At 68.9% G+C, this 55,693-nt stretch carries 56 protein-coding genes, 1 pseudogene and 1 riboswitch (1 of these 58 only partly in view); of the genes and pseudogenes, 37 read left to right on the top strand and 20 right to left on the bottom strand.

Going from position 1 to position 55,693, the window contains the following annotated elements:
• The first annotated feature begins 95 nt into the window (after nt 1–95).
• The gene (locus ACWEH3_RS08860) at nt 96–1,409 is read left to right on the top strand and encodes a PucR family transcriptional regulator (protein ID WP_450018121.1); all 1,314 of its coding nucleotides are present in this window, start codon (nt 96–98) and stop codon (nt 1,407–1,409) included.
• A 13-nt stretch (nt 1,410–1,422) separates the two neighbouring features.
• Here the strand turns inward: ACWEH3_RS08860 and ACWEH3_RS08855 are convergent, their stop codons facing one another.
• Nucleotides 1,423–1,689 carry a DUF2277 domain-containing protein gene (locus ACWEH3_RS08855; RefSeq protein ID WP_067794607.1) on the bottom strand — a complete coding sequence of 89 codons (267 nt, stop codon included), beginning with the start codon at nt 1,687–1,689 and terminating at the stop codon, nt 1,423–1,425.
• A 165-nt stretch (nt 1,690–1,854) separates the two neighbouring features.
• Here ACWEH3_RS08855 and ACWEH3_RS08850 point away from each other — a divergent pair, with 165 nt between their 5' ends.
• A complete protein-coding gene (locus tag ACWEH3_RS08850) occupies nt 1,855–2,688 on the top strand; it encodes a DUF1266 domain-containing protein (protein WP_355079160.1) in 834 nt (277 codons plus the stop codon).
• Here ACWEH3_RS08850 and ACWEH3_RS08845 read toward each other — a convergent pair.
• The gene (locus ACWEH3_RS08845; RefSeq protein WP_450018123.1) at nt 2,668–3,612 is read right to left on the bottom strand and encodes a hypothetical protein; all 945 of its coding nucleotides are present in this window, start codon (nt 3,610–3,612) and stop codon (nt 2,668–2,670) included. The genes ACWEH3_RS08850 and ACWEH3_RS08845 overlap by 21 nt on opposite strands.
• A gap of 359 nt (nt 3,613–3,971) precedes the next feature.
• Between ACWEH3_RS08845 and ftsH the strand changes: the two genes are divergently transcribed.
• The 19 genes from ftsH to ACWEH3_RS08750 all read left to right on the top strand — a co-directional run bounded on the left by ftsH (nt 3,972) and on the right by ACWEH3_RS08750 (nt 22,750).
• Nucleotides 3,972–6,350: an ATP-dependent zinc metalloprotease FtsH gene (gene ftsH, locus ACWEH3_RS08840; RefSeq protein WP_450018125.1), complete on the top strand. Its 2,379-nt coding sequence runs from the start codon at nt 3,972–3,974 to the stop codon at nt 6,348–6,350.
• 117 nt (nt 6,351–6,467) lie between these two features.
• The gene (gene folE / locus ACWEH3_RS08835; protein ID WP_450018189.1) at nt 6,468–7,109 is read left to right on the top strand and encodes a GTP cyclohydrolase I FolE; all 642 of its coding nucleotides are present in this window, start codon (nt 6,468–6,470) and stop codon (nt 7,107–7,109) included.
• Between the two features lie 71 nt (nt 7,110–7,180).
• Nucleotides 7,181–8,038 (top strand): dihydropteroate synthase, encoded by an 858-nt coding sequence (gene folP, locus ACWEH3_RS08830; protein ID WP_450018191.1) that lies wholly within the window; start codon nt 7,181–7,183, stop codon nt 8,036–8,038.
• On the top strand, nt 8,035–8,472 hold the full coding sequence (gene folB / locus ACWEH3_RS08825; RefSeq protein ID WP_450018127.1) for a dihydroneopterin aldolase: 438 nt from the start codon (nt 8,035–8,037) through the stop codon (nt 8,470–8,472). The genes folP and folB overlap by 4 nt, the downstream gene beginning before the upstream one ends.
• 58 nt (nt 8,473–8,530) lie before the next feature.
• On the top strand, nt 8,531–9,067 hold the full coding sequence (folK, locus tag ACWEH3_RS08820) for a 2-amino-4-hydroxy-6-hydroxymethyldihydropteridine diphosphokinase (protein ID WP_450018129.1): 537 nt from the start codon (nt 8,531–8,533) through the stop codon (nt 9,065–9,067).
• A 2-nt stretch (nt 9,068–9,069) separates the two neighbouring features.
• The gene (locus tag ACWEH3_RS08815) at nt 9,070–9,540 is read left to right on the top strand and encodes a DUF3180 domain-containing protein (RefSeq protein WP_450018193.1); all 471 of its coding nucleotides are present in this window, start codon (nt 9,070–9,072) and stop codon (nt 9,538–9,540) included.
• 70 nt (nt 9,541–9,610) lie between these two features.
• Entirely contained in the window at nt 9,611–10,558 is a 948-nt protein-coding gene (locus ACWEH3_RS08810) for a DUF6779 domain-containing protein (protein WP_450018131.1), read from the top strand.
• A 139-nt stretch (nt 10,559–10,697) separates the two neighbouring features.
• On the top strand, nt 10,698–11,642 hold the full coding sequence (locus ACWEH3_RS08805) for a Rossmann-like and DUF2520 domain-containing protein (protein ID WP_450018133.1): 945 nt from the start codon (nt 10,698–10,700) through the stop codon (nt 11,640–11,642).
• Complete coding sequence (gene panC, locus ACWEH3_RS08800; protein WP_450018135.1) at nt 11,642–12,619, top strand: pantoate--beta-alanine ligase; 978 nt, start codon at nt 11,642–11,644, stop codon at nt 12,617–12,619. The genes ACWEH3_RS08805 and panC overlap by 1 nt, the downstream gene beginning before the upstream one ends.
• Nucleotides 12,620–12,632: 13 nt before the next feature.
• The gene (panD, locus tag ACWEH3_RS08795; protein WP_355079144.1) at nt 12,633–13,052 is read left to right on the top strand and encodes an aspartate 1-decarboxylase; all 420 of its coding nucleotides are present in this window, start codon (nt 12,633–12,635) and stop codon (nt 13,050–13,052) included.
• Nucleotides 13,053–13,068: 16 nt separating this feature from the next.
• Nucleotides 13,069–13,866, top strand: coding sequence for a type III pantothenate kinase (locus tag ACWEH3_RS08790; protein WP_450018137.1), 798 nt, complete (start codon nt 13,069–13,071; stop codon nt 13,864–13,866).
• A 181-nt stretch (nt 13,867–14,047) separates the two neighbouring features.
• A complete protein-coding gene (locus ACWEH3_RS08785) occupies nt 14,048–14,656 on the top strand; it encodes a cysteine dioxygenase (protein WP_450018139.1) in 609 nt (202 codons plus the stop codon).
• A gap of 8 nt (nt 14,657–14,664) precedes the next feature.
• A complete protein-coding gene (locus ACWEH3_RS08780) occupies nt 14,665–15,087 on the top strand; it encodes a rhodanese-like domain-containing protein (protein WP_355079260.1) in 423 nt (140 codons plus the stop codon).
• Between the two features lie 261 nt (nt 15,088–15,348).
• Complete coding sequence (gene lysS, locus ACWEH3_RS08775; protein ID WP_355079258.1) at nt 15,349–16,848, top strand: lysine--tRNA ligase; 1,500 nt, start codon at nt 15,349–15,351, stop codon at nt 16,846–16,848.
• A 115-nt stretch (nt 16,849–16,963) separates the two neighbouring features.
• Nucleotides 16,964–17,323, top strand: a complete 360-nt coding sequence (locus ACWEH3_RS08770; RefSeq protein ID WP_039794672.1) for a histone-like nucleoid-structuring protein Lsr2 — start codon at nt 16,964–16,966, stop codon at nt 17,321–17,323.
• A gap of 229 nt (nt 17,324–17,552) precedes the next feature.
• Nucleotides 17,553–18,152 (top strand): FHA domain-containing protein, encoded by a 600-nt coding sequence (locus ACWEH3_RS08765; protein ID WP_355079137.1) that lies wholly within the window; start codon nt 17,553–17,555, stop codon nt 18,150–18,152.
• Between the two features lie 132 nt (nt 18,153–18,284).
• Nucleotides 18,285–18,875 (top strand): anthrone oxygenase family protein, encoded by a 591-nt coding sequence (locus tag ACWEH3_RS08760; protein ID WP_450018142.1) that lies wholly within the window; start codon nt 18,285–18,287, stop codon nt 18,873–18,875.
• A gap of 87 nt (nt 18,876–18,962) precedes the next feature.
• The gene (locus tag ACWEH3_RS08755; protein ID WP_450018144.1) at nt 18,963–19,904 is read left to right on the top strand and encodes an esterase/lipase family protein; all 942 of its coding nucleotides are present in this window, start codon (nt 18,963–18,965) and stop codon (nt 19,902–19,904) included.
• Between the two features lie 290 nt (nt 19,905–20,194).
• Complete coding sequence (locus tag ACWEH3_RS08750; RefSeq protein ID WP_450018146.1) at nt 20,195–22,750, top strand: ATP-dependent Clp protease ATP-binding subunit; 2,556 nt, start codon at nt 20,195–20,197, stop codon at nt 22,748–22,750.
• 74 nt (nt 22,751–22,824) lie between these two features.
• Here the strand turns inward: ACWEH3_RS08750 and ACWEH3_RS08745 are convergent, their stop codons facing one another.
• The 3 genes from ACWEH3_RS08745 to ACWEH3_RS08735 all read right to left on the bottom strand — a co-directional run bounded on the left by ACWEH3_RS08745 (nt 22,825) and on the right by ACWEH3_RS08735 (nt 26,463).
• Entirely contained in the window at nt 22,825–23,631 is an 807-nt protein-coding gene (locus ACWEH3_RS08745; protein ID WP_450018148.1) for an LLM class flavin-dependent oxidoreductase, read from the bottom strand.
• Between the two features lie 524 nt (nt 23,632–24,155).
• Nucleotides 24,156–24,857 carry a response regulator gene (locus tag ACWEH3_RS08740; protein WP_450018150.1) on the bottom strand — a complete coding sequence of 234 codons (702 nt, stop codon included), beginning with the start codon at nt 24,855–24,857 and terminating at the stop codon, nt 24,156–24,158.
• Nucleotides 24,858–25,005: 148 nt separating this feature from the next.
• Nucleotides 25,006–26,463 (bottom strand): histidine kinase, encoded by a 1,458-nt coding sequence (locus ACWEH3_RS08735; protein ID WP_450018152.1) that lies wholly within the window; start codon nt 26,461–26,463, stop codon nt 25,006–25,008.
• 228 nt (nt 26,464–26,691) lie between these two features.
• Here ACWEH3_RS08735 and ACWEH3_RS08730 point away from each other — a divergent pair, with 228 nt between their 5' ends.
• Together ACWEH3_RS08730 and ACWEH3_RS08725 are read left to right on the top strand one after the other, a co-directional pair.
• Nucleotides 26,692–27,594 (top strand): ABC transporter ATP-binding protein, encoded by a 903-nt coding sequence (locus ACWEH3_RS08730; protein WP_450018154.1) that lies wholly within the window; start codon nt 26,692–26,694, stop codon nt 27,592–27,594.
• A complete protein-coding gene (locus tag ACWEH3_RS08725; protein ID WP_450018156.1) occupies nt 27,591–28,454 on the top strand; it encodes an ABC transporter permease in 864 nt (287 codons plus the stop codon). Before ACWEH3_RS08730 ends, ACWEH3_RS08725 begins: the two co-directional genes overlap by 4 nt.
• A gap of 22 nt (nt 28,455–28,476) precedes the next feature.
• Here ACWEH3_RS08725 and ACWEH3_RS08720 read toward each other — a convergent pair whose 3' ends face one another.
• Entirely contained in the window at nt 28,477–29,088 is a 612-nt protein-coding gene (locus ACWEH3_RS08720) for a TetR/AcrR family transcriptional regulator (protein WP_450018158.1), read from the bottom strand.
• Nucleotides 29,089–29,197: 109 nt separating this feature from the next.
• Here ACWEH3_RS08720 and ACWEH3_RS08715 point away from each other — a divergent pair, with 109 nt between their 5' ends.
• The 3 genes from ACWEH3_RS08715 (at nt 29,198) to ACWEH3_RS08705 (ending at nt 30,766) form a co-directional block, all read left to right on the top strand.
• A complete protein-coding gene (locus ACWEH3_RS08715) occupies nt 29,198–29,845 on the top strand; it encodes an FMN-dependent NADH-azoreductase (protein WP_450018160.1) in 648 nt (215 codons plus the stop codon).
• A 1-nt stretch (nt 29,846) separates the two neighbouring features.
• Nucleotides 29,847–30,167: a DMT family transporter gene (locus tag ACWEH3_RS08710; RefSeq protein ID WP_355081674.1), complete on the top strand. Its 321-nt coding sequence runs from the start codon at nt 29,847–29,849 to the stop codon at nt 30,165–30,167.
• A 158-nt stretch (nt 30,168–30,325) separates the two neighbouring features.
• Complete coding sequence (locus ACWEH3_RS08705) at nt 30,326–30,766, top strand: OsmC family peroxiredoxin (RefSeq protein WP_450018163.1); 441 nt, start codon at nt 30,326–30,328, stop codon at nt 30,764–30,766.
• A gap of 61 nt (nt 30,767–30,827) precedes the next feature.
• On the opposite strand, the gene ACWEH3_RS08700 is transcribed toward ACWEH3_RS08705, so the two are convergent.
• From ACWEH3_RS08700 to mhuD, 4 genes are all read right to left on the bottom strand, one after another.
• Nucleotides 30,828–31,310: a hypothetical protein gene (locus tag ACWEH3_RS08700; protein WP_450018165.1), complete on the bottom strand. Its 483-nt coding sequence runs from the start codon at nt 31,308–31,310 to the stop codon at nt 30,828–30,830.
• Between the two features lie 35 nt (nt 31,311–31,345).
• Complete coding sequence (locus ACWEH3_RS08695; RefSeq protein WP_450018167.1) at nt 31,346–32,152, bottom strand: CbtA family protein; 807 nt, start codon at nt 32,150–32,152, stop codon at nt 31,346–31,348.
• Nucleotides 32,143–32,337: a CbtB domain-containing protein gene (locus ACWEH3_RS08690; protein WP_039794710.1), complete on the bottom strand. Its 195-nt coding sequence runs from the start codon at nt 32,335–32,337 to the stop codon at nt 32,143–32,145. The genes ACWEH3_RS08695 and ACWEH3_RS08690 overlap by 10 nt, the downstream gene beginning before the upstream one ends.
• 30 nt (nt 32,338–32,367) lie before the next feature.
• A riboswitch (cobalamin riboswitch) is annotated at nt 32,368–32,519 on the bottom strand.
• A gap of 80 nt (nt 32,520–32,599) precedes the next feature.
• A complete protein-coding gene (mhuD, locus tag ACWEH3_RS08685) occupies nt 32,600–32,914 on the bottom strand; it encodes a mycobilin-forming heme oxygenase MhuD (protein ID WP_355076719.1) in 315 nt (104 codons plus the stop codon).
• Between the two features lie 58 nt (nt 32,915–32,972).
• On the opposite strand from mhuD, the gene ACWEH3_RS08680 reads away from it, so the two are divergent.
• Nucleotides 32,973–33,719, top strand: a complete 747-nt coding sequence (locus ACWEH3_RS08680; RefSeq protein ID WP_450018170.1) for an alpha/beta fold hydrolase — start codon at nt 32,973–32,975, stop codon at nt 33,717–33,719.
• A gap of 21 nt (nt 33,720–33,740) precedes the next feature.
• Here the strand turns inward: ACWEH3_RS08680 and ACWEH3_RS08675 are convergent, their stop codons facing one another.
• Nucleotides 33,741–34,661 (bottom strand): A/G-specific adenine glycosylase, encoded by a 921-nt coding sequence (locus ACWEH3_RS08675; RefSeq protein WP_450018172.1) that lies wholly within the window; start codon nt 34,659–34,661, stop codon nt 33,741–33,743.
• Nucleotides 34,662–34,749: 88 nt separating this feature from the next.
• Here ACWEH3_RS08675 and ACWEH3_RS08670 point away from each other — a divergent pair, with 88 nt between their 5' ends.
• Both ACWEH3_RS08670 and ACWEH3_RS08665 read left to right on the top strand, forming a co-directional pair.
• Nucleotides 34,750–35,373, top strand: coding sequence for a carbonic anhydrase (locus tag ACWEH3_RS08670; RefSeq protein ID WP_450018174.1), 624 nt, complete (start codon nt 34,750–34,752; stop codon nt 35,371–35,373).
• A 124-nt stretch (nt 35,374–35,497) separates the two neighbouring features.
• A complete protein-coding gene (locus tag ACWEH3_RS08665) occupies nt 35,498–36,145 on the top strand; it encodes a hypothetical protein (RefSeq protein ID WP_450018176.1) in 648 nt (215 codons plus the stop codon).
• Nucleotides 36,146–36,509: 364 nt separating this feature from the next.
• Here ACWEH3_RS08665 and radA read toward each other — a convergent pair whose 3' ends face one another.
• Nucleotides 36,510–37,907 carry a DNA repair protein RadA gene (gene radA, locus ACWEH3_RS08660; RefSeq protein WP_450019775.1) on the bottom strand — a complete coding sequence of 466 codons (1,398 nt, stop codon included), beginning with the start codon at nt 37,905–37,907 and terminating at the stop codon, nt 36,510–36,512.
• A 162-nt stretch (nt 37,908–38,069) separates the two neighbouring features.
• Complete coding sequence (locus tag ACWEH3_RS08655; RefSeq protein ID WP_450019896.1) at nt 38,070–38,795, bottom strand: hypothetical protein; 726 nt, start codon at nt 38,793–38,795, stop codon at nt 38,070–38,072.
• A 417-nt stretch (nt 38,796–39,212) separates the two neighbouring features.
• Between ACWEH3_RS08655 and carD the strand changes: the two genes are divergently transcribed.
• From carD to ACWEH3_RS08625, 6 genes are all read left to right on the top strand, one after another.
• Nucleotides 39,213–39,701 (top strand): RNA polymerase-binding transcription factor CarD, encoded by a 489-nt coding sequence (carD, locus tag ACWEH3_RS08650; RefSeq protein WP_011206964.1) that lies wholly within the window; start codon nt 39,213–39,215, stop codon nt 39,699–39,701.
• Between the two features lie 2 nt (nt 39,702–39,703).
• A complete protein-coding gene (gene ispD, locus ACWEH3_RS08645) occupies nt 39,704–40,429 on the top strand; it encodes a 2-C-methyl-D-erythritol 4-phosphate cytidylyltransferase (protein WP_450019777.1) in 726 nt (241 codons plus the stop codon).
• Nucleotides 40,430–40,431: 2 nt separating this feature from the next.
• On the top strand, nt 40,432–40,899 hold the full coding sequence (gene ispF / locus ACWEH3_RS08640) for a 2-C-methyl-D-erythritol 2,4-cyclodiphosphate synthase (RefSeq protein ID WP_062968866.1): 468 nt from the start codon (nt 40,432–40,434) through the stop codon (nt 40,897–40,899).
• Nucleotides 40,900–40,963: 64 nt separating this feature from the next.
• Nucleotides 40,964–42,370, top strand: coding sequence for a cysteine--tRNA ligase (cysS, locus tag ACWEH3_RS08635; RefSeq protein WP_379250282.1), 1,407 nt, complete (start codon nt 40,964–40,966; stop codon nt 42,368–42,370).
• Complete coding sequence (rlmB, locus tag ACWEH3_RS08630) at nt 42,370–43,347, top strand: 23S rRNA (guanosine(2251)-2'-O)-methyltransferase RlmB (protein ID WP_356963571.1); 978 nt, start codon at nt 42,370–42,372, stop codon at nt 43,345–43,347. The genes cysS and rlmB overlap by 1 nt, the downstream gene beginning before the upstream one ends.
• 60 nt (nt 43,348–43,407) lie before the next feature.
• Nucleotides 43,408–43,686 carry a DUF4190 domain-containing protein gene (locus ACWEH3_RS08625; RefSeq protein ID WP_450019780.1) on the top strand — a complete coding sequence of 93 codons (279 nt, stop codon included), beginning with the start codon at nt 43,408–43,410 and terminating at the stop codon, nt 43,684–43,686.
• 87 nt (nt 43,687–43,773) lie between these two features.
• Here the strand turns inward: ACWEH3_RS08625 and ACWEH3_RS08620 are convergent, their stop codons facing one another.
• The 7 genes and pseudogenes from ACWEH3_RS08620 to kstR all read right to left on the bottom strand — a co-directional run bounded on the left by ACWEH3_RS08620 (nt 43,774) and on the right by kstR (nt 52,582).
• A complete protein-coding gene (locus tag ACWEH3_RS08620) occupies nt 43,774–44,580 on the bottom strand; it encodes an enoyl-CoA hydratase/isomerase family protein (protein ID WP_450019782.1) in 807 nt (268 codons plus the stop codon).
• A 55-nt stretch (nt 44,581–44,635) separates the two neighbouring features.
• Nucleotides 44,636–45,808, bottom strand: coding sequence for an acyl-CoA dehydrogenase family protein (locus ACWEH3_RS08615; protein WP_450019784.1), 1,173 nt, complete (start codon nt 45,806–45,808; stop codon nt 44,636–44,638).
• A 255-nt stretch (nt 45,809–46,063) separates the two neighbouring features.
• A complete protein-coding gene (locus ACWEH3_RS08610) occupies nt 46,064–46,900 on the bottom strand; it encodes a metal ABC transporter permease (protein ID WP_450019899.1) in 837 nt (278 codons plus the stop codon).
• 299 nt (nt 46,901–47,199) lie between these two features.
• A pseudogene (locus tag ACWEH3_RS08605) lies at nt 47,200–48,057 on the bottom strand (metal ABC transporter ATP-binding protein); the annotation flags it as partial.
• A gap of 4 nt (nt 48,058–48,061) precedes the next feature.
• Nucleotides 48,062–48,904: a metal ABC transporter solute-binding protein, Zn/Mn family gene (locus ACWEH3_RS08600; protein ID WP_450019786.1), complete on the bottom strand. Its 843-nt coding sequence runs from the start codon at nt 48,902–48,904 to the stop codon at nt 48,062–48,064.
• A 197-nt stretch (nt 48,905–49,101) separates the two neighbouring features.
• A complete protein-coding gene (otsB, locus tag ACWEH3_RS08595) occupies nt 49,102–51,675 on the bottom strand; it encodes a trehalose-phosphatase (RefSeq protein ID WP_355076747.1) in 2,574 nt (857 codons plus the stop codon).
• A 256-nt stretch (nt 51,676–51,931) separates the two neighbouring features.
• Entirely contained in the window at nt 51,932–52,582 is a 651-nt protein-coding gene (gene kstR, locus ACWEH3_RS08590) for a cholesterol catabolism transcriptional regulator KstR (RefSeq protein ID WP_039794748.1), read from the bottom strand.
• Between the two features lie 145 nt (nt 52,583–52,727).
• Between kstR and ACWEH3_RS08585 the strand changes: the two genes are divergently transcribed.
• Both ACWEH3_RS08585 and ACWEH3_RS08580 read left to right on the top strand, forming a co-directional pair.
• Complete coding sequence (locus ACWEH3_RS08585) at nt 52,728–54,881, top strand: acyl-CoA dehydrogenase family protein (protein ID WP_450019789.1); 2,154 nt, start codon at nt 52,728–52,730, stop codon at nt 54,879–54,881.
• Between the two features lie 25 nt (nt 54,882–54,906).
• A protein-coding gene (locus tag ACWEH3_RS08580; protein ID WP_450019791.1) for an acyl-CoA dehydrogenase family protein crosses the window boundary here: on the top strand, nt 54,907–55,693 show its 5' portion. Its footprint extends 278 nt past the window's final position; the window shows 787 of its 1,065 coding nt (coding positions 1–787); it begins with the start codon at nt 54,907–54,909; the stop codon falls past the right edge of the window.

Here is a 55,693-nt window from a genome sequence, read left to right as displayed (position 1 = left end):
AGACTTTCTTGGCCCAGATTGTCAAGGAAAACGGGTGATTTTGTGTCTATGAAACAAACAATGGTTCGGTATCCGCCGAGCCGAAGGAGAGGGCGATGACCGCTGTGCCTTCGCCGGGCGCCGCGGCCGGGCCGAGCCCCGCTCCCGACGAAGTGCGCGACTGGCTCGCGGAGTACGTCTACGAGACGACGCGCGCCGAAGCGCTCGAACGCATCGTCACCCGGCTCGACGACGTGATCATCGCGCGCATCCCCGAACTCGCCGATCGCGATATGCGCCGCGACCTCGCGGCCAGCACCAGGGCGCACGCCAGGATCGTGCTCAGCCGCCTGGCCAGCGACACCTTCGAGTTCTCACTCCCGGAGGAGGCGCACGCGTTCGCGCGCAGCGTGGCCAGGCGTGGTTTCGAGCTGCGGTTGCTGCTGCGGGTCTATCACGTGGGCATGGAGGCGGTGCTGGATTACATGACCGAGGTCGTCGAGCAGCGGCGGGCCACGCCGGAACTCGAACGCGTGGTGCTGCTGCGGCTGTTCGAACGGGTCACCAAGTGGATCAGCACGTCGGTCGAGTTGCTCACCGACACCTACATGGAGGAGCGCGAGCAGGTACTGCGCGCTGCCTTCAACCGGCGCGCCGAGACCGTCCGCGCCCTGCTGGACGGCGAGCACGTGGACGTCGATCAGGCCTCGGTGCGGCTGGGTTACCGGCTCTCCCAGCGGCACCTGGCCTTCGTGTTATGGACCGACGAGCCGACCGGAGAACCCGCCGGTGCGGAGGCGGAGTCGACCGGACTGCTGGATCGGGTAGCGGCGCGGCTGGCCGCGGCACTGGGCAGCGCGCGGGTGCTCACCGTTCCCTCCGGCGCCAGCGCGATGTGGGCGTGGGCCGGATCGGACGACGGGGAACACGGCGCCGAACTCGCGGTGCCTGGCGAAGTGGAGCGGTTGGCCGCGGCGCAGGTCGAGGCGCCGGTACGGGTGGCGTTCGGTGTGCCCGCCGCCGGAATCGCCGGTTTCCGTCGCAGTCATCGCGAGGCGGTCGCCGCGCGGCAGGTTGCCGAGCGCGCACCCGTGGGCGGGAGGCGCGTCACCGGGTATCGAACGGTGGAGATCGCCTATCTGGCCGGCGCGGACGAAGCGGCCATGCGAGGACTGGTCGAGCGGGAACTGGGCGCGCTGGCGGCGCGCGACGGGAACGCCGCACGGCTGCGCGAGACGCTGCACGCCTATCTGCGCAGCCAACGCAGCCCGGAGGCCACCGCGAAGGTGCTCGGCGTCCACAAGAACACGGTCCGCTACCGCGTGCAGCGGATCGAACAGCTGTTGGGATATCCGATCGAAGAGCGCGGGCTGCCGCTGGAGATCGCGCTGGTGTGCGTCGCCGTCTACGGCGCCGACGCACTGCCCTGAACCGGCCGCCTGTCTACTCTCCCGCCGCGGCCTCCCGTGCGGCGATCCGGCGCAGCGGCGGTTCGGTGGTCGGGGCCACCCTGCGGTCGGGTAACTCGGCGAGCAAGGTGGTGGTCGCGTTTGCGATGGCCGCGACGGCCTTGTCGACGGCCGGTTTGGTGGTCGAGCTCAGGCCGGACACGCCACCGACCTTGCGCACGTACTGCAGTGCGGCGGCATAGATTTCCTGCTCGGTTGCGGCAGGCTCCAGACCACGCAGGACGGTGATGTTTCTACACATGCGAGCACACTAGCCCCAGATCACGACATGCGTCAGTGCAAGAACCAACCGAGTCCGAAATCGATTCGCCCGGCGGACCCGCCCGCGGTCCGGCGTCGCGACCGACAGAGGCGGCCATCCGCGAATCCCGCGCGTACCCCGCGCGGGATGGGGAACAATCGGGGCATGTCTTCGCGCGGCGTACCCACCTTGACGACCTTTCCGTACGCGGAACTGGACGAGCGGGAGGAAGACCACTGGTCCGGCGCCGCGGTATCCGACGACGAACTGCGGGCGCTGGCCCTCGGCGCCTTCTACTCCGCGCGCTGGGACGCCTTCCACGACGCGCTGCTGCTCGGCCCGGAACGCGCGCATCCGCTCGGTGACCGGCGTGAACTGGCCATCGACACGCTCACCGGCGCGTGGGGCATCACCGACGGCACCGAGGCGCAGGCGTCGATGGAGCAGTTGCTCGACGGCATGCACGCCCCGCTCTACGCGCTGGTGCACCCGCTGGTGACGGCCTCGATCAACGCCAGTGAGCGCGATCGTTTCGGTGAGCGCGCCGACCGGCACCGGGCGTTCCTGCGGCAGGTCGGAGCGTTCCGGGGGATGGACAATCCCGAGGCGCTGGTCCGCGACTACGACATCTGGTCGCAGGCGATCAAGATCGGATTCACCGACCATCTTGCCCGGCCGCTGCCGGGTGACATCCACGCCTGGGATCTGGCCAGGGTCGTCGCGGTGGCCAGGATGGCCTACACGGCCGGGTACCTCGACGCCGACGTGGCCTGGAGCTATCTGGCGCGCGCCCTGCCGCTGGCCCAGAGCAAGTACCGCAACTGGCGCCAGTTCGGCGACGCCTACCTCACCGGCTGGACCTATTGGCAGGCTTGCGAGGACCTGGCCGAGCTGAAGAACGGCGGCGTCGACCGCCGCAAGGAGCTGCTGCGGCTGTGGCTGCGTCCGACCAGCCCGTGGCGGCGGATCGCGCTGAACTCAGCTCCCGTCGGGGAGTGAACGCAGGATCCCGCGGCCGTAGCGCTGGAACTGCGCGTCGTCGACCATGCCGAGGGAGTGTCGCTCGACCAGCAGCTCCCACTCCGAATACAACTGCGCCACACCGGGATCCGCGGGTCCCGCGGCGCCGTCGGCGGACTCCCGGCGTACCGCGAAGTTCACCGCGCAGATGACCCGCTCGGTGTCGGCGCGGTCGGCGCCCGCGAATTGCAGCGTGCGGCTGCCGTCGTGCACCTCGGCGCCGGTCGCGCCGCGCCCGGGGCCGATCTCGCCGCGCCCCGCGGTGGGGGTATCGGTCACGCGCGCCCATACGACCACGGGAATCGGGAGTTCGTACGCGTACCGGCTGTCGCCGATCGCGATGAACAGCAGCCGCGTCGTCGTGGCGGCGAGCAGGCCGGAGCCGCTACCCGCCGGAGGGTGCGCGACCGCGACGGCGGTCTCCAGGACGTACTCGTCCGGCGTCACGTAACGATGCAGAGCCGCTATCGCTTGCTTCGCCTCACGGCGCGGCGACATCCTGCGCGTCGCCCGTTCCACGTCCGCGCGGGTGGGGCCGCCACGTCCCCAGGTAGGAGTGGGCGGGCGCAGGTCCGGCGCCGCCACGTCGATGCGCTGGGTGGCCAGGATGTGCGCGTTGATGCGGTCGACGATCTCGGTGGCCGCGGGAACGTCGTGCTCGGCGATGATCACCGGAAGGGGCGTGCGGTCCGCGGGGACGCCGGTGAGCACGGGCGTCGGGTAGCGCAGATAGATCTCGATCACCACCGCGTCGTCCGCGCGCCGATTCAGCCGGACCTTCAGCAGGTCGGAGACCGGGACATCGAGCACGCGCTCGCCGTCGGATCCGGGTCGCAAGACGATCAACCTGCCGCGGCCGTGACGCAGTATCGCTGTGGGTGTTCGTAACTCGACTATGTCCATACCCCCTGCGCTCGTGTCTGGTCTGCGGCGCTCCCGGGGCCTTTCGTGGTGTGCGAGCCACCGCCTACGTGCCCGTCGCTCGCGCCGCGATGTTGTGTCGTCGCTCACGATAGGCCGAACATGCCATGATTGTTGCCACTTGGAGGAAGCCGAACCGGAGACATCGGGAACCACCGTCGATCCCCGGTCGTTTACCTCTTTAACTGCACCTGCAGCCGAACTGCGCGATGTATCGAGTAGACCGTACGCGGTAACGTGGCTTGTCCGCATCCGAACCCTGCGGAACCGGACGCGCCAGACGCATCGCTAGGCAAGAACCGGAGACACCGGAAAGGACTGGCCGCCCCGGCCGACGCTCTATGAACCGCAAGACAGTGTTTCGCACCCTGGCCATAGTCTCGGGCATCTTGCTCGTGATCTATGCGTTCAGCTACTTCGGCAACGACACGCGGGGCTGGAAGAGCGTCGATACATCGGTTGCCCTGAGCCAGCTCGAGAACAAGAGCAACGTCCAGAACGTCCAGATCGATGATCGTGAGCAGCAGCTACGCATCGAGCTGAAGGACGGCAACGACGCCACCGGCGGACAGAACAAGATCATCGCGAAGTATCCGGGCGGTAGCGAGACCTCCGCCCAGGTCTTCTCGGCCGTGAAGAACTCCGGCGCCCCGTACAACACCGTGGTCAAGCAGGAGAGCTGGTTCACCCAGATCCTGCTGTTCGTGCTGCCGATGGTCATCCTGCTCGGCCTGTTCATCTTCGTGATGGCCCGCATGCAGGGCGGCGGCCGCGGCGGCATGATGGGCTTCGGCAAGTCGAAGGCCAAGCAGCTGTCCAAGGACATGCCCAAGACCACGTTCGCCGACGTGGCCGGAGCCGACGAGGCGGTCGAGGAACTCTACGAGATCAAGGACTTCCTGCAGAACCCGGTCCGCTACCAGGCCCTCGGCGCCAAGATCCCCAAGGGCGTCCTGCTCTACGGTCCGCCCGGCACCGGTAAGACCCTGCTGGCCCGTGCCGTCGCGGGCGAGGCAGGCGTGCCGTTCTTCACCATCTCCGGTTCGGACTTCGTGGAGATGTTCGTCGGCGTCGGCGCCTCCCGCGTGCGCGACCTGTTCGAGCAGGCCAAGCAGAACAGCCCCTGCATCATCTTCGTCGACGAGATCGACGCGGTCGGCCGCCAGCGCGGCGCGGGCCTCGGCGGCGGTCACGACGAGCGCGAGCAGACCCTCAACCAGCTGCTGGTGGAGATGGACGGCTTCGGCGACCGCACCGGCATCATCCTGATCGCCGCCACCAACCGCCCCGACATCCTCGACCCTGCGCTGCTGCGTCCCGGCCGCTTCGATCGGCAGATCCCGGTCGGCAATCCGGACCTCGCCGGTCGCCGCGCCATCCTGCGCGTGCACTCGCAGGGCAAGCCGATCTCCCCGGATGCCGATCTGGACGGCCTGGCCAAGCGCACCGTCGGCATGTCCGGCGCGGACCTCGCCAACGTCATCAACGAGGCCGCGCTGCTCACCGCCCGCGAGAACGGCGCGATGATCACCGGCGAATCGCTGGAGGAGTCGGTCGACCGGGTGATCGGCGGCCCGCGCCGCAAGAGCCGGATCATCAGCGAGCACGAGAAGAAGATCACCGCTTATCACGAGGGCGGCCATACCTTGGCCGCCTGGGCGATGCCGGACATCGAGCCGGTCTACAAGGTCACCATCCTGGCGCGCGGTCGCACCGGCGGCCACGCCATGACGGTGCCCGAGGACGACAAGGGCCTGATGACCCGCTCGGAGATGATCGCCCGCCTGGTCATGGCGATGGGCGGCCGCGCGGCCGAGGAACTGGTGTTCCACGAGCCGACCACCGGCGCGTCCTCCGATATCGACCAGGCCACCAAGATCGCCAGGGCGATGGTCACCGAGTACGGCATGAGCGCCCGGCTCGGCGCGGTCCGTTACGGCCAGGAGCAGGGCGACCCGTTCCTCGGCCGCTCGATGGGCATGGGTTCGGAGTACTCGCACGAGGTGGCGGGCGCGATCGACGTGGAGGTGCGCAACCTGATCGAGGCCGCGCACACCGAGGCGTGGGCGATCCTGAACGAGTACCGCGACGTCCTCGACGACCTGGCCACCGCGCTGTTGGAGCGGGAGACGCTGCACCGCAAGGATCTCGAGCAGATCCTCGCCTCCGTGCAGAAGCGCCCGCGGATCACCGCGTTCAACGATTTCGGCGAGCGCGTCCCCTCGGACAAGCCGCCGGTGAAGACCCCGGGCGAGCTGGCCGCCGAGCGCGGCGAGTCGTGGCCGCCGGAGCCGGTGGTGAAGCCGGTGGCCGCGTCCGCGCAGCGCGAGCCGCAGCCCGCCAACGGGTATCCGCCGCACGAGAGCGGTTACGGCGCTCCGCCGCAGTATCCCCGCCCGTCCGCGCCCGGCTACCCGCTGCCGCAGGCGCCCGCTCCGGCCTATCCGCGCCAGGGCACGCACGGTTCGCGGCCGGACTACGGTGCTCCGGCGGGCTGGTCCGCTCCCGGCTGGCCGCCGCGCGACGAGCCGCAGCAGGGGCAGCCCGGCTGGGGCGACCCGCAGCAGCCGCGGCACGGTTACCAGCCGTGGGGTCCGCAGGGTTCGCCCGAAGGCGGCTACGACGGGTACGGCGACCACGGCGGTTACGACGAGCCGCGCCGGACGAATCCGAACGGCGAGGGCGACGGTGATTGGGATGGACCGAACGGTCGTCACTGACCTGTGACGATTAGGCTCGACCATCTGGGGTGCCGAGAGATTGCCGGCGCCCGGGGAGTTTGGAGGTGTCCTCGATTGTCGGCCAACGAGCATGGCGGTGGTCACACCCTCGCCGAAGTGGACAGTGCGGAGCACAACGGCATCGACATCGGCCTGCCGGAGCCGGGCCTCGTGGCACTGGAAACGGGCAGGTCGTTCGATCAGGCGCGAGCCGAAGCGGCGGTACGGGAGTTGCTGATCGCCGTCGGCGAGGACCCCGACCGGCCCGGCCTGCTCGATACGCCCGCCCGGGTCGCGCGGGCCTACCGCGAGACGTTCGCCGGGCTCTACGTGGAACCGGATTCGGTGCTCAACACCACATTCGACGAGGGCCATCAGGAACTCGTGCTGGTCAGGGACATTCCGATGTACTCGACCTGTGAGCACCACTTGGTGTCCTTCCACGGTGTCGCCCATGTCGGGTACATCCCCGGTCCGCACGGCCGGGTCACCGGCCTGTCCAAACTCGCCCGCCTGGTCGACCTGTACGCCAAGCGCCCGCAGGTGCAGGAGCGGCTGACCAGCCAGATCGCCGACGCGATGATGCGCAAGCTGGACCCGAGGGGCGCGATCGTCGTGGTCGAGGCCGAGCACCTCTGCATGGCGATGCGCGGCATCCGCAAGCCGGGCGCGAGCACGACCACCTCCGCGGTGCGTGGACTGCTGCAGTCCAACGCCGCCTCGCGCGCCGAGGCGCTCGATCTGATCCTGCGGAAGTGAGCGGGCCCGCGGTGCCCGAACCGAGGCGCTTCGAGAGCCTCGGCGCCCGCGACGGGCGCTCCTGTGTGGTGATGGGTGTGGTGAACGTCACCAGTGATTCGTTCTCCGACGGCGGGCGATACCTCGATCCCGAGCTGGCCATCGCGCACGGCGTTCGGCTGCACGCCGCGGGCGCGGACGTCATCGACGTCGGCGGCGAGTCGACCAGGCCGGGTGCGGTCCGCGTCGACGCGGCTACCGAGACCGCACGGGTGACACCGGTCATCCGCGGACTGGTCGCGGAGGGCGTGCCGACCAGCGTGGACACCATGCGCGCCGCCGTCGCCGAAGCCGCGATCGAAGCCGGGGTGTCGGTGGTGAACGACGTCTCCGGCGGCCGCGCCGATGCCGACATGGTGCGTGTGGTCGCCTCCGCGCGGGTCCCGTGGATCCTCATGCACTGGCGGGCGGGCGCCGACTACCGGCACACCGGGCCGGCGGACCACTACGACGACGTGGTCGCGGAGGTGCTCGCCGAGTTGACCGCGCAGGTGGACTCGGCCGTCGCCGCGGGCGTGGAGCCGTCCCGGCTGATTCTCGACCCCGGCTTGGGCTTCGCGAAGAACGCCGAACACAACTGGGCTCTGCTCGGCGCGCTGCCGGAATTGGTCGCGAACGGGCTCCCGGTCCTGATCGGGGCGTCTCGCAAGCGTTTTCTCGGCTCCCTGCTCGCCGACGAGGCGGGGCCGCGTCCACCGGACGGCAGGGAGACGGCCACCGCGACCATCTCGGCGCTGGCCGCGGTGCACGGCGCGTGGGGTGTGCGGGTGCACGACGTGCGCGCCTCGCTGGACGCCATCACGGTCACCGACGCGTGGCAGAATGCCGCACGGCAGCGCGCCGAACAGCACGACACCGCCCGATCCAGTGCGCAAGGAGCTCGACGATGAGCCGGTCCCCGATTCACGCCGAAGATGAGTCACCGCCGGGTGATTCGGCGATCCGGCGCGGCGCCGACCGCATCGAGTTGCGCGGCCTGCGCGCCTACGGGCACCACGGCGTGTTCGAGCACGAGCGCCGCGACGGCCAGGAGTTCCTGGTCGACCTGACGGTATGGGTGGACTTCGACGTGGCGGCGGCGTCCGACGACCTGGCGGCCACCGTGGACTACGGCGCGCTGGCCGAACGCGCGGTGCGCATCGTCCAGGGACCGCCGCGCAATCTCATCGAGACGGTGGTCTCGGAGATCGCCGACGACGTGATGACCGATCCGCGGGTCCGGTCGGTCGAGGTGGTGTTGCACAAGCCGTCCGCGCCGATCCCGCACACGTTCGCCGATGTGCGGGTGATCACCTCCCGTCACCGGGGGGAGCCCGCCGGATGAGCGAGCGGAACTGCGGCGCGGTGTTTTTCACCGTGCCGGGCGCCGCGGAGGTGCGCCGATGACCCGTGCCGTGCTGTCCATCGGCTCGAATCTGGGTGATCGGCTCGCGCATCTGCGTAGCGTCCTGGACGGGTTCGGCCATCGCGTGCTGGCGGTCTCCGCCGTGTATTCCACCGCGCCCTGGGGTGGCGTCCCGCAAGGCGACTATCTCAATGCCGCTGTGCTGGTAGAGGATCCGGCCTTCGGCTGCGCCGACTGGCTGCTTCGCGGGCAGGAGCTGGAGCAGGCCTCGGGACGAGTGCGTGAAGTGCGCTGGGGCGCACGCACACTCGACGTGGACGTGGTGTGGTGCGCCGAACTGCGCGGCGGTGTGCCGGTCGCGTGCCGTAGCGCCGACCCGGATCTCATCCTGCCGCACCCGCAGGCGCATCGGCGCGCCTTCGTGCTGGCGCCGTGGCTGGACGTGATGCCGGACGCGGTGCTCGAGGTCGACGGCGTGCCGCACGCTGTCGCGGATCTGCTGGCCGGGCTCGATCCGGACGAACGCGCCGGGGTGCGTCGCACCGAGTTCTCGCTGACGGGCGCGCCGTCGTGAAACTGAAGCCGACTCGCATACTCGACCTCGTGGCGAACGTGCTGATCGCCGCGATCGTCGCGTGGATCGCCACCCGGGTGGCCTATGACAGCTTCCCGCCGATCTCGATCTTCGCGGGCGCCTCGCTGTATCCGGTGGCCGCGATCGAAGCGGTGCTCGCTTTCGTCATCCGGGCGCGGGTCAACGACCACCAGATCGGCGATGGACGTCACCAGTTGCATCCGATCACGGCGGCCCGCGCCGTCGCGTTGGCCAAGGCGTCGGCGCAGGTCGGTTCGATCGCCGCGGGTATCTGGCTCGGATTCCTGTGCTGGGTCTTCCCGCAGCGCGGCACCTTGCGCGCGGCCGCGGCCGACAGCCCCGGCGCGATCGTCGGGATGCTGGCGGGCTTCGCTTTGGTTGCTGCGGCCCTCTGGCTGGAGTACTGCTGCCGGGCGCCGGAGGATCCCACCGACGATGCGGCAACTACATAGCTAGTTTCACGAACTTAATCACAAAACCGGAATCTGGGCGTGGCCGAAGCAATTGGCTACCCTGGCTGGCATGGTTTCACCCTCCCGTAGCAGCACTTCCCGTGGACGGCGGGACGACGCGGGAAAATTATTCGTCGGCGTCCTGATCGTGCTCGGTCTGGTTGCCAGTGTTTTCCTGATCTTCAGCAACAGTGTCGAGTTCGTACGGGTAGGTCTGGTCGCGGCCCTGTGGGCCGCGGCGATCGGGGCTCTTGCTGCGACGAAGTACCGCAAAGAGGCGACGATCGACAAGGCGAAGGTCCGCGATCTGCAAACCGTCTACGCGTTGCAGCTGGAGCGTGAGGTCAGCGCGCGCCGCGAGTACGAGCTCGGCGTAGAGGCGCGGGTCCGCGAGGAGGTGGGCGCCGACGCGACCGAACTCGCGGCCTTGCGCGCGGAGCTCACCGTGCTGCGGCAGAGCCTGCAGCGGCTGTTCGACGGCGATCTGCCGATGGATCGCCCCGCGTTGCGCGCCGACGCGACCAGGATCCAGGAGCTGACCAGCTCCGGCACGGAACCGGGGAACAATAGCTCCGCGAATGCCGGGATGTGGTCGATGTTCGCCGACCAGCAACCACGTAGCAGTATGACGCCGATCTTCGAGCCCGACCATCCCGAGCCACCGGTGTTCGCCAGCCCCTTCGATGATCCGGTCACCGCGGAGACCGCGGTCGTCTCCCTCGACGACGCCGACCAGGCCGACGCGGAGCGGGCGCGCTACGCCGGGCCGCGCGGCTGGGCCGACGCCTTCACCGAGACGGTGGACGAGGAGCCGCTGGACGAGCCACCCACCCAGCCCGCCGCACGGCCCCAGCCGACGCCGGAACCGGCCCCTCGGCCGGCCTCGGCGCCCGCCATGGGCACGCCGAGCGCGCGCAGGCGCCGCCGGGCGGAAAGCGACGACGAGACGCCGTCACGTCGTCTCTCGGTCGCGGAGATCATGGCCAACCTGCAATCCGAGGAGCGCGACCGCCGGTGAGCGGCCCGGGGCCCGGCCCGGTACTGCGGCCTAGATCACGCGGACACCCCGTGGCGGCGGCGAAGCACCTGTAGATATCCTCGTGGCGTACCGTCCGGTACCCGCATGGCGGGACTGGAACGACATCGAGAGGACAACGTTGACCTCGAGAAGCGTGAATTCCGACAACGCTGCTTCGGGCCACGACCCCGCGCCCGCACGCCTGACGGTGGGAATCGTCTCGGCGGGACGCGTGGGCTCGGCATTGGGCGTCGCACTCGAGCGCGCCGGACACGTCGTGTTCGGCGTCTGCGCGATCTCCGACGCGTCGGTGCGGCGTGCCCGGACCCGGCTGCCCGATTCGGAGATCCTGCCGATCGAACAGGTGGCCGCCCGCAGCGAGCTGCTGTTGCTGGCCGTGCCCGACGCCGAGCTTCCCGGCCTCGTTCGCGGTCTGGCCGGTGCGGAAGTCGTCCGTCCTGGCACCATCGTCGCCCACACGTCCGGCGCGAACGGCGTCGGCGTACTCGCGCCCCTGGCCGAGATCGGCGCGCTTCCGCTGGCCATCCACCCGGCCATGACCTTCACCGGACACGACGAGGACGTGAACCGCCTCGGCAACGCGTGCTTCGGCATCACCGCCGCCGATGAGGTCGGCTACGCCATCGCGCAGTCGCTGGTGATCGAGATGGGCGGCGAGCCGGTCCGGGTGCCGGAGGAGAACCGGCCGCTGTACCACGCCGCGCTCGCGCACGGGAGCAATCACCTGGTCACGGTGATCGTCGACGCGGTGGCCGCGTTGCGCGCCGCCCTGGCCGGCCCCGGCCTGATGGGCCAGCAGCTGGTCGACGAGCAGCCCAACGGCCTGGCCGAGCGCCTGCTCGCGCCCCTGGCATCGGCGGCGCTGGACAACGCGTTGCGGCGCGGCCAGTCCGCGCTGACCGGCCCGGTTGCCCGTGGTGACGCGGACGCGGTGGCCGCGCATCTGACCGCGCTGGCGTCGGTCGACGCCAAGCTGGCTGAGGCGTATCGCGCACTGTCGCTACGCACGGCGGAACGCGCGGGCACCGCCCCCGCCGTCATCGAACTGCTGGAAGGACGCTGATGTTGGACCCGAAACTGCGCGGCGCCTACCGGCCCGGTGCACTGACCGTGCACCACGATCCCGCAGTGCTCGGCGCGGTGTCCGCCGCGCTGCGCGGCGTCGGCCGTACCGTCGCGCTGGTGCCGACCATGGGTGCGCTGCACGAGGGGCACCTGGAGATCGTGCGGCTGGCCAAGCGGACCAACCAGGTGGTCATCGTCTCGGTCTTCGTCAACCCGTTGCAGTTCGGGGTGAACGAAGACCTGGACAAGTACCCGCGCACGCTGGACGCCGACGTCGAGCTGTTGCGCGCGGAGGGTGTCGAGCTGGTGTTCGCGCCCAGCGTGTCCGACATGTATCCGGACGGCCCGCGGACCACGGTGCAGCCAGGCCCGCTCGGCGCGGAGCTGGAAGGGGCGAGCCGCCCGACCCATTTCGCGGGCATGTTCACCGTGGTCGCCAAGCTCCTGCAGATCGCGCGGCCGACCGAGGCGTTCTTCGGCGAGAAGGACTACCAGCAGCTCACGTTGATCCGGCAGATGGTTCGCGATCTGAACTTCGACGTGAAGATCACGCCGGTGGTCACCGTCCGTGAGGCCGACGGCTTGGCCATGTCCTCACGCAATCGCTACCTCGACCCCGTGCAGCGCGAATCGGCGCTCGCCTTGTCGGCCGCCCTGTCGGCGGGCAAGCACGCGGGCGGACTCGGCGGCGACGCGGTGCTCGCGGCCGCCCGTCAGGTGCTCGACGCCGTGCCCGGCGTGGACGTCGACTACCTGGAATTGCGCTCGGCCACCCTGGGCCCCGCCCCGGCCGCGGGCAACGCCAGATTGCTGATCGCGGCCCGGGTGGGCACTACCCGGCTCATCGACAACATCGCCGTCACGCTCGGCGCTCCGATCGATGGCCATCCCAACGTCTCCGGTTCGCGGCCCGCCGCGGACCCCCGGTCCGTTCCGGCGGTGTCGAATCCCGCCCCGTTTCCTCCCGCGAACTAGAAAGGTCGACGCAATGCTGCGCACCATGATGAAGTCGAAGATCCACCGTGCCACCGTGACGCACGCCGACCTGCACTACGTCGGCTCGGTCACCGTGGACCAGGATCTGCTCGACGCCGCCGATCTGCTGGAAGGCGAGCAGGTCTGCATCGTCGACATCGACAACGGCGCCCGCCTGGAGACCTACGTGATCGCCGGTGAGCGGGGTTCGGGGGTGATCGGAATCAACGGCGCCGCCGCCCACCTGGTGCATCCCGGCGACCTCGTCATCCTGATCGCCTACGGCCAGCTGAACGAGCAGGAACTGAAGGAGTACGACCCCAAGGTGGTCTTCGTCGACGAGCGCAACCGCCCGGTCGAGCTCGGTTCGGACCCGGCGCACGCACCGGAGGGCTCGGGCCTGACCTCGCCGCGCTCGCTGTCGTTCGTCTGAACAGCGGCGACCGGACATGTTGCTGACCATCGATGTCCGCAATACGAGTATCGAACTCGGCTTGTTCTCCGGTTCCGGAGCGCATTCGAAACTGGTGCGCCACTGGCGTATCCACACCAATCCGTTGCTGACCGCCGACGAATTCGCCATGCAGGTGCGCGGGTTGGTCGGCGCGCAACTGGACGAGGTGATCGGCGTCTCGGCGCTTTCGACGGTGCCGCCCGTGCTGCGCGAACTGCGCGGCATGCTCGGCCAATACTGGGCACACGTTCCGCACGTGTTGGTGGAACCCGGTGTGCGCACTGGGATTCCGCTGCTGGTGGACAATCCGAAAGAAGTCGGCGCCGACCGCATCGTCAATTGCCTGGCCGCCTACCAGCGGTATTCCGGGCCCGCGATCGTCGTCGATTTCGGCACGGCGATCTGCGTCGATCTGGTGTCGCAGAAGGGCGAGTTTCTTGGCGGGATCATCGCACCCGGTGTGGAGATCTCCACGGAAGCCCTGGTAGAACGCAGTGCGCTGCGGCGGGCGGAGTTGACCAGGCCACGGTCGGTGCTGGGGAAGAACAGCATGGAATGCATGCAGTCCGGCGCGGTATTCGGTTTCGCCGGGCTGGTCGACGGCCTGATCGATCGGATTCGCGACGAGTTCGACGCCTTCGCCGGCGACGATGTCGCGGTGGTGGCGACCGGCGCGACCGCGCCGCTGATCGTCCCGGAATCGGAAACGATCGACGACCACGATCCGCATCTCACGTTGACCGGCCTGCGGCTCGTATACGAACGCAACCAGCGGCGCAAGGGAAATGTCTGATATGCGCGGTGTTGGATTCGTCGCAGGCCAGGGACTTGTCGACACCGCATCGCATGCTGTTAAACTCCCTCTCGTGACTTTCATCGTGAGCACCCAGGAGTGTTGTCGAGGCTGACGTGCCTCGACCGATCGAGGCTGAGTTCCCGCCCTCGACCGTTACCTTCCTCCTGGAGATTCGCTCATGCGTTCTTCTGTTCTTTCCCTTTCTTCCGCGCGTACGGCGCTGTCGGCTACTCCGCCGGTGGAACGCTCGGTGGCACCCGCTCTGCCCACTCGGCTGCGCCCGGCCGATCTGCTGCGGCTGACCGACGAGGGCGCCGAGGACGTGCTCGCCGGTCGCTATGACCATCTGCTTCCCGCTGATGGGAAATGGCCGCACGACGAGCGCTGGGCGACCAGGCTGCTCGCCGACGACGAGGTCGACGTCTGGCTGATCAGCTGGACGCCGGGCAAGTCGACCGAGCTGCACGACCACGCCGGGTCGCTCGGCGCGCTCACCGTGCTCAGCGGCGCGTTATCCGAATACCGTTGGAACGGAACGGAATTACGTTTCCGTACGCTGGCGGCGGGTGACCAGGCCTCGTTCCCGATCGGCTGGGTGCACGACGTCATGCGGGCGCCCGCCGACGTGCCCGGCGCCGTCGAATCCGCGGGCCCGCTCGATCCGACGCTCAGCGTGCACGCCTATTCCCCGCCGCTCACCGCCATGTCGTATTACGAGGTGACCGGCCACGGCACCCTGCGGCGCACCCGAACCGTCCTCACCGACCAGCCCGAAGGTGACATGTGATGACCCGTTTGACCATCGATCAGATGCTCGAGAACGCACGGGCACAACTCGACCGGATCTATGCCTTCGAATTGCCGGAAGCCATCGAGCGGGGCGCCATTCTGGTGGATATCCGGCCGCAGGCGCAACGCGGACGCGAGGGCACCTTGCCCGGCGCCTTGGTGATCGAGCGCAATGTCCTGGAATGGCGGCTGGACCCCACCAGTTCGGCCCGCTTGGCGCTGGCCGCCGATCACGACGTGGAATGGATCGTCGTCTGCTCCGAGGGCTATACCTCCAGCTTGGCCGCCGCCGCCCTGCAGCAACTCGGGCTGCACCGGGCGACCGATCTGGTGGGCGGCTACCAGGCGTTGAAGGCGGCGGGGCTGTTGAACGTCGCCGTCGGGGCGTCGCACTTCGTGCGTGAGGCCGAGGCGCTCGCCTCGCTGTAATTTCCCGCCAACACTTCCATCTCGAAATAGCCGGGCGCGCAGGTGTTTTCGCACACACTATGATGCGCACCGGCTATTTCGCGTCTCCGGGACACGGACCGGGACGTCCCGGGCGGTGCGCCGCATCGATACCGTTTCGTTACTCCGGGTCGGAGTCCGGGCGGCGCGCAAAACGATTTCCGGTGCACGCTAGGGTTGTTCGATGTGAGCACCCCGAACTCTGCCTCTTCGACCGCATCGACATCGGATTCGCGGCCCGCTGTGGCGCCCGCCGCCGACGATGCCCCGGAGCAGATACGGATTCGCCGGGAGAAGCGGGAGCGGCTGCTCGCGGCCGGTGGCGAGGCGTATCCCGTCGTCGTGCCGCGTACGCATACCCTGGCGGAAATTCGGGCCGCATATCCGGACCTGGCCGCCGACACCTCCACGGGACAAGAGGTGGGCGTCGCCGGGCGTGTCATATTCCTTCGTAATACCGGCAAGTTGTGTTTCGCGACACTGCAGGAAGGCGACGGCACCAAGCTGCAGGCGATGATCAGTCTGAACGGGGTCGGCGCGGACGCGCTTGCCGCCTGGAAGGCGGACGTCGACCTCGGTGACTTCGTTTTCGTGCACGGTGAGGTCATCTCTTCGCGAACCGGGGAACTGAGCGTCATGGCCGATTCCTGGTTCATGGCGGCGAAGGCCCTGCGGCCGCTGCCGGTGGCGCACAAGGAGATGAACGAGGAGTCGCGGGTCCGGCAGCGTTATGTCGACTTGATCGTGCGCCCTGAGGCCAGGGAGATGGCCCGTACCCGCATCGCCGTGGTGCGCGCGCTGCGCAACGCGCTCGAGCGCAGAGGCTTTCTCGAGGTGGAGACGCCGATGCTGCAGACGCTGCACGGCGGCGCTGCGGCCCGGCCGTTCGTCACCCATTCCAATGCCCTCGATATGGACCTCTTCCTGCGCATCGCACCCGAGTTGTTCCTGAAGCGCTGCGTGGTCGGCGGCTTGGAGCGGGTCTTCGAGATCAACCGGAACTTCCGCAACGAGGGCGCGGACTCCACGCATTCCCCAGAGTTCGCGATGCTGGAGACGTACCAGGCTTACGGCACCTATGACGACTCGGCGGTGATGACCCGGGAATTGGTGCAGGAAGTGGCGCAGGAGGCGTTCGGCACGCAGGTGGTGACCCTGGCCGACGGCACCGAATACGATCTCCGTGGCGAGTGGGCCACCGTCGAGATGTACCCGTCGCTGTCCGATGCGCTGGGTGTGCAGGTCACTCCCGAAACATCGGTCGCCGAATTGCGCGCACTCGCGGATCGGGTCGGTCTGGAAATTCCGGAGGGCAAGGGCTACGGTCACGGGAAACTCGTCGAGGAACTTTGGGAACACCAGTATGGTGACAAGCTGTACGCACCGACTTTCGTGCGCGACTTCCCGGTGGAGACATCCCCGTTGACCAGGCAGCATCGCAGCACCGCCGGCGTCACGGAGAAGTGGGACCTCTATGTGCGCGGCTTCGAGTTGGCCACGGGCTATTCGGAGTTGGTCGACCCGGTGATCCAGCGGGAGCGGTTCGTCGACCAGGCCAGGTTGGCCGCGCAGGGCGACGACGAGGCGATGGTGCTGGACGAGGACTTCCTCGCCGCGATGGAGCACGGCATGCCGCCGACGACCGGAACGGGTATGGGAATCGATCGGTTGTTGATGGCGTTGACCGGTTTGGGAATCCGAGAAACGATACTGTTCCCAATTGTGCGTCCGGTCACCAGGTGACCACTGGATTGCAAAGCAGCGGCTCCGTCTTGGAATTTCCGGAATTCGAGGTATTCTTGCCTCGGGTAATCGGCCTAGTATGCGGGTCGCACGATTTCGAGAGGACGTTCATCTCATGGCAAAGAAGGTCACCGTTAGCCTGATCGACGATGTCGACGGTGAGTCCATCGCAGACGAGACCATCGAGTTTGCGATCGACGGTGTGTCGTACGAGATCGACCTGTCGTCGGCAAATGCGGCGAAGCTGCGCGACGGTTTGGAGGAGTGGGTTTCGAATGCGCGCCGGGTCAGCGGCCGGCGCCGGGTCAAGGCCGCCGCGGCCGCAACGGGCACTCCGAAGAGCCGGGTCTCGATCGATCGGGAACAAAGCGCCGCAATTCGTGAGTGGGCGCGCCGTAATGGACACAAGGTGTCCGCGCGGGGCCGCATCTCCGCCGACATCACCGACGCGTACAACAAGGCCGCGAAGGGATAGTTCTTTTTCCGGCCGCCGTCCCGGCGAATCGTGCGACGTCGGGACGGCGGTCTTGTTTGTGATAGGGCTTCGATATAGCAGCGAGACCGGATCGCACGGTGGCCCGTCACGGCGGATGAATCGATCTTGCTCGTGGTACCCGGAAGCGGCACCATGGAAACGTGCGAAGGTCACTGGCGGTATGGAGAGGTGAGGTATCGGCGCAGTGACAGGATTCGTCGGATCATTCTTGCGGTTCACCGATGACGCCGGTCGGCAGCAGGAGCTCACGCTCACGCCCGACCGCGGCCGCGTCACCATCGGCCGCTCCCCGCATGCCGATCTCGCCCTGAGCTGGGACGCCGAGGTGTCCCGGCTGCACGCGGCGGTCGAATACCTGGGTGCGCACTGGACCATCGTGGACGACGGCCTCTCCCGCAACGGCACTTTCGTCAACGGGGACCGGCTGGTCGGCCGCCGCAGACTGATGGCGGGCGACGTCATCCGGGTCGGTACGTCTCGGGTGTCCTTTCACGACTTCGGCGGCGTGTCCGACGACATCACCCGTACCTCCACCGGCTCGATACCCACCGCGCGGTCGCTCACCGAAACGCAGCGCTCGGTCCTGGTCGCGCTGTGCCGCCCGTACAAGCACGGCGCGGGTTTCGCCACTCCCGCCTCGAATCAGCAGATCGCCGAGGAGTTGTTCCTCAGCGTCGACGCGATCAAGACCCATCTACGCGCGTTGTTCGCCAAGTTCGGGGTGGAGGATCTGCCGCAGAACCAGAAGCGGGTGCGGCTGGCTGGACTGGCCATGCAGAGTGGGCTCATTTCCGATCGGGACCTGTGAGACGTCCACCGTAGACGCTCGCTCATCCGATCGAGCTTCTCGACCATGGAGAGTCGCGGCGGCGACGGCTTGACTCGGAGACAAGTGACCGGGGCGATGGCTCCGGCCGGTTTCCGAAGCAGGAGGAAAGTCATGACCGCCACACGTCTCGCCGCACTGGTGCTCGCCACACTGGCTACGGGCCTGGTCGCGGGCCTTTTCTACGCGTACGCCAATTCGGTGATGCCCGCGCTGGCCCGCACCGACGATCGCGCGATGATCGACGCGATGCAGAAGATCAACGTGGTGATCATCAATCCCTGGTTCATGATCGGCTTCCTCGGCACGGTGGGGTTCACCATCCTGGCCGCGGCGCTGCATCTGGGACGTGAGCACCGGAGCACGCTGATCTGGATCGGCCTGGCTCTGGTGCTCAACGTGATCGCCTTCGCGGTGACCTCCGGGCTGAATGTTCCGCTCAACGACCAACTGGCCGCCGCGGGCGACCCGGCGTCGATCGCCGACCCGGCGGCGGTGCGCGCCGATTTCGAATCCGCCTGGGTGCGTTGGAACATCGTGCGCGGCGTCTTCCACACGCTGGCCTTCCTGGTGCTGTGCGGTGCGCTGTTCGTCGCGGGAATCCAGCAGGGGAAGGCATCCGCCGCTGCGGCGCCGGGCCGGACTACCGCAGGCGAGTACACGGCGCCGTACCCGTCCGGCGCGTCGGCCTTCGGTCAGAGCTAGTTTCCGCAACGACCCGCCGGAATCTGCGCCGTCTGGGCCACTCCGTGCGGTAGCTTCCCCGAAGACGATCCGGACCGGGAGGCTATCGTGCGGCGTGTCCCAGGCTTTTCGTTGTTCATCGTTCTGCTCGCCGCGGTGTGCGCCACCGCGGGCGCTGCGCACGCGCAGGAGCGATATCCGGTCGAGTTCAACTTCTTCGCGGGCATTCCCGCCGAACTGTCCAATCCGGGTGGTTCGCTGCCCGGCACCAACGACTGGTCCTGCCGGCCGAACTCCGAGCATCCGAACCCCGTGGTCCTCGTGCACGGCACGGGCGGTGGCGCACAGACGAACTGGGGCGTGTACGCGCCGCTGCTGGCCAACGAGGGCTACTGCGTGTACTCGGCCACGTTCGGCGCCTACGACCTGCCGTGGCCCGCGTCGGCCATCGGTGGCATGCTCCCGATCGAGCAGAGCGCGGCTCAGCTCGCCGCCTTCGTAGACCGGGTGCGCGCCGCGACCGGTGCGCACAAGGTCGACCTCGTCGGCCATTCCCAGGGCAACTTCATCGGCAACTACTTCGTCAAACGGCTCGCTGGCGCGGGCAAGGTGGACAAGATGGTCGGTCTGGCCCCGCCGTGGCAAGGCTCGAACGCGTACGGCATGGCGGACCTGAACGCGTTCGGCACACGCCTCGGCCTCGGTCCGCTGTTCGACGCCGTGGCCGGATCGCCGTGCAATGCCTGCAGGCAGGTGTTGCAAGGGTCGGAGTTCGTGCGCGAGCTCAACGCGGACGGCGTCTACCACCCCGACGTGACCTACACCAATATCGCGACCCAGCTGGACGAACTGGTGGTGCCGTATACCTCCGGCTTGGTCACCGGCCCCCATGTGACCAACATCGTGGTTCAGGACGGCTGCGCGACGGACTACTCTGGGCATACGGGCATAGCGGGCAGCAAGAGGGCCGCGACCTACGTGCTCAACGCGCTCGATCCCGCTCATCAACGCCCGGTGCCCTGCGGTTTCGTCGACCCGTACACGGGGTAGGCGGCCGAGGTCGTACGTGTGCGGCGCAGATCCGGTCGGCGGACGGTTTGTTCGCTGAGGGCAAAACCCGGCCGGAAACGAATCCCGCGACGCCCACGTTATGAGTGAATGACCGTGCTGTCGCCGGTCGGCAATAGGGTGGACCGGCGGCGGTGGCATCCCCCGCCAACTAGAGTGGAGGCGGGGGCCGCAACCCCCGGGCTTCATGGCAGGCTGACGCCCACGGTTGTTGTACACAGCACACTGCGGCGTCTGTTGCCAGAATGTCGGAGCAGGAGAGTGAGGGAGCGATGTTCGAGAGGTTCACCGACCGCGCGAGGCGTGTCGTTGTCCTGGCCCAGGAAGAGGCCCGGATGCTCAACCACAACTACATCGGCACCGAGCACATCCTGCTGGGGCTGATTCACGAGGGTGAGGGCGTCGCGGCCAAGTCGCTGGAGTCGCTCGGCATTTCGCTGGAAGGCGTGCGTAGCCAGGTGGAGGAGATCATCGGCCAGGGCCAGCAGGCCCCGTCCGGTCATATCCCGTTCACCCCGCGCGCCAAGAAGGTGCTGGAGCTGAGCCTTCGCGAAGCGCTGCAGCTCGGCCACAACTACATCGGCACGGAGCACATCCTGCTCGGCCTCATCCGTGAGGGCGAGGGCGTGGCGGCGCAGGTGCTGGTGAAGCTGGGCGCCGATCTCAACCGTGTGCGCCAGCAGGTCATCCAGTTGCTGTCGGGATATCAGGGCAAGGAGCCGGTCGAATCCGGTTCGCGCGGCGAGGCGGGCACACCGTCTACCTCGCTCGTGCTCGACCAGTTCGGTCGCAACCTGACCCAGGCCGCGCTCGAGGGCAAACTCGATCCGGTCATCGGCCGCTCGAAAGAGATCGAGCGGGTCATGCAGGTGCTCAGCCGCCGTACCAAGAACAACCCGGTGCTGATCGGCGAGCCCGGCGTCGGCAAGACCGCCGTCGTCGAGGGGCTCGCGCAGGCCATCGTCAACGGCGAGGTCCCCGAGACGCTGAAGGACAAGCAGCTCTACACCCTCGACCTGGGCTCCCTGGTCGCGGGCAGCCGCTACCGCGGTGACTTCGAAGAGCGCCTGAAGAAGGTGCTCAAGGAGATCAACACCCGCGGCGACATCATCCTGTTCATCGACGAGCTGCACACGCTGGTCGGTGCGGGTGCCGCCGAGGGCGCCATCGACGCGGCCTCGATCCTGAAGCCGAAGCTGGCCCGCGGCGAGCTGCAGACCATCGGCGCGACCACCCTCGACGAGTACCGCAAGTACATCGAGAAGGACGCCGCCCTGGAGCGCCGGTTCCAGCCGGTGCAGGTGGGCGAGCCGACCGTCGAGCACACCATCAACATCCTCAAGGGTCTGCGCGACCGCTACGAGGCGCACCACCGGGTCTCCATCACCGACGGCGCGTTGGTGGCCGCCGCCACCCTGGCCGACCGCTACATCAACGACCGGTTCCTGCCGGACAAGGCGATCGACCTGATCGACGAGGCGGGCGCGCGGATGCGCATCCGTCGCATGACCGCTCCGCCGGACCTGCGCGAGTTCGACGACAAGATCGCCGAGGCGCGCCGGGAGAAGGAGTCCGCGATCGACGCGCAGGACTTCGAGAAGGCCGCGCGGCTGCGCGACAAGGAGAAGCAGCTCGTCGCCAAGCGGGCAGAGCGAGAGAAGCAGTGGCGTTCGGGTGATCTGGACGTCGTGGCCGAGGTCGACGACGAGCAGATCGCCGAGGTGCTGGCGAACTGGACCGGTATTCCGGTGTTCAAGCTCACCGAGGAGGAGACTACCCGTCTGCTCCGTATGGAAGACGAGCTGCACAAGCGGATCATCGGCCAGGAGGACGCGGTCAAGGCCGTCTCCAAGGCCATTCGCCGCACCCGTGCCGGCCTGAAGGATCCGAAGCGTCCGTCCGGCTCGTTCATCTTCGCCGGCCCGTCCGGCGTCGGTAAGACCGAGCTGTCCAAGGCGCTGGCGAACTTCCTGTTCGGCGACGACGACGCGCTCATCCAGATCGACATGGGCGAGTTCCACGACCGCTTCACCGCTTCGCGGCTGTTCGGTGCCCCTCCGGGCTACGTCGGCTACGAAGAGGGCGGCCAGCTCACCGAGAAGGTGCGCCGCAAGCCGTTCTCGGTCGTGCTGTTCGACGAGATCGAGAAGGCCCACCAGGAGATCTACAACACCCTGTTGCAGGTCCTGGAGGATGGCCGCCTGACCGATGGCCAGGGCCGTACCGTGGACTTCAAGAACACGGTGCTGATCTTCACCTCGAACCTCGGCACCTCGGACATCTCGAAGGCCGTTGGTCTCGGCTTCACCCAGTCGAACAACGAGGGCTCGAACTACGAGCGGATGAAGCTCAAGGTCAACGACGAGCTGAAGAAGCACTTCCGGCCGGAGTTCCTCAACCGCATCGACGACGTGATCGTCTTCCACCAGCTCACCAACGAGCAGATCGTCGAGATGGTGGACCTGATGATCGGCCGCGTCGCCACGCAGCTGAAGAACAAGGACATGGCGATCGAGCTCACCCCGAACGCCAAGAACCTGTTGGCCAAGCGTGGCTTCGATCCCGTGCTCGGTGCCCGGCCGCTGCGCCGCACCATCCAGCGCGAGATCGAGGACCAGCTGTCGGAGAAGATTCTCTTCGGCGAGATCGGTCCGGGCCAGACCATCGAGGTCGACGTCGAGGGCTGGGACGGCGAGGGCTCCGGCGAAGACGCCAAGTTCACCTTCACCGGTAAGGCGAAGCTGACCAAGGCCGCGGGCGAGGAGAAGCCCGAAGTCGTGCTCACCGGCGCGACGGAAGGCTCCACCGAAGCTGCCTCGGGCGAGTAAGTCACCGCCGAAAAAGCCCGTGCCCACCTGTGGGCACGGGCTTTTTCGTATGCGGTGTCGCTCGCTGCGCCGGGTCAGCAATCGTGGTCGGCGAAGTAGGCGAGGATCGGTGCGAAGTCAGCGGCGAGTTCGCCGGGCACGATCACCTCGTCGATGCCGTACTTTTCCCGGCGTCGGTCGAGGATCTCGGCGGCGGCGGCCGGTTCCGCGGGAATCATGCCCGCCGCGCCCGCGTCCGCGAGGGCGGCGGCGGTCAGGCCGAGCTTCGTCGCGGTCCAGATCGGTAGCCGCTGCCCGATGCCGACCACCTGATGGGTGAAGCGCAGGGTGCGGTCGGTACCGTCCCGGGCGGTGCGGACCAGCTCGGCCAGCTCCGTCTCGGTGGCCGCGGGCGCAGCGGCCAGCAGGATGCGGTCGGCGAATTCCGCCGCCGTCGCCAGCATTCTGGGTCCGTTGGCGGCGACCACGACCGGTGGGGTGGGGTTCACTCCAGCCCGCACGGCGGCGATGGTGGCGACCAGCTGTGCGCGCCGTCGCGCGGGCGAACCCCAGGACGTGCCGAGCCACTGTGCTTCGGCGGCGGCGTCCGGGCGTCCCGAGCCGATTCCGAGTTCGAAACGCCCGTCCGACAGCAGCTGCAATGCCGCGGTCTCCCTGACCGTGGCGGCCGGTGTGCGCAGCGGTGCGGCGAGGACGTTCGGGCGCAGCCGAATGGTGGTGGTGACGGCGGCCGCCGCGGCGAGGGCCGGAAACGGCGAGGGGGTGAACCGGGTGTCCGGCAGCAGTATGGTCCGGTAGCCCTGTTGTTCGACGGCGGCTGCCTCGCGCGCCCAGTCCGCTCCCGAACGCGGAGTGAGAACTATGCCGAAGGTCATGCTCATGGTGGGATCAAAACTCACGGCCTCGGGTCGAGTGAAAATATTCATGACGAAAGACTGCGCCGAAGGGCATGCCGGGGGCATCGGTCGCGCGTCGGCACTCGTAATACGCCTGGATACGTACGTCCGGAGTGCGAAGGCTCTGCCCGCGGTGATTTACCAGTTATTTGCTAATCGGCATCAGACCGGACGAATTAATGTTCGCTGAGAAATTGCTATCGGCTGATATCGGGAGAAGTCGGACCGTGCCGCACTGCGCTGGCGCCGCGCGAGGAGGAAGAATCTCGGACTGGGCTGCGGCTGTGCCTGGTCCTGGCCGTAGTCGCGCGCCGAAGAACGCGCAAGAAGGGTCGGGACGCTCATTCTGCCGGATGGTCCGACCGCGAATCCCGGAATTCGGCGCGGGTTTGCCACTGACTGGTCGCCGTCCTGCCGTCTTTATTCGGATGATGGGCGCCGGGGTCGTTTGATTCCGGTTCCATGGCAGTGCGGCGAAGCGGTCCGGCCCCTGGGCAACGATCGGCGGCTCACTGCCAGCCGGGGCGGACCAGTCCGGATTCGTAAGCCATGACCACCAGTTGGGTGCGGTCTCTGGCGTGCAGTTTGGTGAGAATGCGGCTGACATGGGTACGGGCGGTCGCCGGGCTCATGTAGAGCCGTTCGCCGATCTCGGCGTTGGTGAGACCCTCGGCGACCAGCGTCATCACCTCGCGTTCGCGATCGGTGAGCTCGGCGAGCGTGGCCGTCGGCGGCGTTTTCGCGCGTGTGGAGAATTCCGCGATCAGCGTGCGGGTCACGCCGGGGGACAGCAGTGCGTCGCCGGCGGCGACCACCCGGACGGCACGAACCAGATCGGACGGTTCGGTGTGCTTCACCAGGAACCCGGTCGCGCCGGAGCGCATCGCCTCGAAGACGTACTCGTCGAGTTCGAAGGTGGTCAGCACGACCACGCGCACCTCGGCCAGCAGGGGGTCCTCGGCGATCACGCGAGTGGCGGCCAAGCCGTCCAGGATGGGCATGCGGATGTCCATCAGCACCACATCGGGACGCAGGTCGCGGGTCATGCGCACGGCCTGCTCCCCGTTGTCCGCCTCGCCGACCACTTCGATGCCGTCCTGGGCATCCAGCAACGCCACGAACCCGCCGCGCACCAACGCCTGGTCGTCGGCCACCAGCACCCGGATGCGGGATGGAGCGCGTGCCGGGACCGGATCGTGGTGGTCGTGCATCGGATCTCCTCTGCCGTGGGCTGACGATCGCGTCAGCGCTGCGCGCGACCGGCCGAGGTGCTCGGTCGTCCGGTCGTATCGGCGGGTCGGTCCGGTGTGGCACGCGACTCGCTCTCGCTCGGGCCGGTGGCGCTCGACGTGCCCGTGGTCATCGAGTGCGATTCCCGGCAGCCTTCGCGGAACTCTGATCGGGCGCGTCCGATGTCGTGCCGCTCTGCTCGGTTCTTCTCGCGGCCGCGTCGCCGCGGCTCGGCGTGCTCGTCGCCACGGTGTATTGGTCCGGAGCTTGCGCTACCGCGTTGTTCCGGTCCGCTTCTGCCGCCCCGGCGCCTCGGTTCGGCACTCCCGGTGACGCCGTGGCCGCGCCGGGTTCGGGTGTTCGCGTGGGCAGCCGGGCCGCGACCCGGAACCCGCCGCTGGGGCGCGGGCCCGCGGTGAGGGCGCCGCCGAGGGCGTGCGTGCGCTCGCGCATGCCGATGATGCCGTTGCCGCCGCCGTTCCCGGAGCGCGACGGGGCACTGGCCGGGCGGCTGTTGTCGACGGTGATGTCGACCGAGTCCGGGGTGTAGCGCACGGTCACCGTTGCGTCGGCGCCGGGTGCGTGCCGGAGCACGTTGGTCAGCGACTCCTGGATGATTCGCGCCGCTGCCACGTCGATGACGCTGGGCAATTGCTGCGGGGTGCCGAGCACTCGCGTGGTGACGGTCAGTCCGGTGCTGCGCGGGCGCTGCAACAGGTCGTCCAAATCGCCGATGCTCGGCGCGGGGGTACGCGGGGCAGGCGGCGGCTCGGCCTCGGTCGTCCGGCCGGTCTCCTCGGGATTCGCCTCGGCTGTGGGCGATTGCTCGCTGGGCGCCGCGGGTGCGCTTCCGGACCGAATCGTGTGCAGGAGCGCGTGCACCTCGGCGAGGGCGTCGCGACTGGCGTTCTTGATCGCCGTGAGCGCCGTCTCCGCCTGCTCCGGGCGCTTGTCGAGCAGTTCCAGCGCCACCGAGGACTGCACGTTGATCATCGACAGACTGTGCGCCAGCACGTCGTGCAGCTCGCGGGCGATGGCGAGCCGCTCTTCGCTGGCCCGCCGCTCACGCTGCGCTTCCTCGTCCCGGCGCGCGGCCTCGGCGCGCTGCCCGCGCGCGACGAGCACGGCCTTGCGCTGCCGGATGCCCTCGGCCACCAGCAGCAGCACGGCCAGCCATGCCATCAGCGCGAACACCTGCCACAGGTTCGCGGGGCGGTCGAGCAGTGCCGGCAGCGGCCAGACCAGCGCCAGGTAACCGAGCGGGACGAGCGGATAAGTCCACCACCGTGATCCGCTGCTCGCGGCGGTCAAGAAGGCGACGACCAACGAGACGAAGATCGGGCCGTATCCGTAGCCGCGCAGAAGGTACGCCAGGCACACGGCGAGCACGACGATCAGCACGGGCAGCGGTTGCGCGCGCCGCCGGATCAGCGCCACCGGGCCGGCCAGCAAGAGCAGGTAACCGAGCGCGTCGAGGGAGTGCACCCCGGTCTGCCGCATGTTCGCGAAAGTGCCTCCGACCAACTGAACCGCGGCGACGACGAGCGCGACGCCCCAATCCCAGCCGACCGAACTCCGATCTGTCATCCCTGCCACCCGCACCCACGTAGCCTATGCGGCTCGGTCGTGATTCGACGTCCGCCTGGAAACGTATTTCGCGGAGATTGCACCGATTCGGGGGTTCGCAGACCATGGAAGCTGCTCCGCACCAGCTGATCCGTTACGGCCACGGATCGATCCGTCGTTCCAGTTACGTATGCGGATCGTCGCCCGGCGACGGATGTCCGCAGGGGGTCGGCGGCGGATTCTCGGTGCATGGCAGATTCGATCGTGGTCACCCGAGGGCTGGCCAAACGCTACGGGGAGCACACCGCTGTCGACGACGTGAGCATGAGCGTCGCGTACGGCGAGATCTATGGCTTCCTCGGCCCGAACGGTGCGGGCAAGACCACCACCCTGCGGATGCTGGCCGGGCTGATCCGTCCGAGCGAGGGTACGGCCACCGTCGCGGGGCATCGGCCCGGCGATCCAGCGGTGGTGCGCCGGATCGGCGTGCTCATCGAGGGTCCCGGGTTCTATCCCTACCTTTCCGGCCGGGACAACCTGCGCGTGCTCGCCGGATATCGCGGGCTCGGGCGCCCCGAGGTGGAGGACGCGCTCGAGCGAGTCGGGCTGGCGGCCCGTGCCGAGGACAAGTACCGGACCTACTCGCTGGGCATGAAACAGCGCCTCGGCGTGGGCGCGGCATTGCTGGGCAACCCCGACCTGCTCATCCTGGACGAGCCGACCAACGGCCTCGACCCCGCCGGTATGGCCGAAATGCGGGAGCTGATCACCGCTTTGGCCGCCGAGGGACGCACGGTGCTGCTGTCGAGTCACATGCTCAGCGAAGTCCAGGCGATCTGTGACCGGGTCGGCGTGATCTCGCAGGGCAGGCTGCGCACCGAAGCGACGGTCGCGCAGTTGCGCGGCAACTCGTCGCTGGTGGTGCGGGCCGAGCCGGTGGAGGTGGCCCTGCCCGCGGTGCGCGAGCTGGTGGGTGACCGTTCGGCGCTGTTGACCGCGAGCGGCATCCGGATCGAGTCGGACACCGTCACCGCGCCCGCGGTGGCGCGTGCGGTCGTGGCGGCGGGCGCGGACCTCCTGGAGCTGCGGGTCGAGGAGAAGTCCCTGGAAGAAGTGTTCTTCGAGATGACGCGATGGGAGGCGGCGCGATGAACGGCATGGCGATCCGGGACCTGATCGCGAGCACGAATGCCGAGATGCTGCGGCTGCGAAAGTGGCCGGCATTCTGGATCGTTCTCGGAACGTGGATTCTGCTGAACCTCACGTTCGCGTATCTGTTCAACTATCTGGCCTACACCTCCGGAGAATCGAGCCGGATGTCCAACGGGCTGCCGCGCGAGGCATTGCTGCAACAGATGCTGCCCGCGGCGGTTCCCGAAGTATTCACCCAAGGCATGGCCATGTTCGGCGGGGCGCTGATGCTCATCCTCGGCGCGCTGACCGTGGGCAGCGGATACGGCTGGGGAACCTGGAAAACCGTTTACACCCAAGGGCCTTCGCGCGTGCACGCGGTCGCCGCGGTGGTGTTGAATCTCGGGACCGTGGTGGTGGCGCTGGTGTGTGCGGCATTCGTCGTCGACATCGCGGTCGCCGCGCTGATCGCGGCGTCCCAGTCGCAGGCGCTCACCATGCCCGCACTGGATCGGTCGCTGCTCGGAATTTCCACCGGCGTAGCCATTCTCGGTATGTGGACGTTGGCGGGGGCGCTGATCGGCGCGCTCGCCCGTGGGCCCGCGCTCGCGGTGGGGCTCGGCCTGGTCTGGGTGCTGGTGGTGGAGAACCTGTTGCGCGGCGTAGCCGGGATCTTCGCGGCGATCGAGGTGGTCACCGATCATCTGCCGGGCACGGCGGCCGGGTCGCTGGCCGGAGCGATGCGCACCGTGGACGGTCCCGCCACGCCCGGTGTGCTGCGGATTCTTTCGCGGACGGAATCGCTGGTCGTGCTGGCCGTCTACTCGGTGCTGTTCGCGGTCGGCACGATTTGGCTGATGCGCAGACGCGATCTGGTGTGAGCGAGGAGGGGTATCCGGGGAATCACCCTGGAGCGAGAACGGTTTCGGCGATCATTCGCAGCGCGTGGGCGATCTGTCCGGAGGTCAAGCCGCGCTCACGTTGTTGCCGGTAGACCTCCGCTGCCAGCGGCGCGAGCAGCGGGTCGACCAATGCGTCCGGTTCCCGCATGCCCGCCGCGACCAGCAGTCCTCGTACATGCGCGTACCAGAAGCCGTAAGCACCGGTCGTGAAGCGTGCGCCGCCGATCTCGGCGCCCAGCACCAGATGCGCGTGCGTATCGAGCAATTCGACCATCGCGGCGTAGAACGCGGCCAGCCGCTGTGCGGGGGGAGCTCCGGGGCCGAGCGGCGGAGGACCGGAGAGCAGTTTCTCTTGCAGCGCTCGCTCGTGTTCGTCCAACAGGGCCACCGCCACCGAGTTGGTGTCCGGATAACGGCGGTAGAGGGTGCCTCGGCCGACGCCGGCAGCCTTCGCGATGTCGTCCATCGTCACCGTGCGGGGATCCCGGGCGGCGAACAACTCCGCGGCGGCGGCGAGCACTTTGGCCCGGTTGCGTGCGGCGTCCGCGCGTTCCGGCGGGGTCGCCGACCGGTCCGGCCCGTGACCGGCGAGCAGGTCGGATCGGGGTTCCATGCCCCCGACTGTAGCCGATTCGGCAATAAGTGGACAATCTGTCCATATTGGTCGTATCGTCGATCTCGGAAGGAATCGGACGCTTTGTCCACTTAATCGGAGGTTGGTCATGAGAACCTTGTTGCATCTGGATGCCAGCGCCCGGCGACGGTCGATCAGCCGGGAACTGAGCGCCGCTTTCGCGGACGCGTGGCGCGCACGGCACCCGGACGGCGGCTACCACTACCGTGACCTGGCGGCCGAGCCGGTGCCGTTCATCGGGGAGGGGTGGACTCAGCTGTGCGACGCTGTGCTCACCCTGCCGAACACGGATGCCGAACGTATCGGTGAATTGGTGCGCACTCCCGAACATGCCGCCGCGTGGGAGATCGTCGAGCCCCTGCTGACCGAGTTGCTTGCGGCGGATGTGATCCTGATCGGCACCCCGATGTACAACTACTCGATTCCGGCTTCGCTCAAGGCCTGGCTGGACCAGGTGACATTTCCGCGAATGTCGCTCGGCCACCGGAAGTTCGTCGTGACCAGCGCACGCGGCGGCGCCTACTCGCCCGGCGCTCCGAAAGCGGCCTACGACTATCAGGAGCGCTTCCTGCGTGACTTCTTCGCGGGCCATTTCGCGGTTTCCGACACCGTTTTCGTGCACGCGGAGCTAGCCAATTCCCGCCAGGACCCAGCGCTGGCACACCTGCGTGCCGAGCACGACACGTCCTACGCCCGCGCTCTGGCCGCCGCGCGCGCTCTGGCCGGGGAGCACTGACGTGAACTGGGTAGTCCTCGCCGCCGCCGGAGTGGTGGAAATCGTCTGGTCGCAGAGCATCAAACCGACCGAGAACTTCACCAGGCTCGTCCCGACCCTGATCTGCTTCGTTCTCGGCGTCACCGCCGTGTATCTGCTGTCGCGCGCCATGCAGACGTTGCCGGTGGGTACCGCCTACGCCGTGTTCACCGGCATCGGCGCGCTCGGCGCGATCACCCTCGGCATCGTCGTCCACAAGGACCCGCTCGGTGCGGGGCGCTTGCTGGCCTTGGCGTTGATCCTCGGCGGCATAGTGCTGGCGAGGATCACGAATCCGGAGTAGAACTCCGCGCGGATCCGTTTGGCGCGCCGCTGCTTTACCGCGCGGCGCGGGTGCGCGGGGCGTCGGTCGAACCCGATCGGCGAACAGGTGGGCCGGGACGAATCGGCCGGGGTAGGTTCGTGCTGAATCGTGAAACGATCATCGGCGAAAGGACCGTGATGCCCACACGTACCGCGCGTACCGCCTGGACCGGCACCCTGCAGGAGGGTTCGGGCCAGGTCGAACTGGCCAGTTCGGGGGTCGGTAAGTACGACGTGTCGTTCCCCAAGCGCTCCGCCGAGGAGGCCGACGGCACCACCAGCCCGGAGGAACTCATCGCGGCCGCGCACTCCTCGTGCTACGCGATGGCGCTGTCGGCGCAGATCGGCAACGCGGGCGGCTCCCCGGACAGCCTGGACGTCACCGCCGACGTGACCCTCGGCCCCGATCCGGCGGGCGGCTTTCGGATCACCGGTATCAAGCTGACCGTTCGCGGTCGCGTCTCCGGCATCGACGCCGACGCCTTCCAGGCCGCCGCCGAGGCCGCCAAGGCGGGCTGCCCCGTCAGCAAGGCCCTCGCCGGCGTCGACCACATCACCCTCGACGCTGCCCTCGCGTAGTCCGCGCAGGCTTCGTGCCCCGTACCGTGACAGGTGCGGGGCACGAAACTGCCGGGCGCGGTCAGCGTTTGCGGAAGTAGCGCCGGGCGTGGCGGGTGTAGAGAGCCGGGATGGCGATCAGCACGGCTGTGACGTGCACGGTGCGGAACGTCGCGAGCAGCAAGGACTCGGGTGCGGCGTCCCGGACCAGATCGCGCAATTGGTTCGCGGACATGGCCGCGGCCAGCGGCTCGATGATCAGGGACAGCAGGCCGAACACGCCGATGCCGACGGTGATCAGCAGGCGGGCCCAGCGGTCACCATAGGTCATGCGCACCGCGACGGCCAGCACCAGAAGGTAGAGCGCTGCGCGGAACCCCAACCCCATCGCGAGGCTTGCCGCGTCGGCAGTCGAGAACGCGCGGACGGCTCGCGTGATCGCCTCGGCGCCACCCGCGACCAACGCGACGACCAGAGCGACGAACGCGACGCCGAGGGCGCGCGGCGGTCCACCCGGGTGGACACGCGGCGAAGCGGGCCGGACGGAAAAGGCAGTGCCGGTCATGGGACCGACACTGCCTCAATGTTTCCGGACGCGAATCACTCCCCGGTAGCGGCAGCTACCGGTACCCGGGTATCGGTACGCGTCGCGAACTCGGTGAGCGCCGCGAAACCGAGAGCAAGGCAGGCCCACAGGGTCGCGGTCTCGGCCAGCGACGCCACCCGGAACTGCCACAGCAGGGTGGCCGGGAAATCCGCGCTCACCTCGTTCACGCCGGGCAGCAGGACGTAGCCGAGTGTGGTGACCAGTACGAACGCGGCGACGCCACCGATCAGCCGGAAGGTGGGCAGTTGCGCGCGCAGCGCGGTGAACGCCGCCACCGCCGCACCGACCGCCACGATGCCGAGCACGACGGCCGCCACCCACAGCAGGGTGCGTTCGTTGATGGTGTCCGGGTCGCCCACCGCCGGTGGGTTGGCCGGGTACTTGAAGAAAGGCACCGCGACGATCGCGGCCCAACCGGCCAGACCGAGCGTCAGCGCGAGCCGCGGCCCGGACAGCGTGGTGTGGCGCCGCGCGAAATGCGCGACCGAGGCGTAGATGGCGCCGAGAGCGAGACCGGCCAACCCCAGGGCGAGAAACTGTCCGAACTTCTGGCCGCCGCGGCTCACCAGCGGTTCTTCCTCGTCACCGTGGGAATGGCCGCCAGGAGATTCGGCGTGGTCGCCGTGAGAGTGCCCATCAGGGGCTCCGGCGTGTTCGCTGTGCGCTTCCTCGATGGCGATGGCCGCTTCCACCTTGGGTTCGCCGACGAAATAACCGACTGTGGCGGCCAGCAGTCCGGCGATCAGACCGGCCAGCAGGCCGCGCAACAGCAGTGTTCGGAGCGAACCGATCAGTGGCACGGAAGCCCCAGCAGGTGGCGTCCGTCGTGCATCAGCTCGTGCAGGTACATCCCGCTGCGCGAGATGACGCCCTGGTCGAAACCGACCAGGTACAGCGTGAGCAGTGCGAGAAGAACGACACCGACCGTGACGAGCACGGTGGCCAGGGAATCGGTTGCCCGGCTGGGTGAATGCGCGATGGCCATTCGAGTCCTCCTTGGGATACGCGTCCCGTAGGGTGGTGGCGCGACGGTGCCGGTGTCTGGCTTTCCGGCACCGGACTCGGTGCGTGGAACACAGTGGCGCGACCGCTCCGGATTCGCACCGGAATTACCGCGTCACCCTCGCGTTTGTCCTTCGAACTGTGACACCCGCACACCCTCGGCGTCAACCGGGTCCGGCACGGGCGTACCACGGCGTCGGGCGAGTCGCCGGGCAGGCGGGCCTGCCCGGCGGTGAGCCCCGGACTCAGTCGGCGGGCTTCGCGTCCACGTCGAGCACGACCTCGAACTCGAGCAGCGAAGCACCCGTCGAGACCGGCTTCTGGCGCTCGCCCGCGTGCGCCTCGCGCGCAGGTCCGTCCCGCCAGGCCGCGAAGGACTCTTCCGAATCCCATTGGGTGACCACGAAATACCGCTTCTCTCCGGCCACCGGGCGCAGCAACTGGAAGCCGAGGAAGCCGGGGGAGTTCTCGACCGCGTGCGCACGGTGGGCGAACCGCTTCTCCAGCTCGGGGCCCGCGCCCTCGGGAACCTCGATCGCGTTGATCTTCACAACAGCCATGTGTCCAAGCTAGCGGCTGATGCCGAGCAGATGCTCGGTGCCTCGTATTGTCGAACCGATGTTGCACGACGAAGGCGGAGCAGGCGCGCCGATCCTGCTGTTGCACGGACTGATGGGCAGCGCGCGCACCTGGCGCGACCAGCTGGACTGGCTGCGCGAGCACGGCCACGTCTACACCTTCGACGCCGCCGGGCACGGCAGGCCCGCGCCCGAGGAACTGACGACCGAGGCCTTCATCGCGGACCTCGCCGCAGGCACCGCCGCGATCGAGGAACCAATGGTGGTGATCGGACATTCGATGGGTGCGCTGCACGGCTGGGTGTTCGCGGCGACTCACCCCGACCGGGTGCGGGCGCTGGTGATCGAGGACATCGCGCCGGATTTCACCGGCCGCACCGCGACGCACTGGGCGGCGATGATCGAGGCATGGCCGCAGCCGTTCCCTGACGACGAAGCCGTGCTGGCCTTCTTCGGGCCGGTCGCCGGGCGATATTTCCTGAACTCTTTCGAACGCGGGCCGGAGGGATACCGGCTGCACGGCTCGGTCACCACTTTCCGCGATATCTCCGAGGAGTGGGGGACGCGGGATTTCTGGCAGCACTGGCATGCGGTGCGGGTGCCCGCCCTGCTGCTGGAGGGCGAGCACAGCATCACACCGCCGGAGCAGATGCGGCAGATGGCCGCCGCCCATCCGGACGCCGACTATGTCTTGGTGCCCGGCGCGGGACACCTCGTGCACGACGACCAGCCGGAGCGCTACCGAGCGGAGGTCGAGCGCTTCCTGCGGCGGGTACTGGGCAGCTAGGGCAGGAATCCATCTCGGCGTTCAGCTGTCGGCCCCGGGAGTCCCGCCCTCGCCCGCCAGTGCGAACAACCCGCCGGGTGTCTGTTCGATCAGTCCGTCCACCAGCAGCGAGTCCAACGCGCGGTCGCGCTGGCCCGGGTCGCGAGTCCAGGCCAGATCCAGGCGCACCCGCTCCACCGGACCGCTCGCGGCCCGCAGCACGTCCAACAGCCGACCGCGCGCCTGGCGGTCGGTGCCCTCGTACTTCTGCGTGCGGCGGACCACTTCGCTCACCGGCCGCCCGGCGGTGACCCACGCGCAGCTCGGCAGCGGACAGCGCGAGCAATCGGGGGTGCGGGCGGTGCACACGGTCGCACCCAGTTCCATGAGGGCGGCGGAGAACACCGCGGCGCGATCGATCCGCAGCGGCAGCAGCGCCTCGGTCTCGGGGAGATCGCGCGACGACGGGTTGCCCGCTTCCGCGCGCCCGTGCACCGCCCTGGCAACCACCCGGCGGACGTTCGTGTCCACCACCGGAACGCGTTGTCCGTAGGCGAAACAGGCGACGGCGCGCGCGGTGTACGCGCCGATGCCCGGTAACCCGAGCAGTACCTCCACGTCGGCGGGCACCTCGTCGCCGTGCTCGCTCGCCAGCACCCTCGCGCACTCGTGCAGCCGCAGCGCACGGCGCGGGTACCCGAGCTTGCCCCAGGCACGCAGCACTTCCGCCTGCGACGAGGCGGCCATCGCCGAAGGGACCGGCCAGCGCGCCACCCATTCCCGCCAGATCGGCTCGACCCGGACCACGGGCGTTTGCTGAAGCATGATCTCGCTCATCAGGATCTGCCACGCGGTGACGCCGGGGCGGCGCCACGGCAGATCGCGCGCGGTCTCCTCGTACCAGTTCAGCAACGTGTCGGCGTCGATGCCGTTCGGTGCGCCGTTCCGCACTGTCCTCACCATCCCCGTACTACTGCCGCCAGGCGGTATTTGCCCGCCTGTAACCGGCCGAACTCGCTGGTAACCGTCACCGTCCTGCACAATGGTCGGTATGCCGGATTCCAACCCGATCAGTGCCTGGAAGTCCCTGCGCGAAGGCAACGAGCGCTTCGTCAGCGGTGCGCTGCTGCATCCTAGCCAGGGCGCCGCAGACCGGGCCAAACTCGTCAGCGGCCAGCACCCGCACGCGATCCTGTTCGGTTGCGGTGACTCCAGGGTCGCCGCCGAGTTGATCTTCGACCAGGGCCTCGGCGACATGTTCGTGGTGCGTACCGCGGGCCATGTGGTCGACAGTTCGGTGCTCGGCTCGATCGAGTACGGGGTGCAGGTGCTCAACGTGCCGCTCATCGTAGTGCTCGGGCACGACAGCTGCGGAGCCGTGAAGGCCACCATCGACGCGCTCGACGGCGGCGAGGTGCCAGGCGGATTCATCCGCAGCGTGGTTGAGCGGGTCACGCCGTCCATTCTGGTCGGGCGGCGCGAAGGCCTGTCCACCGTCGACGAGATGGAGGCCAGGCACGTGGTGGAGACCAGCCGCCTGCTCATGCAGCGGTCGATGATCATCTCGCAGCGGGTCGCGACCGGTGAGTGCGCCATCGCCTGCGTCACCTACAAGCTGGCCGAGGGCAAAGTGCAGTTGCAACGGGTTGTTGGCAACATCGGCGAGGTGGTCTGAGGCCGCGGCGCGCCCGCCATCGGCCCAGCGTGCCGGCGGAATGTACTCGTCGCCCGTGGGTGCGGGCGGCCGACACGCCGTGCCCCTGAGACGATGCGCCCGATGGTGCCCTTACCGTTGAGGCGTGCTGGAACCGAATGGACCGCTGCCACCGGAGATCTACTGGCGTCGACGCGTGTTCGCCATCGGGATCCTCGTGGTGGCCCTGGCGCTGGTGATCTGGGTCGTGCTCGCGGTCGCGCGCGGCGGCGACTCGCCCGGTGACACCGCGGCCGCCGGGACCAGTTCGGTCGTGACCAAGTCCGCCGACGCGGCGGCCAAGCCGTCGGGCGAGTCCGGCGCGCCGAAGTCCTCCGCGGCGGCCACCAGCGTCGCGGCAGGCCCGTGCCCGGACCAATCTCTGGCGATCAAGGTGACCGTCGAGCAGCCCACCTACAAGACCGGCGAGCAGCCGGTGTTCGGGATCGTCATCACCAACATCTCGGCGGTGGCCTGCACTCGCGATATGGGTTCCGGCCTGCAACAGGTGTCGGTGCACACGCTCGACGGCCAGCGGCGCCTGTGGTCGAGCACCGACTGCTACCCGGACGGCCAGCCCGACGTCCGCACGATGAGCCGCGGCGAGCAGGCCGCGTTCACGGTGACCTGGTCGGGCACCACATCCCAGCCCAACTGCGCGGGCGAACGCGTCCAAGTCCCACCGGGTGCGTACAGCGTGGTCGCGCAATTGGGCTCGGTACGCAGCACGGCCGAGCCGTTCAACATCGCTTGAGCTGGGTTTGATTCGCCGCGCCTTCGCGCGGCGTGTTCGCGGCCCTCTTATGGCTCGCGAGCCGGGCCGCGAACGGAACAGGCTCGGTCTCGCTTCGCTCGAAAGGCGTGGTCGGGGTGCGCTGGGGGCGTCGGTATCGAAGCTCGCTACCCGCTGCGCGGGTTGTGGGGCTGGTGGCGGTGCGTGCTCTCGCGACGTACGCGGTGGCCAGGCACGCGTGAGCCGGGCCGCGAACGGCGGATGCTCGTCTCGCTTCGCCCGAAAGTCGTGGATGCGGTGAGGTGGGCGCGTGAGCGGTGGACGCCGTTGGGCAGTCCACTCTCCGCCGGGCGGGTGTAGGTCGCACGAGGGCGGGTGGGTCGAATCAGCTTGCGGCTTCTTCGGGGGCGGCGCGTAGTTTGCGCAGGCCCGCTATGCGGATGGCGGAGCGGAGGTCGGTGACCTCGTGGATCTTCATGGTGCTTTTCACCGGGGCGAGGCCGGGGGGCACCAGAGCGGTGGTGAAGCCGAGGCGTTCGGCTTCGGCCAGTCTGCGGTTGAGGCCGGTTACCTTGCGGACCTCGCCGGCGAGTCCGACCTCACCGAGGATCACCCAGCCCGCGGGGATCGGGACGTCGGACTCGGCGCTGGCGATGGCGAGCGCGATGGCGAGGTCGGCGGACGGCTCGACCAGGCGCATGCCGCCGACCGTCGCGGCGTAGACGTCGCTCTTTCCGAGGAACACCCGGCCGCGGCTCTGCAGGACGGCCAGCACCATGGCGACCCGGTTGTAGTCCAGACCGCTCACCGCGCGGCGCGGCTGCGGAATCTCGGTCTTCACGGTCAGGCCCTGCACCTCGCCGACCAGCGGACGCTTGCCGTCCATCGCCACGGTCACCGCCGTGCCGGGCACGGAATCCGTTCGATGATGCAGGAACAGGCCGGACGGGTCGTCGACACAGGCGATGCCGTCCTCGTGCAACTCGAAGCAGCCCACCTCGTCGGCGCTGCCGAAGCGGTTCTTGATGCCGCGCACCATGCGCAGCGTGGAGTTCTTGTCGCCTTCGAACTGGAGGACCACGTCGACCAGGTGCTCGAGCGTGCGCGGGCCCGCGACGTTGCCGTCCTTGGTGACGTGCCCGACCAGCAGCACCGCGATCCCGCTCACCTTGGCCAGCGAAGTCAGTGCGGCGGTCACCTCGCGCACCTGGGTGACGCCGCCGATCACGCCGTCCACCTCCGGGGCGAGCATGGTCTGCACCGAATCGACCACCAGGAGGGTCGGCCGCACCTGCTCGACGTGTCCCAGCACGATCGACAGGTCCGATTCCGCCGCCAGATAAACCCGGTCGTGCACCGCGCCGGTGCGATCGGCCCGCAGCCGGACCTGCCCCGCCGACTCCTCGGCGGTGACGTACAGCGACTTCTCGTCGCGCTGAGCCGCCCAGCGATGCGCCACCTCGAGCAGCAGCGTCGACTTGCCCACCCCAGGCTCGCCGGACAGCAACACCACCGATCCCGGTACCACCCCGCCGCCGAGCACGCGGTCCAACTCGGTGACGCCCGTCGGCCGTGCCCTGGTGACTTTGGAATCGATCTGCGAAATCGGCGCGGCCGCGGTGCTCGGCAACATCGCCTTGCGCCCAGGAGACCCGACCGCACCCGCCGCGGCGACTACTTCGTCGACGGTGCCCCAAGCCCGGCATTCGGGGCACTTGCCCACCCATTTCGCGACTTCATGCGAACAGGCGGAGCAGCGGAAGGTCGGCTTGGTCTTTGCCACACGGGCACCATACGCACCAGGGCCGACAGTGTTCGACTTCCAGCGCCTGCGAACGGCGGATGCTCGGTCTCGCTTCGCTCGGAAGACGTGGCGTCGGTGTGCAGGGCGCGAGTCTTACGAGCGAACACGCAGTGCCGCAGGCGCTGCGAATCAAACACAGCCTCAGTGACCGCCGGTGTGCTCGGCTTCGGCCGGGCCCGACTTGTCGGACTCGTGGCGCTCGGTGTGCTGGCCCGCGTCGACCGGGACCTGGACCTGGACGGTGCCGTTCTGCTTGAAGTTGAACGAGACGTTGTAGGTCAGGCCGGGAACGATGTCCTTGGTCAGTCCGGTGATCTCGATCAGGATCGGGTTGGCCTCCGGGTCCTCGGCGGCGGCCGGGGACCCGTGCGACCCGGCGGTGGTGGTCGGCGTAGCGGAGCGCGGCGCGGAGGTGGGCGCGGCGGCACTCGTGGTCGGCGCGGCGCTGGTGGTGGTCGGCGCGGCCTCGCGCTTGACCGGCTGGCTCGCCGCGACGACGGTCTGCTGCGGGGGGATTTCGACGACCGACTTGCCGGAGGCGGGGGTGATCTTGACGGTGCCGAGGTCGGTCGTGATGCTGGTCAGCTCGTCGGGGACGGACTCGCTGTTGTTGATGATGGACAGCGCGATGAGCGCCTTGCCGCCCTTGGCGTTGTTGTACGCGGTGCTGCCCTCGGACGGGTACACGATGTGCACGTTGCGCAGCGCGATGCGGCCCACGTCGGCGTGGTTGCCGTTCACGGCGGCGACCTGTTCGGCGGTCTGCGCGATCTGGCCCGCGCCGCAGCCGGACAGCGCGATCGCCGCTCCGGCGGCGAGTGCGGCAACCGTCACCATGCGACGTCGCGCCCCCTTCGGGGCGGTCACAGCTTTCAGGGCAGTCACGGGTTGTCCCTCCATGTCGACCGGGCTCTGGCTCCGCGCGGGAGCGTAGTAACTAGGCAGCGTAGTAGTTCCCTCGAGAGCCCGGGCGCGGGGGCCGGGTCGAACTCGGGGTTCGGCCCGGGTGCATGCGACGGGGCCACGGGGCGCCCGCGCCGACACCCGGCGTGTCGATAACGGTTCGATCGAACTTCGGGAGGTTGCCACGAAGGTGCCGACGCGTGGGCGGCGAGCGGCGCCGACTCCAGCCGGGAGATAACCCGTTCTGGCACAACGTAATGCACACAGCCTGGCATCTGTCAAGCCCCACGGTTGCCTCGTTGTGGCCCTGACCTGCACAGTTGATCGCGCCGTTATCGAGTCGCATGTTAAACTGTGAACATCGAAAGGGGCACGGGACACATGATTTTTAAGGTCGGAGACACCGTCGTTTACCCCCACCACGGAGCGGCGCTGATCGAAGCAATCGAGACTCGCACCATCAAGGGTGAGCAAAAAGAGTATCTGGTCCTGAAGGTCGCCCAAGGCGATCTCACTGTTCGGGTTCCCGCGGAGAACGCCGAATACGTCGGCGTGCGTGACGTCGTGGGTCAGGAGGGTCTCGATCGGGTCTTCCAGGTGCTTCGTGCGCCGCATACGGAGGAGCCGACCAACTGGTCCCGCCGCTACAAGGCCAACCTCGAGAAGCTCGCTTCCGGCGATGTGAACAAGGTGGCCGAGGTCGTCCGCGATCTGTGGCGCCGGGAACAGGACCGCGGCCTGTCCGCGGGTGAGAAGCGCATGCTCGCCAAGGCTCGGCAGATTCTTGTCGGTGAGCTCGCGCTGGCCGAAGGCACCGATGACGGCAAGGCTGAGACCCTGCTCGATGAGGTCCTCGCAGCGGCTTCCTGACCGTGAACACACCTGACAACGGTGTCCGTTCCACCGACGGACCCGTCGTTGCTCTGGTGCCTGCCGCCGGTCGCGGCGTACGCCTGGGTGAATCCACACCCAAGGCGTTCGTCCCGGTCGGCGGCACACCCATGGTCCGGCTCGCCGTCGAAGGCTTGATCGCCTCCGGCGCGGTCGAGCGGATCATCGTGATGGTTCCCGCCGAACTCGTCGACAGCGCCGTTGCCCTGCTGCCGCCCACGAATTCGGTGCAGGTGGTCGTCGGCGGCGCCGAACGCATCGACTCGGTGCGGGCGGGTATCGCCGCGGCGCCCGACGCCGCCTATTTTCTGGTGCACGACGCCGCCCGAGCTCTCACGCCGCCCGAGCTCATCGCCCGGGTCGCGGCGGAACTACGCGCGGGCCGTCCCGCCGTGGTCCCCGGACTCCCGGTGGCCGACACCATCAAGTCGGTCGACGCGGTCGGCGCGGTCACCGGCACGCCCGACCGCGCCCGGTTGCGCGCGATCCAGACGCCGCAGGGTTTCGCGGCCGACTTGCTGCGCTCCGCCTACGCGCCCGAGGGCATCCAGGCGACCGATGACGCGGGCCTGGTCGAGCGGCTGGGCGTCGCGGTCCACACCATTCCCGGCGATCCGCTCGCCTTCAAGATCACCACTCCACTCGACCTCCGGCTCGCCGACGCGGTACTCGACGGCGCAGGCATCGGACGGGCGGTGACGCCGTGACCATGCGCGTCGGCATCGGCAGCGACGTCCATCCGATCGAAGCGGGCAGGCCCTGCTGGATGGCCGGTCTCCTGTTCGACGGCGACGACGGCTGCGCGGGCCACTCGGACGGCGACGTCGCCGCGCACGCCCTCTGCGACGCGCTGCTGTCCGCGGCGGGCCTCGGCGATGTCGGCGCGGTGTTCGGCACGGGACGCCCGGAATGGGCGGGTGTCTCCGGCGCGGCGATGCTGAAGGAAGTGCGCAGGCTGCTGGACGAGGCGGGCTTCGAGGTGGTCAACGCCGCGGTGCAGGTGATCGGCAATCGCCCCAAGATCGGGCCGAGGCGCGCCGAGGCGCAACAGGTACTCGGCGAGCTGCTCGACGCCCCGGTGTCGGTGTCCGGCACCACCACCGACGGGCTCGGCCTGACCGGTCGCGGCGAGGGCGTCGCCGCCGTGGCGACGGCCTTGCTGCAAGCCTGTCGTTGATCCAGCTCCGACGGACCCGAGCCGGTCCGCGAACGACCTTATACACCAGCTAGGATCGACTGCCGTGACGCTGCGCCTCTTTGACACCGACACGCGGACCGTGCGCGATTTCGCGCCCTTGGTCCCCGGCCGTGCTTCGGTGTACCTCTGTGGCGCCACCGTGCAGGGCGAGCCGCACATCGGCCATGTGCGCAGCGGAGTCGCGTTCGACGTGCTGCGACGCTGGCTGCTCGCGCACGACATCGACGTCTTCTTCATCCGCAACGTCACCGATATCGAGGACAAGATCCTGACCAAGGCCGCCGAGGCGGGCAGGCCGTGGTGGGAGTGGGCCGCCACCCACGAGCGCGCCTTCGATCGCGCCTACGAACGGCTCGGTGTGCTGCCGCCGTCCGCGGAGCCCCGGGCCACCGGCCACATCACGCAGATGGTCGAGATGATGCAGCGGCTGATCGATCGCGGTCACGCCTACGCTTCGGAGGGCAACGTCTACTTCGACGTGGTCAGCTACCCCGATTACGGCAAGCTGTCCGGCCACAAGCTCGACGACGTGCATCAAGGCGAGAGCGCGGGCGAAGGCAAACGCGATCCGCGTGACTTCACCTTGTGGAAGGCGGCCAAGCCGGGTGAGCCGACCTGGCCGTCCCCCTGGGGCCCCGGACGCCCCGGCTGGCACCTGGAGTGCTCCGCGATGGCCGAGTTCTATCTCGGTGCGGAATTCGACATCCATTGCGGCGGAATGGATCTGGTGTTCCCGCACCACGAGAACGAGATCGCCCAGTCGAAGGGCGCCGGTGACGGCTTCGCCAGGTACTGGCTGCACAACGGCTGGGTGACCATGGGCGGGGAGAAGATGTCCAAGTCGCTGGGCAACGTGCTCTCCGTGCCGAACGTGCTGAAGCAGGTGCGGGCCGTCGAACTGCGGTTCTACCTGGGCAGCGCGCACTACCGCTCGATGCTGGAGTACTCGGACAAGGCGTTGCACGACGCGGCGCAGTCCTATCAGCGCATCGAGGCGTTCGTGAACCGGGTGGTGGACCGGGCCGGTGAGATCCCGGTGGGCAAGTGGACCGACGCGTTCGCCGCCGCGCTCGACGACGATCTCGCGGTGCCGAAGGCGTTGGCGGAGATCCATCGCGCGGTGCACGAGGGGAACAAGGCGCTGGAGGTCGGCGCGATCGACTCCGCGCGCGACCTGGCGAGCCAGGTGCGCGCCATGCTCGCCATTCTCGGTGTCGACCCGCTCGATCCGCATTGGTACGCCCCGAGCGATTCCTCGGCCGCGCTCGGCGCTCTGGATGTGCTGGTGCGTGCGGAACTCGACCGCCGTCAGGAGGCGCGGGCCGCGAAGGACTGGGCGGCCGCCGACGCCGTGCGCGATCGTCTGCAGTCCGCGGGGATCGAGGTCACCGATACGGCCGGCGGTCCCGAATGGGCGCTCGGTGCGCCGCAATCCGGAAAGGCCAAGTGATGGCAGGCAATTCGCAGCGCCGCGGCGCGGTCCGCAAGAGCGGCAGCAAGAAGGGCGCCGTGGTCGGCTCCGGCGGCAAGCGCAGGCGCGGACTGGAGGGGCGTGGCGCCACCCCGCCCGCGGAGATGCGAACCAAGCATCCCGCCGCCAAGCGCGCGGCGGCGAAAACCAAAGCCGCGCAGGGCCGTCCGTCCGCTCGTGGCGCGGCGGCACGGCCCGCCGGACGCAAGACCGAGGACGGGCCGGAGTTGGTGCTCGGGCGCAACCCGGTGGTCGAGTGCTTGCGTGCCGGCGTGCCCGCGACGGCACTGTACGTCGCGGTCGGCACCGAGAACGACGACCGGCTGACCGAGAGCGTGCGGCTGGCCGCCGACACCGGTATCTCCATCCTGGAGGTGCCGCGCACCGACTTGGATCGACTGAGCGCCAACGGATTGCACCAGGGTGTGGCTCTCCAAGTGCCGCCGTATCGCTACGCCCACCCGGACGATCTGCTCGACCGGGTGCGCAACGCCGCGGAGCCCGCGTTGCTGGTGGCGCTGGACAACATCTCCGATCCGCGCAATCTGGGCGCGGTGGTGCGTTCCGTGGCGGCTTTCGGTGGCCACGGCGTCCTGATCCCGCAGCGGCGCAGCGCGAGTGTCACCGCGGTGGCCTGGCGCACCAGCGCGGGCGCCGCCGCTCGGCTTCCGGTCGCCCGCGCGACCAATCTCACTCGCACGCTGAAGGATTGGGCGGCTCAGGGCATTCAGGTCGTGGGCTTGGACGCCGGTGGCGATACCACGCTGGACGATTTCGACGGTCGCGAGCCGACTGTGATCGTGGTCGGCTCGGAGGGCAAAGGACTGTCCCGCCTGGTGCGGGAGTCCTGTGACTCGATCTTGTCGATTCCGATGGCGGGCCCGGTGGAATCGTTGAACGCGTCGGTCGCCGCCGGTGTGGTGCTCTCCGAAGTCGCCCGCCAACGTCGGGCCTGATCTCCGACCCGTACGGCCTAAAAACCCGGAGAGGCGGAAGAGCCCAGTAGAATTCGGCTGGTGGTGATACCCAATCAGCCCATTGGCGCGCCGGTCGAGCATCCGAATGCGACGGCGGTGTTGTTTCTCGGCGCGGCGAGCGTCCTCTGCTGCGGAGTGCTGGGGCCGGTGGCGTGGGCGCTGGGACGGCGGGCGCTCAACCAGATCGAGGAATCCGGCGGCGCGTACGGTGGTCGCGCTCAGGTGCTGGTCGGCTACGTTCTCGGCGTCATCGGCACCGTCCTGATGATCGTCTTCGCGCTGCTGTTCCTGCTCATCGTGCTCGGCGGTAATGCTTGAGCGGCGCTGACCGAGGCTCGCGTGGGGCGGAGGGGCGCTACCGCCGGCGGTGACATTCGCGGCATCGCACCCAGCGGGGCGAGCCGCCTAGTCCAGGCTGGGCCGTTCGCGCCCGTCGGCGTCCCAGGCGGGCCATTCCGTGCTGACGCTGCCCGACCAGCTGGGCTGCCTGCGATCCCGGAACGCGGCCATGGCCTCGCCGCCGTCGATGCTCTTGGTCGCGTGCTGGTTGAGATCGGTTTCCAGTTGACCGACCATGGCCGGGTTCATCCCGAGCCCTTCCCAGAGCAGCCGCTTGGACAGTGCCACCGGTAGCGGCGCCGAGCCGTTCGCGATGTCGTGCGCGACGGCCAGCGCGGTCGGTAGCACCTCGCCCGCGGGCAGCGAGCTGTTGGTCACGCCCATCGCCTTCGCCTCGTCGCCGTCGAAGGTGCGCCCGGTCAGCATGATGTCGGCGGCGTTGGCCATGCCGACCAGCCTGGGTAGCGTCCAGTGCGCGTAGCCGTCGGCCAGCACGCCGCGGCGGACCTGATTCAGCCCGTATACCGCGTCGCGTGCCATGTACCGCAGATCGCACTGCAAGGCCAGGGCCAAGCCGATGCCGACCGCGTGGCCGTTGACGGCCGCGATCACCGGTTTGCGCACCCGCCACGGCGGCGGATCGATGGTGGCGCTGACCTCGCCCACCCGATTGGATAGGTCCGCGCCCGCGCAGAACGCGGGCGGGGTGCCGGTGATGATCACGGCACGGATGGCGTCTTCCGAATCGCAGCGCTGCAACGCGGCGCCCAACTCGGCGGCCATCGTGGGGGTGAAGGCGTTCTGCTGGGCGGGCCGGTTGAGCGTGAGCACGGCGACGCCCCGGGAGACGTCGACGTGCAGTTCCGAACTCATGCCACAGGATGTTAGCCGACGCGCGCGGAGCTGACCCGGGGCCGAAAGTCCTCGGCTATCCGCGCAGCACCTTGCGCCCGATGGCGTACTTGTGCACCTCGGTGGGCCCGTCGTAGAGGCGGAAGGCGCGCATGTCCCGGAAGATCATCTCGACCACCGTCTCGTCGCTGATGCCGATGCCGCCGAGCACCTGCACGCAGCGGTCGGCGACCTTGAACAACTCCTCGGACACGAACGATTTGGCGATGGAACTCTCGTGCCGCGCCTTCTCGCCGTTGTCCATCAGCCAGCACGCGTGCCAGATGGTCAGCCTGCACTGGTGCAAGGCGATCTCGTTGTCGGCGAGCATGAACGACACGCCCTCGTGTTCGCCGATCGGCTTGCCGAACGCGGTGCGGGTGCGCGCGTGCTCGACGGCGATGCTCTGGGCGCGTTCGGCCGCGCCGAGCCACCGCATGCAATGGGTCAGGCGGGCCGGGGCGAGCCGGAGCTGGGCGTAGCGCAGCGCCTGGCCCGCCTCGCCGAGCAGCGCTTCCCTGGGCAGAGTCAGGTTGTCGAAGCGGACCACACCGTGCCCGGCGACGTAGTTGCGGTCCATCGTGTTCATCGTGCGTTCGATGACGATGCCGGGTTCCTCGCCGTCGGCCAGGAACAGCGTGGGGCCCTCGGGCAGATGCGGGTTGGCGGCGAGGCGGGCCATGATGATCCAGGTCTTCGCGCCGTTCGCTCCGGTGATCAGCCATTTGCGGCCGTTGATGGTGAAGTTCTCGCCGTCGAAGGTGGCGCCGGTGGCCAGCTGGGCCGGGTCGGAGCCGGCCCCGTCGGGCTCGGTCATGGCGAAGACCGAACGCTGGTGGCCCGCGATCACGGGGGCCAGGTAACGCTGGACCTGGTCGGGATCGGCCACCTTGGACAGCAGGAACATGTTGCCCTCGTCGGGCGCCGCGCAGTTCATCGCGACCGGGCCGAGCGTGGACCAGCCCGCCGCCTCGTAGATCACCGCCTGCTCGATGTGGGTCAGTCCGCGTCCGCCGAGCGACTCGGGCGCCTGCACGGTGAGCAGCTTCTCGGCGCGGGCGAGTTCGACGAGTTCCTGTCGCAGCTCGTCGGTCGGCCCGTGCGCGGTCAGGCGCGGGTCGCGCTCGTAGGGGACGATCTTATCGATGACGAAGCGGCGCACTCGGTCGCGTTCGGCGGCGAGGTCGGCGGGAATCGCGAAGTCGATCATCGTTGGTCACCATTCGTTCGGGGGCGCGATGGATCGAGCATACGAAAGCATCCGCCAATGACTGAAGGCGGCTGCCATCAAGATTGGCCCGGTTTCCGAGCTAGGCGCTGATCAGCACTGATAGCCGCTGGACTGGCGGTCGCGGCACCGCTGGTCGGCGTTGCGCTCGGCATGAGGTCACCGCCATCACCCGGACGTCGATCGCGAGAACTTTTCGACGTGCCGGTGCGGCGTCAGTAGACCGGCGCGACGCCTTCAGCGGGCGTGCGCGAGTCCGCGGTTGCGGGTGCCGAGCAGGCGGCAGGCGAGGTAGATCACGAACGAGATCGTGGTGACGAAGGTCGAGACGGGGACGCCCGGCGCGAGCGACAGCAGGATGCCGCCAACGGCGGCGATCTCCGCGAACACCACGGCGAGCACGGTCGCTCGAACCGGGTCCGCGGTGAGCTGGGCGGCCGCGGCGGCCGGGGTGATCAGCAGGGCGAGGACCAGCAGCGCGCCGACGATCTGCACGCCGAACGCCGCCGTGATGCCCAGCAGGACGGCGAACACGATGGACAGCGCCCGCACCGGGACACCGCGCGCCACGGCCACTTCCGGGTCGGAACTGGCGAACAGTAGCGGCCGGTAGACGAAGGCCAGCACCGCGATCACTCCTGCGGTGCAGACGGCGAGCAGGCCGAGCCCGTTGTTGCCGACGCTGACCACTTGGCCGGTCAGCAGGGAGAATTTCGATCCCGCGCGATCGGGGCCCAACCACAGGAACAGCACCGAGAGTCCGAGCCCGAACGAGAGCACCACGGCGATCACCGAATCGCGTTCCCGCGACCGCGCGCCGAGCAGGCCGAACAACACCGCCGCGACCACCGACCCCGCGATGGCGCCCAAACCGACCCCGACACCGGCCAGCAGCGCGGCGGCGGCACCGGTCAACGAAAGCTCGCTGGTGCCGTGCACCGCGAACGACATCTGCCTGCTGATGATCAGCGGACCGATCACGCCGGACAGCAGCCCCAGCAGAGCCGCCGCGAGCAGCGCCTGCTGGACGAAACCGTAGGACAGCAGGTTCGCCGTGGTGCCGAAGTCCAGCATTTTGCCGAGAACGCTGGAGAGCTTGTCGGTCACGAACGCACTCCGCTCTGCTCGGGATCCGCCGCCGGACGGTCGCCGTCGCCTCGGACACGCTCCGCCGATGAGAGGCCCGCCGTCGAACCGTTGCGGGGTATCGAGCGGCCGGACACCACCTCGCCCGTGGCGGCATGCGCTGAGGTCGGCGCTGCGGGGACCGGCTCTTCGACGGATCCCGTGGTCGAGGTGGCGTCATCGTCCGGCGCGGGGCTACCGGCGGAATCGCCGTGGGCGAACTCGTCGCCCGCCGGGCCGTGGCAGTGGCCGCCCGCGGTGCCGAGCGCGTCCATGGTGTCGCCGGTGCCGACGACCACCAGACGCCCGCGTACCCGTAGTACGTCCACCTGGGTGCGGTACAACTCCGACAGCACCGTCGAGGTCATCACCTCTTCCGGCGTCCCGATCCGGAACCGGCCGTCGACCAGGTACAGCACCCGGTCAACCAGGGGCAGGATCGGGTTGATCTCGTGCGTCACGAAGAGCACCGCGGTGTCGTGGGTGCGCCTGCGGCGATCGATGAGCTCGGCGACCAGTCGCTGATTCGCCAGGTCCAGGCTGAGCAACGGTTCGTCGCACAGCAGCACCTTCGGATCGCCGACCAGCGCCTGCGCCACCCGCAGTCGCTGCTGTTCGCCGCCGGACATGGATTCCAGTGGCGCGTGGGCGAATCGCTCGGCGCCCACGTCGGCGATGGCCGCGGCCACCTTCCGCTTGCGTTCGGCGCGGGAGCGCAGCCCGAGCCCCCAGCGATGCCCGTCGACGCCGAGGCCGACGAGATCGATACCGCGCAACTGCACCCCGGCGTCGATAGTCTTCTGTTGCGGTATGTAGCCGATGTCGTGATTGCCGGTGCGCGCGGGAGAGCCCGCGATCCGAGCCGCGCCCGAACTCAGGCCGACCTGGCCCAGCAGCACCTTCAGCAGCGAGGTCTTGCCCGAACCGTTCGGCCCGAGGACCGCGACGAATTCACCCGGCGCGACAGTGAGATCCAGTCCCGCCCAAAGGGTTCGGTCCCCGAACGACAAGCGGGCGGCCTCCAGTCGCACCGCGGCCGATTCGCCGATGGTCGATCGCCGTTCCACCTCGTCGGCGTGTTCGGTCAGCGCGGCTCCCTTGTTCATCTGCTCAGCCCAGCGCGGCGGCGAGCGCCTGCGCGTTCTTCGTCTGCCACTGAATGTAATCCACGCCGTCGGGCAGGGTCTCGGTCACCTCGACGACGGCGACGCCCGTGCGCTGCGCGGTCGCGCGCAGGTCTTTGGTGATCTTGTCCTCGGTCTGCACGTTGTAGATCAGGGCGTGGACCCGCTTGCCGGTGAGCAGGTCCTGCGTCGCCGCGACGGCCGCGGGGGCCGGGTCGGTCTCCTGCTCGATGGCTTCCTGGAACTCGTGCGGAGTCCGGTCGTCGGCTCCGGCGGCGACCACGAGATAGTGCGCGAGGGGCTCGGTCTGCAGCACCGGCGTCTTCGGATGCTCGGCGGCGAGCGTGCCGGTAATGGCGGTAACCGCGGCGAGCCGGTTCTTGAACGTCGTCGCGCGCTCGGCGTAGGCCGCGGCGTTGCCGGGGTCGAGTTCGGCGAGTTGGGCGGCGATCCGGTCGGCGACCACGTCGACGGTGCGCACGTCGTACCAGACGTGCTCGTTGTCGTCGCTCTGATCGGCCCGCAGGGCGAACGCGTCCACGGTGCGCTTGTTCGTGCCCGCCACCGCCTTCTCGGCGAACCGGTCGTAGCCGCCGCCGTTGTAGACCACGAGGTCGGCATCGCTGAGCGCCGCCGATTCGACCGCGGAGGTCTCGTGCGAGTGCGGGTCGGCCGACGGATCGGTGATCAGCGACCGGACGGCGGCGTCGGGGCCCGCGACGGCGGCGGCGATATCGCCCCAGACGTCGGTGGAGGCGACGACGGTCGGGCGCCCGTCGTCGTTCGAGCCGCCGCAGGCGGTCAGCGTCAGGGCGGAGACGACTCCCACGGCGACACCTGCGCAACTGATGGCGAATCGGGTTCTCACGTGGGGTACTCCTGGGCCATGCTCTAGATCATAATGGAAATCGTTCCCGTTAACTCTAGCAGGGCCCGTCAAGCGTTCGGATGCGCCGCCCATCTGGGAGCCGAATGCGAAGGGCCCGTGAACGATTCCTCGTTCGCGGGCCCTCGGCTCCTGCGTGGTCAGACCAGCGCGGCCTCCACCGGCTGCCCCAGCAGCTGCGCGCAGCGCAACAGGCCCAGATGGCTGTACGCCTGCGGATGGTTGCCGAGCGACCGTTCGGCCACCGGGTCGTATTCCTCGCTGAGCAGCCCGGTCGGGCCCGCCACGTCGACCAGCTGGGCGAACAGCGCCTCGGCGTCGGAGCGCTTGCCGATCAGCAGGTACGCCTCGACCAGCCAGGCCGCGCACAGGTGGAATCCGCCCTCGCCGCCGGGCAGGCCGTCGTCGTGGTGGTAGCGGTATACCGTCGAGCCGCTGCGCAGCTCGGCCTCGGTCGCCACGACCGTCGCCGCGAAGCGCGGGTCGGACGGGTCGATCAGGCCGCTCAGCCCGATGTGCAGCGTCGCCGCGTCCAGGTCGGTGCCGTCGTACGCCGCGGTGTAGGACTGCACCTCGTCGTTCCAGCCCTTGGCCTTCACCTCGTCGGCGATGGTGTCGCGCAGCACCGGCCAGGCCGGGTCGGCCTCGCGATCGAACTTCTGCGCCAGGGTGAGCGCCCGGTCGACGGTCAGCCAGCCCATCACCTTCGAGTACACGTGGTGGCGGGGGTTGCCGCGGATCTCCCAGATGCCGTGGTCGGGCTCTTGCCAGCGCCGCTGCACCGCCGAGACCATGGCGCACACCAGCTCCCAGTCGGCGTCCGGAAGCACGTTCGCCGGATCGGTGACGCCGCGCAGCTCCCTGGCGTGCGCCAGGGTGGCGATGAGGTCCACGATCGGACCGAAGACGTCCAGCTGCACCTGCATGTTGGCCGCGTTGCCGACGCGCACCGGGCGGGAGCCGGCGTAGCCGGGTAGCTGGTCGATCGAGGCCTCCGGCGGCAGCGTCTCGCCGTACAGCGTGTACAGCGGGTGCAGCCGCTCGGGGCCGGGCAAGGTCTCCAGCACGCGGTGCACCCAGCCCAGGTAGTCCTCCGCCTCGGCGAGCGAGCCGAGCGAGACCAGCGACTGCGCGGTCAGCGCGGCGTCGCGCAGCCAGCAGTAGCGGTAGTCCCAGTTGCGCACGCCGCCGATGTCCTCGGGCAGCGAGGTGGTGGCGGCCGCGAGGATCGAGCCGGACGGCGCGTGCACCAGGCCGCGCAGGGTCAGCGCGGAGCGCTTCATCAGGTCGGGCTTGAGCGGCGGCAGGGTGAGCGTCCCGGCCCAATCCGACCAGTACCGCTGCGCCTCCCGTCGCCGCTCCGCCTCACTGGCCGGGGCGGGATCGAGATCGGCGGTGCCGCAGCGCAGTTCGAGCACGACCGGCCCCTTGGACGGATCCACGACGGCCCGTGCCGACTCGTGGGTACCGTCCGAGACGATCTCCCACCGCACGCCGGGTGAACGCAGCACGATCGGGTCGTTGGTGCCGTACACCCGCAGCCCGCCCTCCTGCGCCTCGAGGTTCACCGGCACCTGGCCGAACTCCGGACGGGGAGCGAAGGTGACCACGGCCTTCGCGTCGCCGGTGATCACCCGGGTGAGGTCGGTGCGGGTCGGGGCTACGTCGTGCGGCAGGTAGTCCGTGACTTGCAGTTTGGCCCAACGGGTTTCGACGGTCATCGTGCCGTCGACGTAACGCTGCGACAGCGGCAGGCCCGGCCGCTCCGGCTCGATGGTGAAGTGGCCGCCCTGCGGGCCGCCGAGCAGGTGGGCGAACACCGCGGCCGAATCGGGCTCCGGGTGGCAGAACCAGGTCACCGTGGCGTCCGGGGTGAGCAGCGCGACCGAGCGCGGGCTGGCCAGCATGGTCAGCCGCTCGATGCGCGGCGCGCTCGCGCCAGCCAGCCAGGTCCGGCGCTCCTCCAGCAGGTAGGCCAGCGCGCACGCCACGGCCTCGGTGCTGTCCACCCGGAACTTGGCCAGGCTCTCGCCGTCGCCGACCTTGATGCCGACGTCCGGGCCGGACAGCACGCGGAACGCCTTCTCGTCGGTGACGTCGTCACCGAAGAACACCGCGGCCGAGGCCCCCGCCTGATGCCGAACGGTGTCCAGTGCGGTGCCCTTGTCGGTCTGCACCACGGCCAGCTCGATGACCGCCTTGCCCTCGGTGACCTGCACGCCGAACCAGCACGCCGGACCGAGCCGGACCTGCGACAGCGCGCGATGACCGATCTCCGGGCTGGCGTTGCGCACATGCAGCGCGACACTGGCCGGTTTGATCTCGACGGTGACGCCGGGGTTGTCCGCGGCGACCTGATTCAGGGCCGTCTGCACCTCTTGGAGCAGATGCTTGGCGTCGTTATCGATCGCGTGCACGAAGCCAACGTCGAATTCCGAGCCGTGGCTGCCGATCAGTTGCACCTCGACCGGAAGGCGGGACAGCGCCGCGAGATCTCGCAGCGCGCGGCCGGAGATCACGGCGGCAGTGGTCCCGGTCAGGCCGGCGAGGGCTCGTAACGCGCTCACCGATTCCCGATGGGGAAAGGCTTTGGTCGGGTCGGACACGATGGGCGCGAGTGTCCCGTCGTAGTCCGATGCGACCAGCAGCCGTGGCACGCGCGCGACCGTCGACAGTGCACGGCGAAGTTCCAGTGGCAGATCCTGTGCGCTCACGCATCCAACCTAGTGATCGGAGGAGTTTTTTCAGGGGGCGGGCAAAACAATACTGTGTTGAATTTGCCGCACAGAAACGCGCCGGTTCGCGTGCGCACGATAACGCACACCTGAACCGGTGTCCGGTAGATCTGCCCAGCTAACGGCAACGGAATCCGAGCGGGTGAGCTTCGTCGCAGCACAACGAGCTATTCGTGCTTCGTGGGGTGACCGGGCGCTGATTCGCTCGCTGTGTGCTGAGAGATCCCGCTAGAGCTTACTGGTTGCGTTCGCCCAGCAGGAGGTCGACAGTCAGTTCCAATCGTTCGGTGACGTCGGTGGCCGAGGCGCGCCGGGTCAGCCAGGCGACCAGATTCGACAGCCACACGTCGCTGATCACCCGCGCGATGGCCAGCTGGCGTTCGGTGGGCTCGCCGTCGTTCATCGCGCGGGCGAAGACCCGGTCCATCACCTTGCCGACCCGGTCCACCTCGGCGGCGGCCGAGGCGTCGGCGAACATGAACGCCCTGGTCATGGCCTCGGTGAGCAGCGGGTCGCGCTGCATCATCCGGGTGATCTGGGTGAGCAGCAGGTGCATGCGCTCCTGTGGGGACTGCCCGGCAAGCGGCTTGCGTTTGCCCTCGATCTGCTCGAACTCGCGCGACAGCGCCGAGACCAGCAGGTGCACCTTCGACGGGAAGTAGCGATACAGCGTGCCGACCGCGACATCGGCGCGCTCGGCCACCGCGCGCATCTGCACCGCGTCGTAGCCGCCCTTGGACGCGAGCGCCAAGGTCGCGTCCAGGATCCGCTTGCGCCGCTCGCGCTGCGCCGCCGAGCTCAGCTCGTCCTCGCTGAGCGTGGTGACCGTGGCGGCGGGCCGTCCCGCGCTCGGGTCGGCTGGCTGCGATCGGGACGGACTGGCCATTGATGAAAGTCCTTTCCGGAAACGTCGTTTCGTCGGCTGCGTGCGCGGTGTGGCCGCGGCGGCGATGGTCTCTTGACTTCCGCCCGGCTAGGATATTAGAACATGTTCTAGGTGTGGGAGTCACGCCGGAAAGGCGGTATGGAGTGTGACCATCGCCACCACTGACGAGCATAAAGCCGTTCAGGAGTCGATGCGCGGATGGGCCGCTTCGGTCCGTCCGATTGCAACAATGCGGGCCGGCGCGGCCGACTTCTGGCGCGCCTACTGGCCCGCGCTGACCGAGATCGGGATCTTCCGGGTCGCGGTGGCCGAGGACGCGGGAGGTGCGGGCGGGTCGGTCTCCGATCTGGCCGTGCTGGTGGAACAGGCGGCGCACGATCTCGTCGGCGGCCCGGTACTCGCGACGGCTCTGGCCAATCTGATCACCGCCGGACAGCTCGACGAGGACCTGCCGTGCGGTGTGGCGCTCGACTTCGTCGTCGGTTCGACGGTGAGCGTACCCGTCGCAAGCGACGGCGTGTTGCTCACGGGTACCTGGGATTCCGTCGTCGGCGCCGCCCCCGGCACCGCCGTGCTGCTGCCGATCGACCAACCGCAAGGGCAGCGGTGGTGCCTGGTCGCGCCCGACGCCGACGGCCTGCGGGTGGAAGCGCTCGCGCCGCTGGATCCGAGCACGCCGCTGGCGCGGGTGCACTGCGCCGACCTGCGCGTGCCCGCCGAACGCGTATTCGTCGCGCCGCACGCGGCAGGGGACCTGCTCGTCGCGCTGGTCACCGCCGAACTGTCCGGCCTCGCGGGCTGGTGCCTGGAGACCGCGGTCGAGTACGCGAAGGTGCGCGAGCAGTTCGGCCGCAAGATCGGTTCGTTCCAAGCGGTCAAGCACATCTGCGCCTGGATGCTGTGCCGCACCGAACTCATCCGCGCCGCGGCGGCGGACGTCGCGGCGGCCGTGGACGACGGCGGAGCCGAACTGCCGATCGCGGCCGCCATCGCGGCCGCCATCGCCCTGGACGCCGCGGTGGAGACCGCCAAGGACTGTATTCAGGTGCTCGGTGGCATCGGCTTCACCTGGGAGCACGACGCGCACCTGTATCTGCGGCGGGCCACGGCCCTGCGCCAACTGCTCGGCGGTTCGGCGCGCTGGCGGGCGCGGGTCACCGAACTGACCCGCCGGGGCCTGCGGCGCACCACCGGGGCCGATCGGGTCTTCGCCGAGGAAGGCGTGGCCGCTGTGGACGGCGACAGCGCGCACGAACTCGCCGCCGAGGTCGCGCGGATCGCGGCGCTGCCCGCCGACCGGCAGCGTGCCGCGCTGGTGGACGCGGGCCTGGTCATGCCGCACTGGCCGCGGCCATACGGACGCGCCGCGGACCCGATGACCGGCCTGGTGATCTCCGAGGAGCTGCGCCGTGCCGGACTCACCGCGCCGGACCTGGCCATCGGCGGCTGGGCGATCCCCACGCTGTTGCAGCACGGGACGCCGGAACAGATCGAGCGCTTCGCCTGGCCGACCTTGCGCGGCGAAGTGGTCTGGTGCCAGCTGTTCAGCGAACCAGAGGCCGGTTCCGACCTGGCGGCGTTGCGCACCACCGCGAAAAAGGCCGACGGCGGCTGGGTGCTGCGCGGGCAAAAGGTGTGGACATCGCTGGGTGACAAGGCGAACTGGGCGATCTGCCTGGCGCGCACCGATCCCGACGCGCCCAAGCACCGCGGCATCACGTACTTCTTGGTCGATATGCACAGCGCCGGGCTCGAGGTGCGCCCGCTGGTGCAGATCACCGGAGAGGCGCGTTTCAGCGAGGTCTTCCTCGACGATGTGTTCGTGCCGGACGATTGCGTGGTCGGCGCGCTGAACAACGGATGGAAGATCGCCCGCTCCACGCTGTCGACGGAGCGAGTCGCCATGGGCGGCAACGGCATCGGTCCTGTACTCGAAGAGCTGATCGCGAAATCGCCCGCCACCGGCCCCGGTGCGGAGCTGGTGAACGACCGGCTCGGTGGATTCGTGGCCGAGGCGATCGCGGGCCTGCTGCTCGAGCAACGCGCCGCGGTGAAGATGCTCGCGGGCGGGGACCCCGGCGCGCAGAGCAGCGTGCGCAAGCTGGTCGGCGTGCGCCATCGCCAAGCGGTCGCGGAATTCGCCGCGGAGGCGGCGGGCCCGCTCGGCGCGCAGGACTCCGAGGTGACCAAGGAGTTCCTGCTCACGCGTTGCCTGTCGATCGCGGGCGGCACCGAGCAGATCCTGCTCACCGTGGCCGCGGAGCGGATTCTGGGGCTGCCTCGTGACGCGGACAGCTAGCCCTACAGCCGATCGGGAGACGAGCGTGGACTTCACCAGGGACGAGGGCCAGGACGCGGTGGCCGAGGTCGTCGTGAGCTTGCTGGAGCGCGAACCGGCGCGTGACATGCGATTGTGGCCGAAGCTGGCCGACTCCGGCCTGCTCGTCGTCGCGTTGCCGGAACGGTTCGGCGGCGATGGGATGGGGCTGCTCGAGGTGTCGGCGCTGCTCACCGAACTGGCTACCGACGCGGTGGCGGTGCCCGCGCTGTCGACGCTGGGGTTGGGCGTGCTGCCGCTGGTGGCCTGCGCGCCGGAGCGCGTGCAGTCGCTCGTGCTGCCAGGGGTCGCCGAGGGCGCGGTGCTCACGGCGGCGTTGAGCGAACCGGGGGCGCCGTTCATCCTCGAGCCGGAGACCACCGCCGTCGTCAGCGGCGACACGGTGCGCATCACCGGGCACAAGGTGGCGGTGCCGTACGCGGAGGAGGCGAGCTGGCTGCTGGTGCCGACCAACGCCGGTATCGCCGTGGTGGACGCGCAGGCCGTCGGCCTGACCCGCACGCCGACGCCGGTCTCCGGCGGCATTCCCGAGTACACGGTCCGGCTGGACCAGGTGGAGATTCCGGCCGACCAGCTGTGGCCGGTCGGTCTCGCCGATCTGCACCGGCTGGCGCTCGCCTCGATCGGATCGGTGGCCGACGGATTGCTCAAAGGTGCGATCACGCTCACCGCCGAGCATCTGCGCACCCGGCATCAGTTCGGCAGGCCGCTGGCCGAGTTCCAGGCGGTGGCCCAGCAGATCGCGGACCTGTACGTCGTCTCGCGGACCCTGC

This window comes from Nocardia sp. NPDC004718 (genome assembly GCF_053601535.1).
Note: the sequence above shows the minus strand (reverse complement) of the source record. Positions and strands in the feature narration are given on the sequence as shown.

Excerpts from the sequence above, each read along its gene's own strand:
- ACWEH3_RS08745 (WP_450018148.1), bottom strand. The coding sequence starts at position 23,631 with ATGAGCATGACCTTCGGCATAGTTCTCACTCCGCGTTCGGGAGCGGAC.
- ACWEH3_RS08690 (WP_039794710.1), bottom strand. The coding sequence starts at position 32,337 with ATGGCCATCGCGCATTCACCCAGCCGGGCAACCGATTCCCTGGCCACC.
- ACWEH3_RS08725 (WP_450018156.1), top strand. The coding sequence starts at position 27,591 with ATGAACGGCATGGCGATCCGGGACCTGATCGCGAGCACGAATGCCGAG.
- ACWEH3_RS08705 (WP_450018163.1), top strand. The coding sequence starts at position 30,326 with ATGCCCACACGTACCGCGCGTACCGCCTGGACCGGCACCCTGCAGGAG.
- folP (WP_450018191.1), top strand. The coding sequence starts at position 7,181 with ATGGGTGTGGTGAACGTCACCAGTGATTCGTTCTCCGACGGCGGGCGA.
- ACWEH3_RS08715 (WP_450018160.1), top strand. The coding sequence starts at position 29,198 with ATGAGAACCTTGTTGCATCTGGATGCCAGCGCCCGGCGACGGTCGATC.
- mhuD (WP_355076719.1), bottom strand. The coding sequence starts at position 32,914 with ATGGCTGTTGTGAAGATCAACGCGATCGAGGTTCCCGAGGGCGCGGGC.
- ACWEH3_RS08670 (WP_450018174.1), top strand. The coding sequence starts at position 34,750 with ATGCCGGATTCCAACCCGATCAGTGCCTGGAAGTCCCTGCGCGAAGGC.
- ACWEH3_RS08735 (WP_450018152.1), bottom strand. The coding sequence starts at position 26,463 with ATGACAGATCGGAGTTCGGTCGGCTGGGATTGGGGCGTCGCGCTCGTC.
- folB (WP_450018127.1), top strand. The coding sequence starts at position 8,035 with ATGAGCCGGTCCCCGATTCACGCCGAAGATGAGTCACCGCCGGGTGAT.
- ACWEH3_RS08720 (WP_450018158.1), bottom strand. The coding sequence starts at position 29,088 with ATGGAACCCCGATCCGACCTGCTCGCCGGTCACGGGCCGGACCGGTCG.
- ACWEH3_RS08675 (WP_450018172.1), bottom strand. The coding sequence starts at position 34,661 with ATGGTGAGGACAGTGCGGAACGGCGCACCGAACGGCATCGACGCCGAC.
- panC (WP_450018135.1), top strand. The coding sequence starts at position 11,642 with ATGTTGGACCCGAAACTGCGCGGCGCCTACCGGCCCGGTGCACTGACC.
- ACWEH3_RS08860 (WP_450018121.1), top strand. The coding sequence starts at position 96 with ATGACCGCTGTGCCTTCGCCGGGCGCCGCGGCCGGGCCGAGCCCCGCT.
- ftsH (WP_450018125.1), top strand. The coding sequence starts at position 3,972 with ATGAACCGCAAGACAGTGTTTCGCACCCTGGCCATAGTCTCGGGCATC.
- ACWEH3_RS08610 (WP_450019899.1), bottom strand. The coding sequence starts at position 46,900 with ATGCTGGACTTCGGCACCACGGCGAACCTGCTGTCCTACGGTTTCGTC.
- ACWEH3_RS08740 (WP_450018150.1), bottom strand. The coding sequence starts at position 24,857 with ATGCACGACCACCACGATCCGGTCCCGGCACGCGCTCCATCCCGCATC.
- ACWEH3_RS08730 (WP_450018154.1), top strand. The coding sequence starts at position 26,692 with ATGGCAGATTCGATCGTGGTCACCCGAGGGCTGGCCAAACGCTACGGG.
- ACWEH3_RS08770 (WP_039794672.1), top strand. The coding sequence starts at position 16,964 with ATGGCAAAGAAGGTCACCGTTAGCCTGATCGACGATGTCGACGGTGAG.
- ACWEH3_RS08620 (WP_450019782.1), bottom strand. The coding sequence starts at position 44,580 with ATGAGTTCGGAACTGCACGTCGACGTCTCCCGGGGCGTCGCCGTGCTC.
- ACWEH3_RS08850 (WP_355079160.1), top strand. The coding sequence starts at position 1,855 with ATGTCTTCGCGCGGCGTACCCACCTTGACGACCTTTCCGTACGCGGAA.
- rlmB (WP_356963571.1), top strand. The coding sequence starts at position 42,370 with ATGGCAGGCAATTCGCAGCGCCGCGGCGCGGTCCGCAAGAGCGGCAGC.
- ACWEH3_RS08845 (WP_450018123.1), bottom strand. The coding sequence starts at position 3,612 with ATGGACATAGTCGAGTTACGAACACCCACAGCGATACTGCGTCACGGC.
- ACWEH3_RS08855 (WP_067794607.1), bottom strand. The coding sequence starts at position 1,689 with ATGTGTAGAAACATCACCGTCCTGCGTGGTCTGGAGCCTGCCGCAACC.
- panD (WP_355079144.1), top strand. The coding sequence starts at position 12,633 with ATGCTGCGCACCATGATGAAGTCGAAGATCCACCGTGCCACCGTGACG.
- folK (WP_450018129.1), top strand. The coding sequence starts at position 8,531 with ATGACCCGTGCCGTGCTGTCCATCGGCTCGAATCTGGGTGATCGGCTC.
- ispF (WP_062968866.1), top strand. The coding sequence starts at position 40,432 with ATGCGCGTCGGCATCGGCAGCGACGTCCATCCGATCGAAGCGGGCAGG.
- ACWEH3_RS08615 (WP_450019784.1), bottom strand. The coding sequence starts at position 45,808 with ATGATCGACTTCGCGATTCCCGCCGACCTCGCCGCCGAACGCGACCGA.
- ACWEH3_RS08680 (WP_450018170.1), top strand. The coding sequence starts at position 32,973 with ATGTTGCACGACGAAGGCGGAGCAGGCGCGCCGATCCTGCTGTTGCAC.
- ACWEH3_RS08785 (WP_450018139.1), top strand. The coding sequence starts at position 14,048 with ATGCGTTCTTCTGTTCTTTCCCTTTCTTCCGCGCGTACGGCGCTGTCG.
- kstR (WP_039794748.1), bottom strand. The coding sequence starts at position 52,582 with ATGGCCAGTCCGTCCCGATCGCAGCCAGCCGACCCGAGCGCGGGACGG.
- ACWEH3_RS08750 (WP_450018146.1), top strand. The coding sequence starts at position 20,195 with ATGTTCGAGAGGTTCACCGACCGCGCGAGGCGTGTCGTTGTCCTGGCC.
- ACWEH3_RS08810 (WP_450018131.1), top strand. The coding sequence starts at position 9,611 with ATGGTTTCACCCTCCCGTAGCAGCACTTCCCGTGGACGGCGGGACGAC.
- ACWEH3_RS08760 (WP_450018142.1), top strand. The coding sequence starts at position 18,285 with ATGACCGCCACACGTCTCGCCGCACTGGTGCTCGCCACACTGGCTACG.
- ACWEH3_RS08700 (WP_450018165.1), bottom strand. The coding sequence starts at position 31,310 with ATGACCGGCACTGCCTTTTCCGTCCGGCCCGCTTCGCCGCGTGTCCAC.
- ACWEH3_RS08790 (WP_450018137.1), top strand. The coding sequence starts at position 13,069 with ATGTTGCTGACCATCGATGTCCGCAATACGAGTATCGAACTCGGCTTG.
- carD (WP_011206964.1), top strand. The coding sequence starts at position 39,213 with ATGATTTTTAAGGTCGGAGACACCGTCGTTTACCCCCACCACGGAGCG.